At 45.2% G+C, this 57,671-nt stretch carries 59 protein-coding genes (1 of these 59 running past the window's edge); 17 read left to right on the top strand and 42 right to left on the bottom strand.

Annotated elements, in window-relative coordinates:
• The 3 genes from DP120_RS12655 to DP120_RS12645 all read right to left on the bottom strand — a co-directional run.
• Positions 1 to 2,425, bottom strand: partial view of an MMPL family transporter gene (locus DP120_RS12655; protein ID WP_112224046.1) — the 5' portion only. It extends 206 nt beyond the left edge of the window; the window shows 2,425 of its 2,631 coding nt (coding positions 1-2,425); the start codon lies at positions 2,423 to 2,425; the stop codon falls past the left edge of the window.
• Positions 2,426 to 2,428: 3 nt separating this feature from the next.
• The gene (locus tag DP120_RS12650) at positions 2,429 to 2,872 is read right to left on the bottom strand and encodes a MarR family winged helix-turn-helix transcriptional regulator (protein ID WP_112224045.1); all 444 of its coding nucleotides are present in this window, start codon (positions 2,870 to 2,872) and stop codon (positions 2,429 to 2,431) included.
• Positions 2,873 to 2,984: 112 nt separating this feature from the next.
• Positions 2,985 to 4,064, bottom strand: a complete 1,080-nt coding sequence (locus DP120_RS12645; protein WP_112224044.1) for an AI-2E family transporter — start codon at positions 4,062 to 4,064, stop codon at positions 2,985 to 2,987.
• A 150-nt stretch (positions 4,065 to 4,214) separates the two neighbouring features.
• Between DP120_RS12645 and DP120_RS12640 the strand changes: the two genes are divergently transcribed.
• The gene (locus DP120_RS12640) at positions 4,215 to 5,045 is read left to right on the top strand and encodes an undecaprenyl-diphosphate phosphatase (protein ID WP_112224043.1); all 831 of its coding nucleotides are present in this window, start codon (positions 4,215 to 4,217) and stop codon (positions 5,043 to 5,045) included.
• A gap of 286 nt (positions 5,046 to 5,331) precedes the next feature.
• Here the strand turns inward: DP120_RS12640 and DP120_RS12635 are convergent, their stop codons facing one another.
• The 3 genes from DP120_RS12635 to DP120_RS12625 form a co-directional block, all read right to left on the bottom strand.
• Positions 5,332 to 6,459 carry a CAP domain-containing protein gene (locus DP120_RS12635; RefSeq protein WP_112224042.1) on the bottom strand — a complete coding sequence of 376 codons (1,128 nt, stop codon included), beginning with the start codon at positions 6,457 to 6,459 and terminating at the stop codon, positions 5,332 to 5,334.
• Between the two features lie 240 nt (positions 6,460 to 6,699).
• Complete coding sequence (locus DP120_RS12630; protein ID WP_112224041.1) at positions 6,700 to 7,527, bottom strand: DUF368 domain-containing protein; 828 nt, start codon at positions 7,525 to 7,527, stop codon at positions 6,700 to 6,702.
• 90 nt (positions 7,528 to 7,617) lie between these two features.
• Entirely contained in the window at positions 7,618 to 8,688 is a 1,071-nt protein-coding gene (locus DP120_RS12625; RefSeq protein WP_112224040.1) for an NAD(P)H-dependent flavin oxidoreductase, read from the bottom strand.
• Between the two features lie 131 nt (positions 8,689 to 8,819).
• On the opposite strand from DP120_RS12625, the gene DP120_RS12620 reads away from it, so the two are divergent.
• Complete coding sequence (locus tag DP120_RS12620; protein WP_112224039.1) at positions 8,820 to 9,074, top strand: hypothetical protein; 255 nt, start codon at positions 8,820 to 8,822, stop codon at positions 9,072 to 9,074.
• Positions 9,075 to 9,360: 286 nt separating this feature from the next.
• On the opposite strand, the gene DP120_RS12615 is transcribed toward DP120_RS12620, so the two are convergent.
• Positions 9,361 to 10,320 (bottom strand): nuclease-related domain-containing protein, encoded by a 960-nt coding sequence (locus tag DP120_RS12615; RefSeq protein ID WP_112224038.1) that lies wholly within the window; start codon positions 10,318 to 10,320, stop codon positions 9,361 to 9,363.
• Positions 10,321 to 10,454: 134 nt separating this feature from the next.
• Entirely contained in the window at positions 10,455 to 11,306 is an 852-nt protein-coding gene (locus tag DP120_RS12610) for a VOC family protein (RefSeq protein ID WP_112224037.1), read from the bottom strand.
• 139 nt (positions 11,307 to 11,445) lie between these two features.
• Between DP120_RS12610 and DP120_RS12605 the strand changes: the two genes are divergently transcribed.
• Positions 11,446 to 11,772: a winged helix-turn-helix transcriptional regulator gene (locus DP120_RS12605; protein ID WP_112224036.1), complete on the top strand. Its 327-nt coding sequence runs from the start codon at positions 11,446 to 11,448 to the stop codon at positions 11,770 to 11,772.
• Between the two features lie 212 nt (positions 11,773 to 11,984).
• Here DP120_RS12605 and DP120_RS12600 read toward each other — a convergent pair whose 3' ends face one another.
• From DP120_RS12600 to DP120_RS12570, 9 genes are all read right to left on the bottom strand, one after another.
• Complete coding sequence (locus DP120_RS12600; RefSeq protein ID WP_240612017.1) at positions 11,985 to 12,779, bottom strand: STAS domain-containing protein; 795 nt, start codon at positions 12,777 to 12,779, stop codon at positions 11,985 to 11,987.
• A 54-nt stretch (positions 12,780 to 12,833) separates the two neighbouring features.
• Positions 12,834 to 14,468, bottom strand: a complete 1,635-nt coding sequence (gene abc-f / locus DP120_RS12595; RefSeq protein WP_112224035.1) for a ribosomal protection-like ABC-F family protein — start codon at positions 14,466 to 14,468, stop codon at positions 12,834 to 12,836.
• Between the two features lie 100 nt (positions 14,469 to 14,568).
• Positions 14,569 to 14,706, bottom strand: a complete 138-nt coding sequence (locus DP120_RS18505; RefSeq protein ID WP_165843797.1) for a hypothetical protein — start codon at positions 14,704 to 14,706, stop codon at positions 14,569 to 14,571.
• A gap of 131 nt (positions 14,707 to 14,837) precedes the next feature.
• Positions 14,838 to 14,993: a hypothetical protein gene (locus tag DP120_RS18500; protein WP_165843796.1), complete on the bottom strand. Its 156-nt coding sequence runs from the start codon at positions 14,991 to 14,993 to the stop codon at positions 14,838 to 14,840.
• A gap of 63 nt (positions 14,994 to 15,056) precedes the next feature.
• Positions 15,057 to 16,193, bottom strand: a complete 1,137-nt coding sequence (locus DP120_RS12590; RefSeq protein ID WP_240612016.1) for a PstS family phosphate ABC transporter substrate-binding protein — start codon at positions 16,191 to 16,193, stop codon at positions 15,057 to 15,059.
• Between the two features lie 49 nt (positions 16,194 to 16,242).
• Positions 16,243 to 16,656, bottom strand: coding sequence for an NUDIX hydrolase (locus DP120_RS12585; protein ID WP_112224034.1), 414 nt, complete (start codon positions 16,654 to 16,656; stop codon positions 16,243 to 16,245).
• Positions 16,656 to 17,162: a GrpB family protein gene (locus tag DP120_RS12580; protein WP_112224033.1), complete on the bottom strand. Its 507-nt coding sequence runs from the start codon at positions 17,160 to 17,162 to the stop codon at positions 16,656 to 16,658. Before DP120_RS12580 ends, DP120_RS12585 begins: the two co-directional genes overlap by 1 nt.
• A gap of 144 nt (positions 17,163 to 17,306) precedes the next feature.
• Positions 17,307 to 17,780, bottom strand: a complete 474-nt coding sequence (locus tag DP120_RS12575; RefSeq protein WP_112224032.1) for a GNAT family N-acetyltransferase — start codon at positions 17,778 to 17,780, stop codon at positions 17,307 to 17,309.
• Positions 17,781 to 17,992: 212 nt separating this feature from the next.
• Entirely contained in the window at positions 17,993 to 18,775 is a 783-nt protein-coding gene (locus DP120_RS12570) for a LysM peptidoglycan-binding domain-containing protein (RefSeq protein WP_112224031.1), read from the bottom strand.
• 381 nt (positions 18,776 to 19,156) lie between these two features.
• On the opposite strand from DP120_RS12570, the gene DP120_RS12565 reads away from it, so the two are divergent.
• Positions 19,157 to 20,665 carry a BCCT family transporter gene (locus tag DP120_RS12565; RefSeq protein WP_112224030.1) on the top strand — a complete coding sequence of 503 codons (1,509 nt, stop codon included), beginning with the start codon at positions 19,157 to 19,159 and terminating at the stop codon, positions 20,663 to 20,665.
• Positions 20,666 to 20,726: 61 nt separating this feature from the next.
• On the opposite strand, the gene DP120_RS12560 is transcribed toward DP120_RS12565, so the two are convergent.
• Positions 20,727 to 21,365 carry a Type 1 glutamine amidotransferase-like domain-containing protein gene (locus DP120_RS12560; protein ID WP_112224029.1) on the bottom strand — a complete coding sequence of 213 codons (639 nt, stop codon included), beginning with the start codon at positions 21,363 to 21,365 and terminating at the stop codon, positions 20,727 to 20,729.
• Between the two features lie 126 nt (positions 21,366 to 21,491).
• Positions 21,492 to 22,478 carry an NAD(P)/FAD-dependent oxidoreductase gene (locus DP120_RS12555; RefSeq protein WP_112224028.1) on the bottom strand — a complete coding sequence of 329 codons (987 nt, stop codon included), beginning with the start codon at positions 22,476 to 22,478 and terminating at the stop codon, positions 21,492 to 21,494.
• 303 nt (positions 22,479 to 22,781) lie between these two features.
• Here DP120_RS12555 and DP120_RS12550 point away from each other — a divergent pair, with 303 nt between their 5' ends.
• Positions 22,782 to 23,573: an SDR family oxidoreductase gene (locus DP120_RS12550; RefSeq protein WP_112224027.1), complete on the top strand. Its 792-nt coding sequence runs from the start codon at positions 22,782 to 22,784 to the stop codon at positions 23,571 to 23,573.
• A gap of 76 nt (positions 23,574 to 23,649) precedes the next feature.
• A complete protein-coding gene (locus tag DP120_RS12545) occupies positions 23,650 to 24,093 on the top strand; it encodes a peptidylprolyl isomerase (protein ID WP_112224026.1) in 444 nt (147 codons plus the stop codon).
• A 348-nt stretch (positions 24,094 to 24,441) separates the two neighbouring features.
• Here the strand turns inward: DP120_RS12545 and DP120_RS12540 are convergent, their stop codons facing one another.
• From DP120_RS12540 to DP120_RS12495, 10 genes are all read right to left on the bottom strand, one after another.
• A complete protein-coding gene (locus DP120_RS12540; RefSeq protein WP_112224025.1) occupies positions 24,442 to 25,170 on the bottom strand; it encodes an amino acid ABC transporter ATP-binding protein in 729 nt (242 codons plus the stop codon).
• A complete protein-coding gene (locus DP120_RS12535; protein WP_112224024.1) occupies positions 25,167 to 25,811 on the bottom strand; it encodes an amino acid ABC transporter permease in 645 nt (214 codons plus the stop codon). The genes DP120_RS12540 and DP120_RS12535 overlap by 4 nt, the downstream gene beginning before the upstream one ends.
• Before the next feature lie 59 nt (positions 25,812 to 25,870).
• Positions 25,871 to 26,662, bottom strand: a complete 792-nt coding sequence (locus tag DP120_RS12530; protein WP_112224023.1) for a transporter substrate-binding domain-containing protein — start codon at positions 26,660 to 26,662, stop codon at positions 25,871 to 25,873.
• 88 nt (positions 26,663 to 26,750) lie between these two features.
• Positions 26,751 to 27,839 (bottom strand): AI-2E family transporter, encoded by a 1,089-nt coding sequence (locus DP120_RS12525; RefSeq protein WP_112224022.1) that lies wholly within the window; start codon positions 27,837 to 27,839, stop codon positions 26,751 to 26,753.
• 86 nt (positions 27,840 to 27,925) lie between these two features.
• Positions 27,926 to 28,210, bottom strand: coding sequence for a hypothetical protein (locus tag DP120_RS12520; RefSeq protein ID WP_112224021.1), 285 nt, complete (start codon positions 28,208 to 28,210; stop codon positions 27,926 to 27,928).
• A gap of 101 nt (positions 28,211 to 28,311) precedes the next feature.
• Entirely contained in the window at positions 28,312 to 28,794 is a 483-nt protein-coding gene (locus DP120_RS12515) for an isoprenylcysteine carboxyl methyltransferase family protein (RefSeq protein WP_276310404.1), read from the bottom strand.
• Between the two features lie 29 nt (positions 28,795 to 28,823).
• Positions 28,824 to 29,894 (bottom strand): type III polyketide synthase, encoded by a 1,071-nt coding sequence (locus DP120_RS12510; RefSeq protein ID WP_112224019.1) that lies wholly within the window; start codon positions 29,892 to 29,894, stop codon positions 28,824 to 28,826.
• Positions 29,895 to 29,918: 24 nt separating this feature from the next.
• Complete coding sequence (locus DP120_RS12505) at positions 29,919 to 30,608, bottom strand: type 1 glutamine amidotransferase domain-containing protein (protein ID WP_165843794.1); 690 nt, start codon at positions 30,606 to 30,608, stop codon at positions 29,919 to 29,921.
• A 120-nt stretch (positions 30,609 to 30,728) separates the two neighbouring features.
• On the bottom strand, positions 30,729 to 31,175 hold the full coding sequence (locus DP120_RS12500; RefSeq protein WP_112224017.1) for a YaiI/YqxD family protein: 447 nt from the start codon (positions 31,173 to 31,175) through the stop codon (positions 30,729 to 30,731).
• Complete coding sequence (locus DP120_RS12495) at positions 31,175 to 31,750, bottom strand: DUF1836 domain-containing protein (RefSeq protein ID WP_112224016.1); 576 nt, start codon at positions 31,748 to 31,750, stop codon at positions 31,175 to 31,177. Before DP120_RS12495 ends, DP120_RS12500 begins: the two co-directional genes overlap by 1 nt.
• A 138-nt stretch (positions 31,751 to 31,888) precedes the next feature.
• Between DP120_RS12495 and trhA the strand changes: the two genes are divergently transcribed.
• Positions 31,889 to 32,536 (top strand): PAQR family membrane homeostasis protein TrhA, encoded by a 648-nt coding sequence (gene trhA, locus DP120_RS12490; protein ID WP_112224015.1) that lies wholly within the window; start codon positions 31,889 to 31,891, stop codon positions 32,534 to 32,536.
• Between the two features lie 45 nt (positions 32,537 to 32,581).
• Here the strand turns inward: trhA and DP120_RS12485 are convergent, their stop codons facing one another.
• From DP120_RS12485 to DP120_RS12450, 8 genes are all read right to left on the bottom strand, one after another.
• Positions 32,582 to 33,415, bottom strand: coding sequence for an STAS domain-containing protein (locus DP120_RS12485; RefSeq protein WP_165843793.1), 834 nt, complete (start codon positions 33,413 to 33,415; stop codon positions 32,582 to 32,584).
• A gap of 80 nt (positions 33,416 to 33,495) precedes the next feature.
• Positions 33,496 to 34,671, bottom strand: coding sequence for an MFS transporter (locus DP120_RS12480; protein ID WP_112224013.1), 1,176 nt, complete (start codon positions 34,669 to 34,671; stop codon positions 33,496 to 33,498).
• Entirely contained in the window at positions 34,664 to 35,098 is a 435-nt protein-coding gene (locus DP120_RS12475; protein ID WP_112224012.1) for a MarR family winged helix-turn-helix transcriptional regulator, read from the bottom strand. The genes DP120_RS12480 and DP120_RS12475 overlap by 8 nt, the downstream gene beginning before the upstream one ends.
• A 704-nt stretch (positions 35,099 to 35,802) precedes the next feature.
• A complete protein-coding gene (locus DP120_RS12470; protein ID WP_112224011.1) occupies positions 35,803 to 37,071 on the bottom strand; it encodes an acetyl-CoA hydrolase/transferase family protein in 1,269 nt (422 codons plus the stop codon).
• Between the two features lie 113 nt (positions 37,072 to 37,184).
• Entirely contained in the window at positions 37,185 to 37,400 is a 216-nt protein-coding gene (locus tag DP120_RS12465; RefSeq protein WP_112224010.1) for a hypothetical protein, read from the bottom strand.
• Positions 37,393 to 38,070: a phospholipid phosphatase gene (locus DP120_RS12460; protein WP_112224009.1), complete on the bottom strand. Its 678-nt coding sequence runs from the start codon at positions 38,068 to 38,070 to the stop codon at positions 37,393 to 37,395. The genes DP120_RS12465 and DP120_RS12460 overlap by 8 nt, the downstream gene beginning before the upstream one ends.
• An 80-nt stretch (positions 38,071 to 38,150) precedes the next feature.
• Positions 38,151 to 41,243, bottom strand: coding sequence for an AAA family ATPase (locus DP120_RS12455; protein ID WP_112224008.1), 3,093 nt, complete (start codon positions 41,241 to 41,243; stop codon positions 38,151 to 38,153).
• The gene (locus DP120_RS12450) at positions 41,240 to 42,406 is read right to left on the bottom strand and encodes an exonuclease SbcCD subunit D (protein WP_112224007.1); all 1,167 of its coding nucleotides are present in this window, start codon (positions 42,404 to 42,406) and stop codon (positions 41,240 to 41,242) included. Before DP120_RS12450 ends, DP120_RS12455 begins: the two co-directional genes overlap by 4 nt.
• Before the next feature lie 516 nt (positions 42,407 to 42,922).
• Here DP120_RS12450 and DP120_RS12445 point away from each other — a divergent pair.
• The 5 genes from DP120_RS12445 to cyoE all read left to right on the top strand — a co-directional run bounded on the left by DP120_RS12445 (position 42,923) and on the right by cyoE (position 46,164).
• Complete coding sequence (locus tag DP120_RS12445; RefSeq protein ID WP_112224006.1) at positions 42,923 to 43,144, top strand: transcriptional regulator; 222 nt, start codon at positions 42,923 to 42,925, stop codon at positions 43,142 to 43,144.
• 59 nt (positions 43,145 to 43,203) lie between these two features.
• A complete protein-coding gene (locus DP120_RS12440; protein ID WP_112224005.1) occupies positions 43,204 to 43,644 on the top strand; it encodes a YtoQ family protein in 441 nt (146 codons plus the stop codon).
• 158 nt (positions 43,645 to 43,802) lie between these two features.
• On the top strand, positions 43,803 to 44,315 hold the full coding sequence (locus tag DP120_RS12435; RefSeq protein ID WP_112224004.1) for a DUF2243 domain-containing protein: 513 nt from the start codon (positions 43,803 to 43,805) through the stop codon (positions 44,313 to 44,315).
• Positions 44,308 to 45,090 (top strand): cytochrome c oxidase assembly protein, encoded by a 783-nt coding sequence (locus DP120_RS12430; protein ID WP_112224003.1) that lies wholly within the window; start codon positions 44,308 to 44,310, stop codon positions 45,088 to 45,090. Before DP120_RS12435 ends, DP120_RS12430 begins: the two co-directional genes overlap by 8 nt.
• Before the next feature lie 177 nt (positions 45,091 to 45,267).
• Positions 45,268 to 46,164 carry a heme o synthase gene (gene cyoE, locus DP120_RS12425; RefSeq protein ID WP_112224002.1) on the top strand — a complete coding sequence of 299 codons (897 nt, stop codon included), beginning with the start codon at positions 45,268 to 45,270 and terminating at the stop codon, positions 46,162 to 46,164.
• A gap of 566 nt (positions 46,165 to 46,730) precedes the next feature.
• Here the strand turns inward: cyoE and DP120_RS12420 are convergent.
• A complete protein-coding gene (locus tag DP120_RS12420) occupies positions 46,731 to 48,860 on the bottom strand; it encodes a heavy metal translocating P-type ATPase (protein ID WP_112224001.1) in 2,130 nt (709 codons plus the stop codon).
• Between the two features lie 137 nt (positions 48,861 to 48,997).
• A complete protein-coding gene (copZ, locus tag DP120_RS12415) occupies positions 48,998 to 49,201 on the bottom strand; it encodes a copper chaperone CopZ (RefSeq protein ID WP_420812440.1) in 204 nt (67 codons plus the stop codon).
• A gap of 351 nt (positions 49,202 to 49,552) precedes the next feature.
• On the opposite strand from copZ, the gene DP120_RS12410 reads away from it, so the two are divergent.
• The gene (locus DP120_RS12410; protein ID WP_112223999.1) at positions 49,553 to 49,885 is read left to right on the top strand and encodes a four-helix bundle copper-binding protein; all 333 of its coding nucleotides are present in this window, start codon (positions 49,553 to 49,555) and stop codon (positions 49,883 to 49,885) included.
• A 60-nt stretch (positions 49,886 to 49,945) separates the two neighbouring features.
• On the opposite strand, the gene DP120_RS12405 is transcribed toward DP120_RS12410, so the two are convergent.
• The 3 genes from DP120_RS12405 to DP120_RS12395 all read right to left on the bottom strand — a co-directional run bounded on the left by DP120_RS12405 (position 49,946) and on the right by DP120_RS12395 (position 53,008).
• Positions 49,946 to 50,623, bottom strand: coding sequence for a response regulator transcription factor (locus DP120_RS12405; RefSeq protein WP_205854546.1), 678 nt, complete (start codon positions 50,621 to 50,623; stop codon positions 49,946 to 49,948).
• Positions 50,598 to 52,004 (bottom strand): sensor histidine kinase, encoded by a 1,407-nt coding sequence (locus DP120_RS12400; protein WP_112223998.1) that lies wholly within the window; start codon positions 52,002 to 52,004, stop codon positions 50,598 to 50,600. The genes DP120_RS12405 and DP120_RS12400 overlap by 26 nt, the downstream gene beginning before the upstream one ends.
• Before the next feature lie 98 nt (positions 52,005 to 52,102).
• On the bottom strand, positions 52,103 to 53,008 hold the full coding sequence (locus DP120_RS12395) for a F510_1955 family glycosylhydrolase (protein WP_112223997.1): 906 nt from the start codon (positions 53,006 to 53,008) through the stop codon (positions 52,103 to 52,105).
• A gap of 214 nt (positions 53,009 to 53,222) precedes the next feature.
• Between DP120_RS12395 and DP120_RS12390 the strand changes: the two genes are divergently transcribed.
• From DP120_RS12390 to DP120_RS12375, 4 genes are all read left to right on the top strand, one after another.
• Positions 53,223 to 53,831, top strand: a complete 609-nt coding sequence (locus DP120_RS12390; RefSeq protein ID WP_112223996.1) for a YdhK family protein — start codon at positions 53,223 to 53,225, stop codon at positions 53,829 to 53,831.
• A gap of 387 nt (positions 53,832 to 54,218) precedes the next feature.
• Positions 54,219 to 55,679 carry a UDP-N-acetylmuramoyl-L-alanyl-D-glutamate--2,6-diaminopimelate ligase gene (locus tag DP120_RS12385; RefSeq protein ID WP_112223995.1) on the top strand — a complete coding sequence of 487 codons (1,461 nt, stop codon included), beginning with the start codon at positions 54,219 to 54,221 and terminating at the stop codon, positions 55,677 to 55,679.
• 12 nt (positions 55,680 to 55,691) lie between these two features.
• Positions 55,692 to 56,849, top strand: coding sequence for a D-alanyl-D-alanine carboxypeptidase family protein (locus DP120_RS12380; RefSeq protein WP_112223994.1), 1,158 nt, complete (start codon positions 55,692 to 55,694; stop codon positions 56,847 to 56,849).
• A 630-nt stretch (positions 56,850 to 57,479) separates the two neighbouring features.
• A partial coding sequence (locus DP120_RS12375; protein ID WP_133257396.1) for a hypothetical protein occupies positions 57,480 to 57,671 on the top strand: 192 nt, incomplete at its 3' end.

Here is a 57,671-nt window from a genome sequence, read left to right as displayed (position 1 = left end):
TGATGACTGTACCCATTTTCGCCATCGATGTGTACATCGCTTTACGAACCGAAATGCCGTTGAAAGATTCTTCACGGAAACGGTCGAGAAGGAAAATGGAATAATCGACGCCAAGAGCCACCAGCATGACAAAGCCGAAGAACGGCACTGCCCAGCTGATACCGTCGAAGCCAAGACCGTTGACGAAAATCAACTCCGCGATGGCAATGGAAGTGTAATACGTCAGCAGCAATGAACCGATCATATATAGAGGCATGATCAATGAACGGAACAGAACAGCCAGGACAATAAACAAGCTGACAAGCATGATTGCCACTGTGTTTGTAAAGTCATTTGAAGAAATATCCTGCAAATCGCTGTTGATGCTGGCGATTCCGCCGAACGCAATGTCGGCATCTTCCAGCGGTGTCGCAACTGTGCTTCGCTCGACAGTTTCTTTGATTTCCGCTACCGTATCAATCGCTTCCGGTGAATACGGATCTTCAGCGAGAATGACTTCCATCATAACGCCTGTTTCATCAGCGAATGTATAGCGGTCAAAGACCTGTTCGAACTCTTCTTCATCCAGCGTTCCTTCGGGAATGAATAAACCCGTCGCGCGCACGGAGTCACTGTCGCTCATCGACTGCATCATCTCAGACGCTTCAGTAAGGCCGCCTTCAATTTCTGCAAGTCCTTCATTGGCGGATGCGACTCCTTCAGCAAGCTGGCCGAGACCTGCACCAAGCTCACCAGTCTGGCCGGCTGCCCCTTGAAGACCTTGCTCGATTTCAGTAAGACCGCCGCTGATTTGAGTCAACGCGCCTACAGTCTGCTGAATATTGCCGGTTTGCTGCAAGCCTTGTGTAACTTGCCCAAGTTGGTCATTCAGCTGTCCAAGACCCGCTGCAGCTTCACCAATTCCACCTGAACCGCCAGTCTGGCCGGCAATATTGGATAGATTGGTTTCAATTTCTGCAAGACCAGCCTGAACTTCCCCAAGACCGTCGCGGGCTTCAGTTAATCCATCCGCCAGCAAGCCCAATTGTTCATCAACGTACAGTTCCTCAATTACATCCCCTGTCGGACGCGTAATGGCACGAACCGAATCGACACCGTCAATTTTTTCAACTTCGCGGCTGACCAGTTCAAAATAAGGAATCGTTTCTTCATTCGTCAAAGCATCATCAGATTTGAAAATAACCTGGACAGGCAAAGATTCACCTTTTCCAAAGCCATCTTCAATCGCCCGAAGTCCTTTCACGGATTCATATTCCCCGCCGATTTCGTCAACGGTGTTGAAAGACAAATCGTTATCATACGTAAACAATAACGGCACGGTAATGATTGCTACAACCAGCATCGACAATAAAGGCCGGTTGATCGACAGCTTGCTCATCCAAATCCAGATTTTGCTGTCTGAATGGGAAGCGGATTTTTTTGACGGCCAGAATAATTTTTCCTTCAGAACCGCCATGAAGAACGGTACGACCGTAAACAGCACGAGCAGCAGAACAAAAATCCCCACCGCGACGGCTACAGCTGATTTAAAGATCGGGAAATCCGCAAAACCAATGGCAGAGAAACCGATGAATACGGCAAGTCCACTAATCAGCAGTGTGCGCCCAGCCGTTCTATACGTATTGACGATTGCATCTTCCACACCATGCCCGGAAGACAATTCTTCCTTATAACGGCTGAGCAGCAGGATACAGTAATCGGTACCGATCCCGAACAGAATCGCTACCAGGAATATTTGTGTATAGTTTGAAACCGGGAATCCGAACCAATCAATGAAAAATGCCACGATCGATTGGCTGAGCAAATAAGAAATCCCGACTGCCACAAGCGGTATGAACGGCGTCACGATCGAACGGAAAACCGCCAGCAATAAGCCGAAAATCAATATGACTGTAATGATTTCTGTACGCTTCAAACCTTCCTGGGCACTAATGTTAACATCATTATTAATAATAGCTTCACCTGTAATATAAGCTGTTAAATCGGAGGGGATGACATTTTTACGAATTTCATCCGCAACCTGGTTCACTTCTTCATCGGAACCATCCAAGGTGATTGGAATCAAGATCGTTTCTCCGTCTTCCGAAATCAGTTGTTCTTCCAGTTCTTCACTTTCCACCGGGTTCAACACAGACGTAACCGGTTCTCCCATCGCTTCAATATCCGCAACCATCTGCTCCAGCGTATCACGCATTGAATCATCCAGTTCCGACTCCATTGGAATGACGACGGAAATGGTTTGTGCAGCAGCTCCGGCATCCGCCAGAATATCCGCGGCCTGCTGGGATGAAGCATCTTCAGAAAGCTGGAATGACCCCGCTTCTTCCGCCTGCTCGGTCAAGTTTGGCGCCAAGAGGAAAAGAGCGGCTGTCAATATGATTAAACCGATCAGGATCGGCCATTTAAGTTTTAATATCGTCTTCATAATTTACACCTCATCCATTTTTAGAATCTTTTTAAGCTTACGGAAAATGATGAGGAACTCGTCTATTTCTTTGTCCTCGATCTGCTCCGACATCAGCTTTTCGATGTATTCGGTCAAAGCCTTGTCTGACTGCGCCAGAACTTCCCTGCCTGCATCTGTTATTTCAAGCATTTTCGTCCGCTTATCATCCGTTTCGGCAATGCGAATCAATTCTTTTTGCAGCAGCTTTTTAATCCTGCTCGATATTGCAGATTTATGTACTGATTGCAGCACTGCCAGACGGCTGGAAGTTATTTGTTTTTCTTTGCTGATCAGTTTCAGCATCTGCATCTGTTCAGGTGAATATTCCTTCCAAAGCGGATGATCGACTGACTTGATGACTTTCTCTGTGCCATAGACCATCACTTCCGTAAAGAGATCCACTGCTTCTTGTATTCGTTGATCCAAAATAGTCTACCCCCTCAACTAACTATACACAGTTTAGGGGGTAGACTATTTTTCGTCAAGGAATTACCATCAATAAAATAACCTCCATGAATATGAATTCATGGAGGTCTCGTTAAACATCTCGTGTAGCTGTTTCCCTTATTTCCTGTCGCCTTGCATAAACATTTTTCGCAATTGATTTCACAACGGCGTAAAAAGGAATGGCCAGGATGATGCCCCAAAGACCTGCGATACTGCCGGCTGCCAAAATTAAGGTGATAACCGTCAAAGGATGAACATCAAGCGCATTCCCCATGACATTCGGCGTGATCAGGTTCCCTTCAATCTGCTGGGCTACGAGCATGATGACCAGTACCCAGATCACTTTAACCGGATCAGTCACCAATGCAATGATAACAGCTGGTATTACTGCGATATATGGGCCGAGGAATGGGATGACGTTCGTCACCATACCAATCAGGGCCAACAGCAATGCATATTCCAGGTCAATAATCCAATATCCGATCAGCAGCATGAGTCCAACCAGGAAGCTGACGAATAACTGCCCCTGGATATACGCTCTCAATGTCTTGTCAATATCCTGCAAGGCTTTGATGATCCATGATTTCCGTTCTCCTGAAAAGAACCCTGAGACGAAAGGCACGAACTTCTTATGATCGATTAACAGGTAAATCAAGAAAAACGGCACAAGAATCAACGATACGATTCCTGAAATCAAACCGGTAATGAACGACATCAATACCGAGCCGATGTTGCTCGCCCAATCACCGATATTATCGGTCATTCCGTTAATCTGTTCCTGTACGCTATCCGGCAGACGGCTGCGCTGATCCAGCAGATATTGTGCATAACCTTCGACGTCTTCTATAATTTCCGGCGCACTATCTACCAAAGAGTTGACCTGGTCCGTTACAACCGGTCCGATCAAGGCATAAAGAACCCAAAAAACCAGTACAATCGCAAGAATGATACTGATAATGGACGCCCATTTCGGCAGTCCGCGTTTTTCAAGAAAGTAAAGAATGGGACGTGTCAGATAAAACAGTACTCCGCCAAGAAGCAGCGGCACAAATATTGTTCCTGCGATAATGAATAGCGGGTCGAATATCCCTTGTACTTCTATAAATAAACGAATAATGACTAAAGCCAGGATAATTCCGACTCCTGCTTGGAACCAAAGTTTATTTGTCAAAAGTTTCCCTCCTTTTATTTCTACGGTATACCCAGTTTACCATGAAATTATGTTATTATTATTCTTTGTGAAAGCGAACTTTACTGTTGCTGTTGCGTCTAAACCATTGCCTATACATAATCTTAAACACGAAGAAGGAGTTATTTTTAAATGGAACAATTATGGCTTACGATAAAATTTTTACTGCTTGGCTTATTTCAAGGATTGACGGAACCGATTCCGATTTCCTCCAGCGGACATTTGCTGATCGCCCAATACTTTCTTGATGTCGAAATCGAAGGCAGTGTGTCTACATTTGCCTTGCTGGTCAACACTGCTTCGCTGATTGCTGTACTCATCATTTACCGCGAAGACATCCAGCGCCTAATCGTCAACGGCGTGAGGTTTTTCAAAGTAAAAGACGAAGAAACGACACGCGATTTCATGTTCATCGTTTACCTGGTAGTAGCAACTATTCCCGCAGCCATAATCGGCTTGCTTTTCCAGGACACCATCGATGATTACCTTTCCACTATTGTAACCGTCGGCGTTACTTTGGTCATCACAGGGTTTGCGCTTTGGCTGATCCGCGACATCCATGGCAAACGCAAAGACGGCAACTTGACGATGAAAGATGCCATCATTATCGGGCTTGCTCAATCTGTAGCCCTGATTCCAGGCATCAGCCGCAGCGGTGCCACAATCGTTGCGGCAATGGCACGCGGCATCAACCAGGAAACGGCATTGCGCTTTTCTTTCCTGCTGTTCATCCCGATCAGCCTTGGCGGCGCTGTTCTCAGCATCTCCGATATTCTGAACGATGACAACCTTGCCACATTGGCCGTACCTTATATCATGGCCTTCATCGGCTCACTGATCGCTTCGTACTTCTCCCTTAAATGGTTCATGAACATAATGGCCAAAGGACAATTGAAATATTTCGCAATCTACTGCTTCATTGTCGGACCGCTTGTCGTTCTGGCATGGCTCCTGCTTAACTAATAAAATAAACGAAACGTTTGCTGACCCTTTGACGAGGGTCAGCTTTTTTATGTATTCGGCACTCTTATCATACGCACCTGAAAGAGAATGGTTTCAAAACTCTTATAATTTTTAACGATTTTCAGTTTATGCCCAACTTCGGACCGAATACGCCCAACTTTAGTCGAAATACGCCCAACTTCAGCTGATTTATGCCCAACTTTCACTCAAATACGCCCAACTCGCCAAAAACACACCAAAAAAGCCGATCCGCTTAGCGGACCGGCTTTTTGCCACATTGTCAATATCATCTATTAAAGAAATTAGCTGTATAAAACGGCTGGTTTTCGCTGTTGAATGCTGCACCGACACCTAGATAGCCAAAATCAGGCTTGACTATATTTTCACGGTGGCCAATGGAATTCATCAGACCCTCGTGAGCGAAAATACTGCTGTACTGGCCGTATGCCAAATTTTCACCGGCGACGAAAAAGTTGATGCCATCGTCCGACATCCGGTCGAATGGCGACTCTCCTTCTTTATTGGTATGGCTGAAGTATTCATTTTCCGCCATATCCTCACTATGCTTACGCGCTGTCAGCATTGCCTGTTCGTCCCATTTCAAAAGCGGCAATTCCCGCTGGATCCGGGCCGAATTCGTCAGCTCGAACAGCAGATATTCATAACCTTCGCGAAGTTCGTCATCAGGCGCGGCATAAATTTCGGGACGGTCTTCCTCTAAATCTTCATGGATGACCTGGAGGGCCGTCACTGTGCTTTCCTCGTGAATATCATAGAAAACCGTGATATACAAATCACCGACTTTAAATAAATCGTATTCTTCGCGGGTATCGAGAATGTACTGGACATTCCCTTTTTGAAGGCTCTTCAACGGAACCCCAAATTGACTGCGTACTTCTTCTTTATTGGAGGCCATCGTAATGCCTTCAGTGGAAGAAATTAAATTCTGATTCGTGAACATGCCGTTGACATTGCCGTCTTTATCGTAAGCCAGCAGCACGTAATTCTGGTAATTGGTATGATAGCTGTGCCAATCGGTTCCATACTCGTTCTTCATCAGGCGAAGCGGCAATCCCACTTTGACCTGTGCTTCTTCTTTGGACATGCCGATTGTGACATTATGGATGGCGAACACAGAATCAGTTTCGGACAGTTCAGGTTTTTCGACAGCTTCCGGCATTTCAGCTGTATCTGACCTCACCAGTGATTGCAATTGGCTCGCGAAGCGTGTGGTAAATTCCTTCGCCTCGTCGAGTGCTTCTGTTACATCCGGGCCGTCAGCGAGATTTCCAATGGCATTTTCAACAGTGTCAAGAAAACTCAAATCCACATACTCGCCGACCGGTTCTTCCCAAAGCGGCCGTGCGAAATAAACCAAAGCGACAATGACCAACAATAAGAATAATTTTCGCACGCGCAATCACCTCTTCTGTTCAGTTTAATCTCTCCACGCCGTTCTATAAAGCAAAAAGAACTTCGGACAAAGCCGAAATCCTTATGTAGAAATAAAAAGATAGATATGCCCTCTTTAATTTCCAAATAATTGAATTCAATCCACCAAAGTTTATTTTTACTTACAAAAGACACAAGTGTGCAGAAATCTTCCCCCCCAAAAAAAGCCCTCTAAAATCAGAGGGCTTTCCGTATTTATTGATTAATCGGTAATGACGGTTTTCTTCGGCGAACTGAACAGCAAGGTGAATACCAAACCGACAGTGAAGGTGATCAGGCTTGTCACCAAGGTCATCGTGTCAGAAGCGAAACCTGGGAATACAACAAACAAAGAACCAAGAATCAGCCCGATAATTGCCGCATATGTTACATATGTGTAGTTCTCGAGCAAATAGCGTATTGCTTTACTGCTGACGATAAATCCGACAATGACGCCGGCACCGATCGCCAGGGCAATTGGAATATTCAAAGTCGACAAAGCGTTGATCGCTGTCGTGTAGACGCCCAACAGTAAAAGAATGAACGAGCCGCTGATTCCCGGAAGCAACATCGCCATACTGGCAAGCCAGCCGGAGAAAAAGAGGGTGAAGAAGACCGGCACACTCAATTGCTCAATCGGTGCTATATCTTCGTTTGTTCCGATGAACGCTGTTGAAGCCAAAGCGATTCCGATCAGGATCAAAACAGCGAAATGGCGTTTCGTGAAATTCCGTTTCACTTCAGCCTGCTTCATAATATAGGGGATTACGCCTAAGATCAGCCCCATGAAAAAGAATTGCGTCGCTTCGTAATGATGCTCGAGCAAAAACTCGATGACCCGGCTGAAAAGAAGCAACGTCACTCCAACCCCAATTACGAGCGGAACCAAAAAGCCCAGATGTTTTTTCCATTCACGGCTGAAAAATCCGCTGATCGCTTCAAGCAAACGATCATAAATCCCTAAAATAAACGCGATAGTTCCTCCGCTGACGCCGGGGATCAAGTCACTGATGCCCATCAAAATGCCGCGGTATATATTTTTCCATTCCATTTAGCCAATCTCCTCTTTTTAAAAAATCACTTTTATAAGTATATCATGCCCGCTGTGATTATCCTGCAGAAATCTGCTGATTCCAAAGCGCTATTCTCCAATGATGTTTCGGGCGTCCTCCATGATTTCGCCGATCATCTCAGCTGCCGATGCCTTGCCGTTTATGAGCCTGAGTGACTGACCTGCCCACAGGGACATGAATTCGCTGTTGCCCTGTTTAGCGGCAGCTGCACGAATATCTCTCGTAACTGTATTATGAGACGGAAAAGGCAGCGGTTGGGTTCCCATTTCTTCAAATTCTGACAGAAAACGATTTTTTATAGCGCGTGCGGGACGGCCCGAAAAGTTTTTGGTTACAACTGTCTGTTCTTCATTCGCATCCATCAATTTCTGCTGATAAGCAGGATGCGTACCGGCTTCTTCAGCCAACAGGAAGCGCGTACCGATTTGTACGGCATCGGCACCAAGAGCAAGGGCTGCGATGAGGCCGCGTCCATCAGCAATGCCGCCCGCTGCGATGACAGGAATTTTGACTGCATCCACAATTTGCGGAACCAGTGACAGTGTGCCGATTTGTGCACCATTCGAATGAGTTTTGAGGGAAAACGTCCCCCTATGCCCACCCGCTTCGCTTCCTTGAGCAACTACCGCGTCAACGCCTGAGCTTTCGGCCTGTTTCGCTTCCTCCACGGTTGTCGCCATAGCGATTATTGGGATGCCCGCTGCTTTGGCCGCCTCCATCTGCTCCGGTTCCAATAAACCAAAAGCCGTGCTGACGACCGGGACTCCCATTTCCATACAGATGTCGAATTGCTGCCGGCTCCAATCCGCTGAGCTTGTAATTTGAGGTTCTTCAATCTTTAATTCTTTTCGGAATGGAGCTAAGGCGTGCTGTACATCCACAAGTCGGGAGAAATCGTCTTTGTCTTTAGATGTGAAGATATTGACTGCAAACGGCTGCCCCGTAGCTTCTTTTATTTCAGCAATCGCCTTTCGCAATGCTTCAGGCTCCATATAGGCTGCCCCCAATGTTCCCAAACCGCCCGCTTCACTTACAGCCGCAGTCAGCTTCGCAGTTGCCGGCCCTCCGGCCATGCCTGCCTGGATAACCGGAATTTCGATACCGAACAAAAGACAAATTTTCGTTTGCAATGACAGCAAACCGATCCCTCCTTTTTTGAACGTATTTATTAAAATAAGTATCACCCAGACGGCAGCATACATCAACAGGGAACCTTTCTGTCCGCTCTGCGTTCCATATAATAAGCAAACACTAGAAAGCGGGGTTTCATATGAAGGGGTTCCTTTCATTTCTGGGCATCACTTTAATCACCGTTGCATTTGGATCAATCCTGCTTTTGTTCTACGGCAACCCGTTGGAAGAGTTAAAGAGCCAGGAACGCCAGCTGGCCTACCAGGAAATGCGGGCAAACCATTCGGCTGCCGCAGACCGTTATGCAATCTCACAATTATCAGCAAAAAACGCTGACGACATATTTTTCATGAAAAATGGTCAAAGCTGCTCCAAAGTTTCTTTTGACCAATAAAAAGGTATGCGCCGAGTTTGCGCATACCTTTTTAATTTGATATTTTTTGTGCATTTCGACGAGATTTTTAATATTTTATGCTATTTCGCAACTGGCACACCTTAAATCAGAAGATTTTTAGAGTAAAAAGATGTGGCACATGCTTTTTGTAGACAAAAGAGCTACTGTGCGGAAATTTGTGATCGGCTAAGACCGTTTTATGATCGGCTACCAACCATTTGTGATCGGCTACGGACACTTTATGATCGGCTACCACTCATTTGTGATCGGCAAAGGTAATTTCCCTTCAATTTGGCAGTCTAACCCGGTACAGCCGCACTTTTTGTTCACCGCTTATCTCCAGGTCATATTTCAACAGGATTCTGGAGGCTGCATGACGGGATTCCAACAGTGAAAATTTCCGTAATTCGCTATTGGAAATCGTATGGCTTACCAATGTGAAATATTCCTTTAATGTATTATGCATGGCATGCGCATCGGCATTGCCGCATTTATTGCAATACCAATAAATTCTTTTTATTGTGCCGCTCCCAAAACTTCCGCATTTCCCGCAGCGAACACCCTTGATCAAAATCGATGGTTCAATACGATAATAATCGCATAGGGGGATTCTCTTGTATGGCGTCTGCTGGCTTTCGATTAATTTTTTCAGTTTTTTTAAATTGATTGGTGACTGCTGGGATGTCGCTTCGAGCATGCTGTAGAGATAATCATGGAGTTGGTATGTTTTGCAGACGGGGACGTTCTGCGGTTTGGAGATGAATTCACATTCTTTAGATGTAAAAACGATAAGACCTTTTACGGCAAGGTCCAGTTTCTTTGATTTCAACCAATCATCAAAAAAACGCATATTCCTCTTCAGTTGGATCGCCGGATCTTCCATTGTTGTCTTTTTCCCATCATTATCATATCGGAAAAATTCGCCGGTGGAGACGTCAAAATGGATCTTTCCGTGAATATTTTTCGATTCAATTATGATTGCTTGTGAATGCGTCAATAACAGGCTGTCCAGCTGAATTTTCATATTGTCCCGGCTCAAACTCACATCCGGAAGGATTAAATGGGTTTCCTTCCAATTAAATTCAGCCAATTTTTTAAGCAGTTTTTCCTCTCCTCGCTTACCAGCACTTGTCCGATGCAATTCCACTTCCAGAAATTTTCGGTAAGAATGTTGTGCGGGCAATCGGCTGATCAAAGCTTCAAGTGCTTTCAATTCCGTCAATAAAATTGCGTCATCTCTTTCCATTCCACACCCCCTTCATTTGGATACAAAAAAATTATAGCATTCTCTCATTCTGTTTTTTAAACTTTCAGAAAATAAAATTCTATAAAAAAACCCCCGCTCAAAGTTGAACTGAGCCGGGATCTTACTATATTTCATTAAACTGCCATCCTGATTTTATTGCCGGATGGATCGCGCGTTTCCCAATAATCCGCTGTTTCTGTCACTTCTGCGCCGAGTGCGCGAAGGCGTTCAGCGGTTTGGCTGCGCTTGGCTTCGTCAGCGAAAACCAGTGTGTAGAAATCCAAACCGGCCGCTTGGTCCGGAAGAGCCGGAATGCCGGTGCCGTTCCAGACATTGAGCCCGATGTGGTGATGGTATTTTTGGTCGGATAAGAATAATGCCTGGCCGCCCATCGAAGTCACAACTTCAAATCCAAGACCTTCAGTATAAAACTCTTGCGCTTCGTTAAGGTTTGATACATGCAGATGAACGTGGCCCATTACAGTACCCGACGGCATGCCGCTCCAGCTTTCCTTGGACAGAGCAGCTTCCTGCACTACTCCCTCTGCATCGATTGGATCAACCGCCATCAACACTTCACCGTTATTCCATTTCCATTCTTCCGGATCGCGGTCACGGTATATTTCAATGCCGTTTCCTTCCGGGTCCGATAGGTACAGTGCTTCGCTCACCAGGTGATCGGATGAACCAAGGCGAATCCCCTGCTGGTGAAGATGCAAAAGGATTTTCCCCAGTTCTTTACGGCTCGGCAATAAAATCGCGAAATGGTATAAGCCGGCGTATCGATCCGGTTTCGGCTGCAACCCGTCACGGGCTGACAATCTGATCAAACTTTTCCCGTCTGTGCCAAGGCGAACTTCATTGGCATTTTCAGAAATCACTTGAAATCCGATGATGTCCTGGTAAAACTTCTTCATCCCTGCAAGATCGAGTACTTTTAATCCGACTTCATCTGTATAAGTTACAGGTTTTTGATGAAAGCTCATATTGCAGTCCTCATTTCATTTATTAGTTAGTTACTTTATGTAACCAATTGTAATTTAGTTACTATAAAGTGTCAAGTAACTAAATTCTTTTATATTAGAGGAGAGCTGTGCTATTATATGAAGAAAGGAGTGAGCAATCATGGACACATCCGTTATCTGTCCCCGTTTCGAATCTGCCATTTCCATCCTCAGCCAGCGCTGGACAGGTTTAATCATTTATCAGCTTTTATCAGGTCCTCAGCGTTTCAGCCAGTTGACCGAAGTAATCGGCATCAGCGGACGCTTGCTTTCCGAACGTCTGAAAAATCTTGAAGTCCAAGGGCTCGTTTCACGCACCGTTTATCCGGAAACTCCAGTCCGTATCGAATATGAACTGACTGAAAAAGGAAAATCGCTGAAACCGGTTATGGATGAAATCCAAAGCTGGTCCCAGGAATGGATTGAAGCACCACCAGAGACAAAATAAAGCGGCACATCTGAAGTTCAGATGGCCGCTTTTCTTATGGTTAAAAAAGTATAACTCTTCTAATTCAAAAGGTTCTTAAAACGAGTGTTGCGCTGTCCAGACTCCAGCGCCTAGCTCTTCGGGTCATAAGCCGCCCCAGCTGCGTGGCAAAGAACGCCACTTCGCTGTTTCGTCTTATGCCTTTCAGAGCTGGACAGGCGCTTGCGCTTTTCTTATTGATTCTGTTTTCCCATAATATAATGCAGCCCAGAATTAGCTGAACTGAATGTAGGGATATTACTTTCCAATTGGACAATCGACATTGCCAGTTGCGGGCTGATGCCAACCAAAATGCAGGAAGTGCCGATTAAACTGAGGCTATCCGCCATCATTTGGATCTGATAACGCACCTGGTTCTCGAATTCCGTAATGCCGCTCAAATCAAGCAAGACATATTCAATGCTTTTTTCAGCGCATTCAGTCAAGACAGTGGCAGTCAATTGGTCGGAACGCGCTTTATCAAATTCTCCGATCAATGGAAGTGCGAGAGTCTTGTCCCAAATATGCAGCATTGGAATAGACAATTCCTTGATAAGTTTTTCCGTCCGTTCTTTCTCTTCTGCTTGGGTAGTAACATCCATCAGCATAATGATATAGCCGTCAATACCGCCTTCTTCACCATCGATTGGGGTGATGACAATATCCGTGACAAACTCATTCCGGATGTTGATCCTTGCCCGGTGGACATCTTTTAACTCGCCCATCACTTTTTTTTGATGTTCCGGCATTCTATGGAATAAATCCATATTCATCCCGATCATTTCTTCGCAACTCTCTATTCCGTATAAAGGAGATACTTCAGTCAATAGACGGCAGGCTTCCGAATTCATCCACCTGATATTATAGGAAGTATCCGCAATCATAATCGTTTCCCCTATATGATCAAGAGCACTGAGTAAAGATATATTAGTTGGTATTGTACCAATTGCAGCCATAATTCCATTTGCTCCTTCGATAGTCAAATTCATAACTCTCCCTATTATGCCATAACCACAAGCCTTACAAGCTTTATAGGGAAAATATTATTCAACGGCCATCAGACTGCGCTTGGTTTTCGCTGCAGAATATCCGCCCTCGAAACGTTCAATCTGCTGGTCATGGAGCCAATAGGTCACCGGAAACAATTTATCCAGGAAGTAACGGTCATGGGAGACCGCAATAATCGTACCAGGAAAGTCCGCCAATGCTTCTTCCATAACTTCTTTTGCTTCCAGATCCAAATGGTTGGTCGGCTCATCCAATACCAAGAGGTTATGATTCATATGCATCAATTGCGCAAGACGCAGCCTCATCCGTTCGCCGCCGCTCAATTGCCGTACCGGCTGGAAGACCATGTTTCCAAAGAACAGGAATTTCGCCAATAAATGCCTGGCTTCGAATTCGGATACCGGCACCACATCCCGGAATTCGTCAATAATACTCCGGTCGTTGTCCATTTCCAGCGTATGCTGTGATAAGTGCCCGATGGATAAGCTGGTGCCCGCTCTAATCACGCCGGCATCAATTTCTTCCTTGCCGAGTATGAGGTTGAGCAAGGTCGTTTTGCCTGTCCCGTTGGAACCGACAATGGCCACGCGTTCACCAAACCGGATATGAAGTGAAGCATCGTGGAAAAGTATACGCTCTCCATAACCTTTCCAAACGTCTTCCATTAATACTACGTCACGGCCGCTGCGCTCACCGGATTGAAAATCGAGGGCCATCTGTTTTCTGGAAAGAACCGGCCGGTCGAGCACTTCTATCCGCGCCAATGCCTTCTCCATGCTTTTGGCTCTCCTGTGCATTCCTGCATTCGGCGGATTGGCCCGGTTCGCCCATTCTTTCAAGCGCTTGATCGTTTCCTTCATCTTCTGTATCTTTTTCTGCTGGTCCTGGAACTGCTGGAACTCAATCAATAGCCGCGCTTCCCGCTCTTTCACATAAGAGGAATAATTCCCTGTATATTGAATCAGTTCTCCCTGATCCAGCTCCCAAATATGTGTAACAGTCTCATCAAGAAAATAACGGTCATGCGAGACCAGCACCACAGTTCCTTTGTAATGGCTGATGAATGAGCCCAGCCATTCAATCGCCTCCAGATCAAGGTGGTTCGTCGGTTCGTCAAGCAGCAGAAGATCCGGTTCCTGCAATAATAGTTTCGCGAGTCCAACTTTAGTCCGCTCGCCGCCGCTCAGATGTTCCCAACTCTCGTGTTTCAGATGGAAAATTTTTAAACCGTTCAATACCTGATCGATTCGGACATCAATCTCATAACCCCCGCGCCGAATGAACTCATCCTGAGCGCTTCCGTAACGTGACAGCAGCTTTTCCAGTTCCGCTGGTGCTGCCGTTTCCATTCGCTTCTCCATCATCTTCAATTGCTCCTGCGTTTCAGTGAGCTCCGCAAATACAGAAGTCAGTAAATTATGGACCGCTCTATCTCCTTGTTCGTCGGGGGTTTGCTTCAATAGACCGACGACACTTCCTTTTTTCCAGGTCACCGTTCCTTCTTCCGGTTCCAGGTCGCCGGCCAGAATGTTCAGCAGCGTCGTTTTCCCTTCGCCATTGCGGCCGACAAGGCCGATTCGTTTGCCCTCCGCAACTTCCCCTTTTATATGATTGAATAATTTATGTGTCGCAAAATGGCATTGTAAATGTTGAAATTGGCTGATTATCATAGTTCTCTTCCTTTCATCTGTGGAAGAGACGCCGGCCAAAACAAAAAAGGCATGCAAAGACGCATGCCTTTTGGTAATTCCGTTTGCAGGCAGATGTCTCTTACTGGTAAATTTCACACGATTCGATTAGCTGAAAAAGGACAGACTTCTCCCTTGCATCGATTCCAGTGAAAGTGACGCCATGCAGAATGTAGAGATATTCCTGACACTCCGTCATGCGCTTACCAGTTTGATTCATCATACCCACCTCCTTCGTTCATTTGTTCCATTCTAATCAATATCGGCAAAACAGTCAATCCAAAATCAGAATATTCCATACAGTGAACAACTAAAAAAGCAAGCCCGCAAAGACTTGCTTTTTCAACATTTTTAATTTTGGTCTCTGTATTTTTCATTGGAATTTTCTTGGTACTCCAAGTCACGATCCGGCATAGGATCCATTTCTTTCTCATTTGGCGCATTTCGACGGGGCTCGACTTCAGGAATCAATTCTTCACCTTCGTGATTTTCTTTATCCTTCTTCACGCCTTCCCCTCCTTCAATGGGTCGTTACTCTATAAAATACCCGCTCCTGTGATTTCTAATCCTTCACTCAATAGAAACGAAACCGGTGCGTTCCACCAATTCCTGTCCTTCTTCCGAAACAATCCAATCGATAAAAGCTTCTATATTGGGATTATCAGACCCTGCCGTTACAGCATAGAATTCCGAAGACAATGGATATTCATCTGAACGAATCGTTTCAATGGTCGGCTCCACTCCGTCAATCGCCAATAATTTGATTTTATCGTTTTGCACCATATCCACCGCGAAGAACCTGAACGTGTAGCCGATGGCATTTTTATAGTTTCTGTAACTAGCCACTTCACTGATGATGCCGCCCATACCGGAAGCCATTTCTTCTATTTCCGGCTCTTGGACTGGAGTATCTTCCATAAATTTGAGGAATGTCGTCTGGCTTCCGCTATCTACCGGACGTTGAAAAGCACGGATTTCGTCATTCTTTCCGCCGACGTCCGACCAATTTTTCACGTCACCCGAATAAATCCCCTTAATTTCTTCACTCTTCAAACCATCCACAGGATTTCGGGAATTGACGAAAAAGACAAACGCTTCACGTCCGACTGGAGTCATTTTTAGTTCAACACCCAAGTTTTCGGCTTTTTTTATTTGACCGCTGGACGGACCGGCAACAAAAATGATGTCCACCTTGCCTTCAATGAGCCGGTCATATGCTTCAGGAGTGGTCGTCGAAACTACTTTGCTGAAAGCGGGATCATAAGGCAGATACTGTCCGCTCGGATAGACTGCTTCAGTAAATGCGGCATACAAGGGATAAAGTGCGGTTGCACCATCAAGCTTCGGCAACTCGTTTTCTATTTTAAAACTGGAAGGGGCATCCGGCTGCGCCAACTTACCGCTGTCTGTAAAAGGCTCATATTCATAAAGGTCCACTTCCCCATCAACCTCCGCAAAACTTTGCTTATAAAAATGCGGAATTGAAAAAGAAGCGCCGATCACCAGACAAAGACCGATAATTCCAGCAGCGATTTTCTTGCCTTTCGGCTTTTTGTATAATTCGATGTCTGAGAAAATATATAACAGCCAGACGGAAAGCATTGCAGCAACAATAAGGCCGATGAAATGCAAATCTCCATTTAACGCTGCGATAAACAGGACAGGCAGCCCGAAAAAACAAATGGCTACCCCAATAAACAACGCCATCATTACCCTTCCGAACATCTCCAAGTTTCCCATCCCCCATGTTCCATCTCTAGTTTTTGAGTACAGATTTAATCAGTTCCGCTTCCTCCGGATCAGCAAGGTCCAATAACTCCAGCTTTTCAATCGGCTGCCAGGTAATTTCCTGAATCCAGGGGTCGCCTTCCAGAACCGTGATTTCACCGCCGATAATTTCAACCAAAAAATAATGCAATTCCACCGAGACATCAGAATTGTCAAAGCTGTCTTTTTTCACTCCTGCACTTTTAAGAATGCGGACCATAAGCCCTGTTACTTCGAAGAATTCACGAACACAACTTTCTTCAAGCGTTTCGTCCCCTTCCGGCGGTCCCGCAGGCAAGGCCCATTTCTTTTCTTCGTCCGGCGGTCCCTGCAATACCATCAAAACTTCTCTATTATCATTGAAGCAGATACCGGAAGCGCCTTTCCAATTCGACATTTCCATCAAATCTCTCCTCCTGCATTTTTTTCGATGCGGGCAACCAGTTCTTCCTTGCCGGCAATATATTGGTCGATATCATATGGAAAATCATGTGCCAACTTCTTTTTCAACATACCATATTCTTCCGCCTCTTGGGGATTTTGCCTTAAATAATTCCTGAATGCTAAATGTCTGTCGACTTCCGGGTTTCCTTCAGCATATATATGTATATGATGAGTACGCTCATCGCCGCCCCGCTGGAAATATCTGCGGCCTGGGAGTCCATTCTCGCCTTTCGATTCATAGCCAAGCTTCTCCATTTCGCGGATCACTCGGTCAACAGACTCTATTTCGCGGACCACAGGCATTATATCTATAACCGGTTTAGCTGCCATTCCTTCTATTGATGTACTGCCAATATGGTGGATTTCAATACATTCTTCCCTGAAAATCTGTTTGATTTCTTTTGCTGCCTGTTGAAATTTCCTTTTCCACTCCGGTTGATAATCCGTTACTGTCACTTTTCTCATATTCCATCTCTTTTCAATTATTTTTTGCCATGTAAGGACTGAATTCTCATACATATATTACTTTGCGCTATAACCTGTGAATCAGCAAACAAAATGAAAAAGCCACCGGAACTTTCCGGCAGCCATTTCCTGTTCCTTCTATAATTACTTCGCTTCTTTGGAATATTCGTTATCCAATACGATAGAATGCGTAACGTCAGGCATGCCGAGATCACCGGAGAATCCGTTCGCCCTATAAAAAGCATCCGCATTGGATGAGTCGGTGCGCACTACAATTTCACTGAAATGGCCTTGGCCGTAATTTAAAATCTCTTTCAGCAATTTCGTGCCTATGCCTTGCCTGCGTGCATGCTCGGAAATATAAAACCTTCTCAGTCTGCCGATTCCGCTTTTATCGGAATAAGGATCTCTGTTCAAACCGCCGATTGCCACTAATTCACCGGCTGGATCCCAAACTCCGTAAAGCACTTCACCCGCTTTATTGAATGTATTCGTGCCATCCTCGTATTGATTGACCAGTCGTCTTAGGAATCGGTATCCTTCCGCTTCACTTTCTTCCACCAATTTTGAAACATCCACTTTGCTTAAATCCTCTATCACTTTAATGTTCATCGGCATGCTGCATCCTCCTATGGTACATATTTTTTCCCATTAACGGATTCTACTTCATTGCATCATCGTTCTCTCTCAGTGTATCGAATTAAACAAGTGAATTCCACTAAATATCGGAATCTTCTTACAAATTAATCACTTTCTCAAAGCCTGCACCAGATTTTTCCCATAAAAAAAGGCCAAGGGAATGGTCACCTCGGCTTTGTAGCTAGTTTATTCTATTTAAGAATTTTGATTGTTACGTTTTTGCGGCCCCATTGAAGAGCTGCATCTCTTGACGGGATGAACACGTCAATTTTGTTTCCTTTGATAGCTCCGCCAGTATCTCCAGCGATTGCTGTTCCATAGCCTTCAACCCATACTGTAGATCCAAGTGGGATAACTGTCGGGTCTACTGCGATAACTTTTTGGTTCGGGTTCGAACGTAAGTCAATACCTGTTGCAGTGATACCTGAGCATCCTGTGCAATAAGCTGTGTAAGCTGTTGCTGATACTGTCATTTCTTTACCGGATTGTGGTGCTGTTGCCGGTGCTGAAGATTGTGCCGGTGCAGTTGACTGCGCTGGCGCTGGTGCTGTTGTAGCTGCTGGAGCAGGAGCTTTTGGAACTGAGATTGCTGTTCCGCCGCTGACTACCAATTTGTCACCAGGATAGATCAAGTGGCCTGTAATGCCGTTCCAGCTCATTAGCTGGTCTAAAGAAATTCCGTGATTTACTGCGATGCGATACAAAGTATCTCCGCTTTTAACTGTATAAGATGATTTCTCTGCTGCTGCCTCTTGCTTTTCTTCCCCAATGCTAAGCTGTTGTTTCGGGAAGATTAGATCTGATGATAGATCGTTCCATCCTTTTAACTCACTTACTGAAACATTGTTGGCTTGTGAGATGCCCCACAGAGTGTCACCGGATTTGACTGTATACGTTGAGTCAGCGCTTGCTGTTGTTGCCGCGCCTACACTTAATGCTGCGATTGCAGTTAGTGTAACGATTTGCTTTTTCATAAATGAAATTCCTCCTTTTCACTAACACAAGACAAACTATAACACTTAAACATTTCAGTACAATGACAAAACGACAGTTCAAATTTAACAATTACGTTACGTTAAAGTGCGTTATATTACAGATTGTAATATAACTATTTATTGTGAGTTCGAGATAAATTAGCAGCAAATTTATTCTGCTTTTTTGCGTTTGCGTTTATGCCTATGTAAAATAGGCTAAAGCAAATAAGAAGCAAAACCTTTATACATAGCGTCTGATACTACTTTTATTTGCTTTGGGAATGGAAAGTTTACAGCCCTGAAAAAGAGATGCTGTTTTAACCGGCGCGCTTCTTCATCTTAATTCCACTGCAAAATAGCTTTATTTTAGGAGGAACCAATTTGAAAAATGTTACATCCGTGTTTTGGATTTCACTGGCGATCTGTCTCGCCCTTGTGATGTGGGGGTTTTTCATACCCAAAAACTTCAAGGAGCTGACAGGCAATCTGACAGCTGATATCTCAAGTGTGTTCGGTTGGTATTACCTGACCACTGTTTTTCTTATTCTTGTTTTCTGCATTTATCTCATCTTTTCACGCTTTTCTTCTATAAAACTTGGCAAATCGGAAGATGAACCTGAATTCTCCCTGCTTTCCTGGTTTGCGATGCTGTTCAGCGCAGGGATGGGGATGGGATTGGTTTTCTGGACCACTTCAGAACCGATTTCCCATGCGTTCATCAGTGCTCCACGGGCAGAAACCGGTACAAACCAGGCCATCACAGAAGCCATGCAGTTTTCTTTCTTCCATTGGGGACTGCATGCATGGGCCGTATATGGTCTTGTCGCATTGGCACTGGCTTATTCGAAATTCCATAACGGGGCCCCTGGACTTATCAGTGCAACGCTGATTCCCTTGTTCGGCAAAAAACGTATGGCTGGCCCAATTGGCAAATTGATTGATGTTCTGGCTGTTTTTGCCACTATTGTCGGCGTCGCCTCTACACTTGGTTTTGGTTCTGCCCAAATCAATGAAGGGATGCACTTCCTTCTTGGAACTCCCAATACCTTTCCATTTCAACTGTTAATACTTGCAGTCGCCACCGTCCTTTTCATCGTTTCAGCCTGGTCAGGGATTGGGAAAGGGATCAAATATCTGAGTAATATTAATATGGTGCTGGCTTTTGCACTTGTAATCCTGTTATTGATCGTCGGACCGACGCTCTACATTTTGGATACATTTACAAACAGCCTAGGAGGTTACCTGTCCAATTTCTTCTCAATGAGCTTCCATCTTGAACCTTTGAATACTGACCGCCGCGCTTGGGTGAATGGCTGGACGATTTTCTACTGGGCATGGTGGATTTCGTGGGCGCCTTTTGTAGGTATTTTCATCGCAAGGATTTCCCGCGGACGTACTGTAAAGGAATTTATTTTGGGTGTATTATTCGTCCCTTCTATCGTCTGCTTCATCTTTTTCGCGGTATTCGGTGCATCAGCACTTAATCTTGAACAAAATGGAATCGCAATGATTTCCGAGTACAGCTTGGAAACTGCCACTTTCGGTGTGCTGCAGAATTATCCACTCGGAACTGTAATGTCGATCATGACTCTATTCGTAGTTGCCATTTTCTTTATCACTTCTGCGGATTCAGCTACTTTCGTACTGGGCATGCAGACGACCGGCGGCATGATTAATCCGCCAAACCTTGTGAAGATTACATGGGGGTTGATCCAGTCAGCCGTCGCAGCCATCGTCATCTTTTCCGGCGGAACACAAGGATTGCAGAATATCCTCATTATTGCGGCCCTGCCATTTTCCGTGGTCATCCTGCTGATGGGTGTGGCATTCTTCAAAGCCGCTTCGCAAGACCCCCTGGTCAATAAAACCAAGAGAGTCAGAAGGCAATAAAAAAGGCATTTCCGCTTCTATAGCGGAAATGCTTTTTTCATTGCAATATGTAAGCTGTAATTTATTCACCGCTAATGGCAGTAATATCTCCGATGAACCGAATATCACCGTCCTCCACAATCAAGCCATCTCCGTCATTCCCTGCATAAACGGTGGTTCCGGTCGTTCGGGCATAATCCCATACCTGCTTTTTAAAGGCATCATTCCAGCGGTTGTAATGAGGAAGGAATTCGAAATCGACAAATTGCAATGCTTCCTGTGTCTCGTTGGCATCACCAGCATACAACTGAAACAGTTTCGTCGATTTGCCAAATTGCACAGCCCCCGCGCTTACCCCCGCAAAAATCCCACCCTGTTCGAAATAAACCTGTAAATGTCCGTCCATATTTCTGCGTTTCAAGGCTTGCCGCAGTTCCATCGGATTTCCGGCAGAAAGATGTATGATGTCACATTGCAGCAGTTCATTGATTTTCGCCGAATCGAACTCACCGTACAGATCGAAAAACATCATTTCCCGGACTCCATAATCCCGGTAATACTCGGCCTTAAGATTGAAATACTTCCTTTCTTTATCTTCGGTAGAAGGTATGTAGGCTATCTTGGTGTGTGCGGGATCCAAGCCTTCTAAAAGCAGATGATCCATTCTTTTATTTCCTTGTGTTTCTGCTATCTGATCGCTGTAAAAGAAGAGTTTTCCCATGCAGACCGCCCTTTTCGTTATACTGTCATCGACTGATGCACAGCCGTTTCTACACTTATTTTACCATAATAATACAATTACACAGCAATAAAAAAGCATTCCCGCGCAATGCGGGAACGCTCAAAATTACTTAAATACACTCGTGCTGTGAAGCGGTTGAACTTTGGATTTCGGATCAAGATACGCTTTCGCGTTATTGATGGCTGTCGGCGCTTCGCCGAATCCTACTGCAATCAATTTCACTTTTCCTTCGTAAGTGGCTACGTCTCCGGCAGCATAGATGCCTTCGATGCTCGTCTCCATTTTGGAATTGACAACAACGGAGTTTTTCTCCATCTCAAGGCCCCACTCTTTCAGCGGCCCCAAAGATGTAATATTTCCGTAGTTTACAATGACGTGATCGACTTCAAGGCGTTCTTCGTTGCCTTCTTTATCGATCAGCACCAATTCACGGATTTCTCCGTTTTCACCGACCAACTCCTGAACACCATAAGGCTTCATGACGTTTACAGTAGAGGCCATCATTGTATCAACATTAGCTTCATGTGCCGTCATTTTTTCACGGCGATGGCTCAAAGTTACCTGATCAGCTACATTTTCCAGCATCATAGCCCAATCCACTGCGGAATCTCCTCCACCAAGAACAACAACTTTTTTACCACTGAACATCGTAAGATCTTTCACTCCGTAATGCAAAGTTTTCCCTTCAAACTCTTCAGCACCTTCAACTGCCAGCTTCCGCGGCTGGAAAGCCCCGACTCCTGCAGTCAATAGGATCGTTTTCGAGTAATGTTCACCTTTATCAGTACGGATTACAAAATGATCTCCATGGCGTTCTGCTGCTGACACTGTTTCTTCCAGACAAATTGTCGGATCGCCGTAATTGGCCTGTACAGTCAGGTTATCCACCAGATCCTTCGCCAATACTTTTGAAAATCCTCCAACATCGTAAATATATTTATCAGGATAAAGTTCTGTCAATTGGCCGCCAAGTTGTGGCAAACTGTCCAAAATCTTCACCTTCATCTTGCGCATTCCGCCATAAAAGGAAGCAAACAAGCCTGTTGGCCCGCCGCCGATAATCGTAATATCAAAAATTTCGCGTTCTTCCATTTAAAACACTCCCATTAGTATCAATATATATATCCTATCATATTCTATCCTATTTCACGCCATTGGACTATTGACGGAGATTTGCAAAGAAATACGAAAGCGCCCGTTCAGCTCTGACAGGCACAAGACAGGCCAGCGAAGCGGCCGTGGCCGCACAGCTGGGCTGGCTTATGACCCGAAGAGTTGGGCCGCTGGAGTCTGGACAAGTAGAAAAATTCAGAATTCCAAAACTATTAAACTGCATTATCCCGTGTGATTCGGTAAACTGAGAATTGTAGATTAAACGGAAAGGGTGAATAACGGATGGATTTAGGATTGAAGGATAAAGTGGTGGCGGTAATGGCTTCCAGTAAAGGGCTTGGAAAAGCGACAGCGATGGAATTTGCCAAAGAAGGGGCAATCGTTTTTATTTCAAGCAGAAGTGAAGAAAAATTACAGCAGACTGCGGAAGAAATCAAACAGCAAACGCAGAACGACCAGGTCTTCTATAAATCATGTGATATGACAAATGAACAGGACATCGCGGATTTCTTCGCTTTTGTCGTCGAAAAAGCAGGGCGCGTCGATGTCCTGATCAACAATACCGGCGGACCGAAAGCTGGCGGCTTTGATGGTGTAACGGATGAAGACTGGTACAAAGCTTTTGACCAGAATCTTTTAAGTTATATCCGTGCTTCCCGTGCCGTGCTCCCTTATATGAAAGAGCAGCAATTCGGGCGCATCGTAAATGTATCGTCTTCTTCGACCAAAGAAGTTCTGGACGGGCTTATTTTATCAAATACCTTCCGCGCAGGGATGGTCGGTTTCGCAAAAACCCTGGCGCGTGAAGTGGCTGGCGATAACATCATGGTCAATACAGTCGGACCAGGCAAAATTGCAACGGATCGGGTAGCTGAACTCAATCAGATTGCTGCTGACAAACAGAACCTGACGGTTGAACAAGTCGTTGAAAACACCGAGAAACAGATTCCGCGAGGTCGTATGGGAGAGCCGGAAGAATTCGCTAAAACCCTTGTTTTCCTTGCGTCTTCTGCCAATTCTTATATGACCGGCCAATCGCTGATTGTCGACGGCGGCTTGCTGAAAGCGCTGTAAACCGTCAAATCATTATACACAGACCATCAAAATCGCTATACTTGAGAATGAACAAACCGAAAAGGAGATGTTTTTAATGGCGAAAAAAGGCCACATCCACATGGAAAACGGCGAAATTATCAATTTCGAACTTTTCCCGAATGAAGCACCAAATACTGTAGCAAACTTTGAGGAACTGGCAAATTCCGGTTTCTATAACGATGTAACATTCCACCGTGTAATTCCAGGCTTCGTTAGCCAAGGCGGCGACCCGACTGGAACTGGCGCTGGCGGCAGCGGCAAAACGATCAAGTGTGAAACTGAAGGCAACCCACGTAAACACCAAGCTGGCAGCCTATCAATGGCACATGCAGGAAAAGATACTGGCTCAAGCCAATTCTTTATCGTTCACGAGCCTCAGCCGCATCTTGACGGCGTACACACTGTGTTCGGCCAAGTCGACGCTGCAGGCGTGGAAGTTGCACGCGCAATGAAAAACGGCGACAAAATGACGAAAGTACATGTGTTTGACGAAGAATAAGAAGCAAAAAGATCCTTATCGGAATTTTTCCGGTAAGGATCTTTAACTGTCGAGAAATATCATCTGCTTTAATCATTTCGCTGCATATCTTTTAATGTCTCGAAGCTAGCGCAGCGATGCAGGGACAGAAACGGAGTTGGCTTTCCAACTCCGTTTCGGCGAAGTGCGTAATCTACAAGTATTTAAAATCGTGCTCCTGCATCGCTGCGCTGCTTCGTCGCAAAGACTTAGCCTCGCAAGCGTCGGCTAATGTCTTCGAAGCTGTTTTGCGCAATATCGATTACTAAGCTTTTTCTTTTTCAACAAACAAAAACTCCTTACCGAAATCTCGGTAAGGAGTTTTTCTGTCTACAAAATTTTGCTCAAGAATGCTTTCGTCCGTTCGTGCTGCGGATTGCCGAATAATTCCTTCGGAACATTTTCTTCGACGATATAACCGCCATCGATAAACAGCACACGGTCGCCCATCTCAGCAGCGAAGCCCATTTCGTGGGTTACAACCACCATTGTCATGCCTTCCCGCGCAAGTTCCTTCATTACATCAAGCACATCTCCGACCATTTCAGGGTCAAGTGCAGATGTCGGCTCATCAAACAGCATGATTTTCGGGTCCATGGCAAGCGCTCTCGCAATCGCGACGCGCTGCTTTTGTCCACCTGAAAGTTCGCCTGGATAAGCCTTTGCCTTTTCGCGCAACCCTACTTTATCGAGCAATTCATACGCTTTTTTCTCAACAGCGGCTTTGTCCATATTTTTCAGTTTCATAGGCGCCAGTGTTACATTTTGCATCACCGTCTTATGCGGAAACAGATTGAACTGTTGGAACACCATGCCGACGTCCTGACGAATTTTATTGATATTATTCTTCGGATCCGTAATATCGACACCTTCAATATAAACATGGCCGTCCGTAATCTCTTCCAGCCGGTTCAAACAGCGAAGAAAAGTACTTTTACCTGAACCGGATGGACCGATAACACAGATGACTTCCTTTTCTTCGACCACTGTACTCATATCTTTTATAACTTCAAGATCACCGAATGATTTTTTTAGGTTTTCCACTCTGATCATAGTCATCGTAATACAAACTTCCTTTCTACAAAGCTCGCCAGCATGGAGAGCAAGTATATGACGATGAAGTAAATAATACCAAGCAGCAAGTAGATTTCAAACGCCTGGAAAGTGGCACTTGCCTGGATACGCCCTTCCTGGGTCAAATCGGCAACACCGATTACTGACAAGAGCGAAGTATCTTTCAGGGAAATAATTGCCTGGTTGGTAAAAGTCGGCAGCATTCTTCTGAATGCTTGCGGCAAGATAATGTGGCGCATATTTTGAGTCGAATTTAAACCCAGTGAACGCGCCGCTTCCGTTTGCCCTTTATCGATCGATTGAATACCGGCCCGGATGATTTCCGAGAAATAAGCCCCGGCATTAATTGCCACCGTTACAATACCGGCTGTGGTATTGTCCATTGAAATAAAATCTAATGAGTTCAATCCAAAGTAAATGAAGAACAATTGAACGATAAACGGTGTACCCCGGATTGCATCAACGAATATCTTGGCGATCCAGTTCAATATTTTAAACGGCGACAAGCGCAGCAGGGCCATAAGCAGACCAATTAGAAATCCGATAATAATGGCGATAAAGAAAATATAGAGTGTAATTTGCAAGCCTTCCAGTAAATACGGTAAGGCATTAATCCATGTATCCATTCACATAACCCCTTTCCATAAAAAAATGCAGCGCGCATCTGCGCGCTGCATCCAGTTTCTTATTCAGAAATATACTTGTTCAAAATTTCATCATATTCGCCGCTGTCGCGCAATTCCTGAAGGCCTGCATTGATTTTTTCAAGCACTTCAGCATTTTCGCCTTTCAGCACTGCAATACCATATTGGTCACCAGTCAGACGGTCACCTACAGTTTTCAGCTCAAGGCCACTTTCAGCAATCGCATAGGCGATGACTGGGTAATCTTCAAGAAGGACATCCGCGTTGCCGTTCGATACTTCCTGGAACATAGATGGGCTGTCTTCAAATTGTGCAATTTCATAACCATATTCCTCTTCGTTATCGCGAGCAAATTGTGCTCCCGTTGTTCCGCTCTTAACGGCAACTGTTTTGCCTTCCAGGTCTTCCAAAGAAGTGATTTCCGAGTTATCTGATTGAACGACCAGCGTCAATCCTGCATCGAAATACGGATCAGAGAAATCCACTATTTCTTTCCGTTCATCCGTAATACTCATCCCAGCAATCGCAATATCCAATTGGCCCGCTTGCAAAGCCGGAATGATTCCGCCAAAGTCCATTGGATTGAATTCGATATCGAAACCTTGATTTTCAGCAATCGCATTGATCAGGTCAATATCAATCCCTGTATATTCCCCGTCCACTTCATATTCGAACGGTGGGTAAGTCGTATCGATTCCTACTTGGTATGTTTTGTTTTCGCCGCCTTCAGTACCGCTTCCTTCTCCCCCGGAAGTCGATTCTTCATCAGATCCACATGCAGCGATGAAAAGCATCAATGCTAAAAGCATCACAATAAAACTGAACTTCTTCATCATATTTCCCCCTTTGAATAAATTAAGTACATGTCTAATATATCATAATATTCTTATACTTGATAAGATAATCATATATTCTGTCAACTTAACTGGAACTTTCGGCAACATCCCGCTTTTTTCTCAGCCTGATAAAAAGCCTGAAATTATGGATCAGCGTTTTTAACACCGCATACAGTGGAATAGCAATCAACAACCCGATGAAACCGTAGAGAGCAGAAGCGATCATCAATAATAATATGATCGTCAATGGATGGATGTTAAGACGATTCCCCATGATATTCGGTGTGACAAGATTGCCCTCCAACTGCTGGACAACTACCAGAACCAGTATGACCTTGATTGCCATAAAAGGTTCTCCTCCTACCAAAGCTACGAACAGCGCTGGAATAATCCCGATAATCGGACCCAGAAATGGGATGATTATAAGAAACATCGCAAAAATAGCCAAGGTCAATGCGTAATCCAAGCCGATAATCACATAGCCGATATACATCATCACACCGACTGTCATTGCCACGAGGGCCTGTCCGACGATATAGGAGGATAGCGTGGCGTCGACATCCTTCAATAGTTTTCGGCCTTCCGGTTTGTGTTCTTCAGACAGATATTTCGTTATATGCGGTACCAGCTTTTCGTCATCTTTTAATAAGAAGAATAGGATAAATGGCACGACAATGATGACGATCGCAATATTCATTAGCGCTGATAAAATGCTCGCAATATTATCGACCAGTCCTTTGGAAAGAGACTCGATATAGGATAACGCACTCGCCCTTATTTCCGAGCCCTGGATGCCCATAAACTCGAAGTTGGCCATAGCGGTTTCGGATTCCTCTGTCACTTCCTCTACTTTCTCCGGTGCCAATTCCATAAAACTTTCCACTTGTTCTTTAACGGTAGGACCAAAGAAATAGACGCCAATCGAAAGAATGAGTGCGATTGCCGTAAATACAATGGCGATGCCAGCCAATTTCGGTACATAGCGCCTCAGCAGGTTAACTAACGGACGTAGAAGATAATAAAACAAACCTGCAATCAAAATAGGTGCGAAAAGTGTTGCAATAATGATTTTGAATGGCCATAGCGCATAATCGATTTTGCCCAGAAAAAAAAGGATGATCAAAATCAGCACTGCGCCAGTGGCATATTCAAAAAAGGGTTTCCTGATCCACAATGGGCTTCTCTCCTCTCGCTAAATTAAACCGGCAAAAAGAGCGAAAGCAAGAATTCTCTCTGCTTTCGCTCTGATAGATTCATGCGTTATTTATCTTTTTCCAACTCTTCCATCTCCCGGTGCGTTTGAGGGAAAGCATTTGCCTGCCATTCGTCCCGGTAAGCTGAATCCAGTTGAGTTAAGCCTTTTTCAGCGTCATCTTCATCTGCTTCAACACTTTCACGCTTATCGATCTCCTGGCTGTTATGCATATCTACATCTTTTTCCAGAGCTTCCTGTTTTGTTTTTTCCTGATAGGATTTATAAACAAATATTCCGGCAACCGCCGCAAACACACTGGTTAATACTGTAATCATTGTTGATTTCTTCATCGAATCCCTCCAAATAAAACTTATATTTCCTGTCATATAATTTTGTATACCCTTAAAATACAATTTTAACTAGAAAAGTTGAAGATTTTTCATAACGATTCTCAGCCTTCCATTTCACGAAGCGCTTTTTCTTCAGCCGGAATACGGACAAGCAACAGCAGCAATGCATTCGCTGCACTAAACACCAAAGCCGTTCTCCAGGCTCCGAAAATCATCGGCAAAGAAGCGATTTCAAGCGCGACTACAATATAATTCGGGTGAGGCAGCCATCGGTATGGCCCTTTCTTCACCTTTTCCGCTCCCGGCAGCACCAGTATTTTCGTGTTCCAGAAACGGCCCAGCGATGCAAGCGCCCAAACACGTAAAATCTGCGCCACGACAAAAACAATCAGGAAAACCCACCAAAAGCGATTATCCAGAAGGTCAAAATAAAGCACTTCGGTAAGCAAAGCGATAAAAAAGAATAGATGCAGAAGCACAATCCATTTGTAATGCGCCGCTCCTGATTCAATCGCACCTTCCTTTTTCATCTGCTTTTCATTGGATTTCGCGTAAATCATTTCCGCCAACCTCTGGAGGATCACAAATATGAAAACGATATAAAAGAATCCCCTCATCCGTTCTGTCCCCTCCACTCCACCCAGAGCATCTCCGAGCTGAAACCGGGGCCGAGGGCAGTCAATATGCCTTGCTCTCCTGCGTTCGGCTGTTGTTTCATGAATTCCTTTAAAACATATAATACGGTCGGAGAAGACATATTGCCGAAATCCCTTAATACATTTCTGGCGTTCTCCGTTTTCTCCGCTCCAATCGACAATGATTTTTCATAAGCGCCCAGCACTTTCTTTCCTCCCGGATGGGCAATGAAATGCAGAATATCTTCCGGTTTTCTGCCCAGTTTTTCCAGAAATTGATCTAAATTAGGTTTCAGCCAGCTTTCGATGATCCGGGGAATATCACGCGAGAAAACGACGTGCAACCCTTCATCTTTCACATCCCACCCCATCACATCTTCCGAATCGGCCATCAAAGTCGATTGCGTATCATGGATGAAAAACCCTGTATCATCGCCTTCCGCCTTTATGCCGGTAACCAGCGCGCAAGCCGAACCGTCTGAAAATAAGGAAGTGCCGATCAAATTGCTTTTGGAAAGATCTGTGCGCTGAAAAGTCAGGCTGCATAATTCAAGGCACAGAACGAGCACTTTTGCCTCAGGATAAGCCCTGCAATAATCATGTGCCCGGCTGAGGCCCGCCGCTCCGCCCGCACAACCAAGTCCCCAAATCGGCAAACGCTTGATATGCGGAGGCATTTTCAATTCATTCATGATCCGGGCGTCTATCGTTGGCGTCGACATGCCTGAACTGGATACGAAAATAAAGGCATCGACTTCCTCTTTCTCTGTGCCGCTTTCTGACAGGCATCGTTCAACTGCCCGGCTGCCCATGCGCACAGCTTCTTCTATATAGAGGAGATTCTTTTCTTCCAAACCTCTCTCTTTTTCAAACCATTCCAGCGGCGCTGCAAAATATCGCCCTTCAATCTGTCCATTGCCAAAAACCCGAAGCAATCTCTCAATATCACTGAAATGGTCACCAAATAAATTCCTGACAACTTGGACGATTTCTTTTTGATCAACATGGTACGGTGCGTTCTCAGTCACCACTTTACGGATTATCGACATCGGAATAGCTCCCTTCTCTAAAGGTTATGAAATCATTTCAAGCTGATCCAGCAATTTAAGGGCGACGCCTCTTGCAGAAGCCGGATTCTGTCCTGTAATGAGCCGGCCGGAAACAACTGTGCAGGCTGCCATGGGAACGGAAGCCTTTTTGAAGAGTCCGCCGCGGTCCTTCAATACCTGTTCAAGAGAAAAAGGAATGTGCTTATACATCCCCAACACTTTTTCTTCCCGATCCGAAAAGCCGGTTACAACATGGCCAGAAACCAGCAGCCGCCCACTCGAAAGCCGAACATTTTGGATGCCGCTTGGTCCGTGGCAAACAGCGGTGACGTAGCCGCCCTGTTCGTAAATCTTTCGGGTCAACTCCTGCAGGTCTTGATTATCCGGAAAATCCATCATCGTGCCGTGGCCGCCGGTAAAATATATTGCCGCATAATCTTCAGGATTCACCTGCTCCGGCATCAAAGGTTTTTTCAATTGAACCATAAAATCATCATCCATATAATAATTCCGTGTCTGCTTATGCGTAACAGCTCCGACCAGGCTTCGCGGATCAATCGGCACCCGATCAGCCGCTGTGCTGATAATGTCCACTCCGTACTGTTTTTTCACTTCATGATAAAAATCTGTGAGCTCTCTCAACCACAATCCTGTTTTCTTTCCTTTAGACCCCAGTGCCGAACTATTCGTGACAACGATCAATATTTTATCCATGCCAATCCCCTTTCGGATAATTTCCGTGTTTTTTACATTATTCCCTCTTGAAAAGATTTTACTCCCTGCAAGTGAAATGAAAAAACGATGGAACAGCCTCTTCAAGGCCATCTCCACCGTTTAATGCGCTGCTATACTTTCGATTAACCCTTCCAGGTTCACCGTAAATTTTTCATTGTCTTCCGGTTTGCGCTTTTTCGGTCCTTTCATCCGCCCGCCGCCTTGCCGGATTTTTTTGGCAATATGCCGGCCGTGCAAAAGCTGGTCAATATTCTCTTCCGAATAAAGCCGGCCATTCTGATCAATCGGATAGCCCTGCTTCGCCAGCACCATCGCAGCCAGTCCATAATCCTGCGTTACGACTATATCCCCTTTTTTCACACGGTTGACCAGCACGAAATCGACTGCGTCCGGCCCTTTGGAAACCGTAACCGTTTCAGCGCCTTCCCGGTACATCTCATGTGACGTATCACATAACAGAATTACGTCCAGATTATATTTCCGTGCTGCCGCGATTGTCTGGTCCACCACCGGGCAACCGTCTGCATCGATCAATACTTTTACCATCAGGCCTCTTTCCCTCCCGCCATTTCATCGACCAAAGTTTCTGCCGCCCTTCTGTAAAGGTTGCTCATATGGACAAGCGAAGCGATCAGCAGCACTTTATTGATCTCTTCGCGGTCATTTCCAAAGTCCGCCGACTCCGCTTCTGCTCTCTCCACCTGCTGTTCCACATTCCTCTTGAAAATCTCGTCGTTAAATCGCTGGATCTCCAAATAGCTGTCATAGAATTCACTGAGGTCTATTTCTTTCTGCGCGGCTTTTTCATTGATGCCGGCAAGCACTTTTTTTACGTCATTGATCGACAAGGCACTTTTCATTTGATAAATCAAGCTGATTAACATTACGTGATTCCGGGAATATTTCTTATTGGTTACCGGATAGAATAATTTTCCTTTGGCGTAATTATTGATCATTGTCTTGGTCAGGATTTTGTCTTCCGGAGTTCTCTTCATCTCAGAGAACCCTGTATCAAACAACTGGATGACCTGGTCAATGTATAAATCTATTTTCGGAATCTCTTCGACCGGAATCTTTTTTTCCAGCGCGAGCCTGCTGATTAACTCTTTGGCGTCCGCCATGTTCGAACTCCCCCTCAATAATGCTATTGCTTTGATTTTATACTATGATCATCAAATAGCCAAGCTTGACTAGAATAAAAAGCATGTATATTATATTAAGTAGTTATCATAACTACATAACGAAGAGGAGATATTAAAATGCATACATATTTCAGAGAACCTTTTAACGCTATATCCCATCTAATTGGCGCTGTCTTGTCCATCGCGGCACTTTTTGCAATGGTCATCAAAGCAAGCTCTGCAGGATTACCGACTCTCCATATCGTGTCCGTCATTATTTTTGGCGCAAGCTTAATCTGTCTATATACAGCATCGACTGTTTACCATTCTGCAAAAGCAAAACCCGAAACCATCGCTTTTCTGAGAAAACTGGATCATTCGATGATTTTTCTGCTGATTGCAGGCTCATACGCGCCGTTCTGCCTGATTGCACTCGACGGCACCCTTGGCTGGACCGTTTTCATCCTGGTGGCAGTTCTTGGAATCAGCGGCATCCTCTTTAAGATGGTCTGGTTCCATTCACCACGCTGGCTTTCAACTGCCATCTATATCGTGATGGGCTGGATTATCGTATTTGCCGTTGTGCCTTTGGCAGATAATCTGTCAGCGATCGGCTTATCTCTCTTGGTCGGCGGAGGCATCATGTATACAGTAGGCGGTATCATCTATGGGTTGAAGCCAAACTTCCTGTCCTTCAAATATGCCGGTTTCCATGAAATTTTCCACATTTTCATCCTGCTCGGCAGTCTGTGCCATTTCCTGGCCGTTTATTATTATGTATTATAAATGAAAAAACCAGCCGCAAGATTTAACTTGTGGCTGGTTTTATTATTAAGTTTGAGTCTCCAAAGCACGCATCAGGTTTGCGTGGACTTTGATGTCTTTAAAATCAATGCCTAACGTGATGGCGGTTTGGGCAATTTCCGGACGGATGCCTGACAGTACCGACTGTACGCCGATAATTTTCAGCGACGCCATCACCTGGAAAATCTGCTGCGCCACCATTGTATCGATAATGGCCACCGCCGATAAATCGATATAAAGCGTATCCAATTGCTGCTTCACACTTTGCTCAAGCGCTGTTTCCAAAATGATTTTGGCGCGGTGTGTATCAATATCCCCCACCAACGGCAGGATGCCGACACCTTTTTTTATTGGGATGACCGGGCTGCTCAATTCATAAATCATCTGCTGCTGGCTTTGAAGAATTCGCTGATCTGCTTCGTAATGGCGGATGGCGAAGCGTTCGATGATGTAATCAAAGGAATTGTTTAAGATTTCGGCCCATTCCAGAGCGTCGTTGCTGTCAGCTTCGAAATCCTCATTAAAGAATTTTCTAACATAACCCCAGTAAATCCGACGGAATACGCGAATCTGCGCAATTACTTCATGAAGTGGAACCGATTGGCGTGCACGCGCAGTGGCAATTGTTTCAACCCAACTGTCCAATGCACCCAAAAATTCATCTCCGTCGCTGGTAAACACCGAAGTCACTGCTTCTATGAAAGCATTGTTCTGATTTTTCAATTGTTCTTCAACCTGGGAGGAGGCATTGCTTGAATACATGGAGCCGTCCGTTTTTTTACGGCTATCCAGCCATTCCTCTGTGATCCTCTCTCTATTTTCGATTATGTAGTTATATAATTCCGCATTTTTTTGTCCCATGAAAAACAAAAACCCCTTCTGCTTACAGACTATCTTCTCAGTATAATGCATTTTTCCTATTAAATAAAATCAAACCCGGCTCAGCTTTTGGCAGAACCGGCAGTTTTAACGCTTATCCATTTATAATAAACGCCGATCAACAGTACAAAAATCGCCAGGGTCAAATACAATTTCGAATAGCCGAGAGCAGAAGCCATTACTCCAAGGGCAACTGCTCCGATAGCAATGCCGGTGTCATAAAAGGCAAAAAAGGTACCTGTTGCGTAACCGCTCCGGTGTTTATCGGCCGCCTCAATCGCCAGCGTTTGAAAGCTCGGCAGCAAAGTCCCATAACCCAAGCCGATCAGCGCTCCCGACAATAGCAACATCCAGGAAGATGCCGTGTAACTGAGTGTCCATAAGCCGAGGGCAAAGACGATAATCGAAGGAATGATGACATAATCCGGTCCCTTCGCGTCGAACAGACGCCCTGTAAATGGCCGAACAAGCAGCATCGCTACTGCATAGACGACGAAGAAGAAGCTGGCTGTCTGCAAGAGGCCGAGCGCATCCGCATACACGGAGATGAACGTGATGATGCTGGCATAAGCAAAGGAGATAAGGAATCCGACACTCGCAATCGGCATGCTTTTCGTTTCCAAAAAGTTAATGAGGGCAAGTTTGCGGGCAGGCGCTGTCTCTTTCGGTATCTTCTGCACCTGAACCACCAAGGCGCAAATGAAACCGATAACCATGATCGCCCCGAAAATGATGAAGATGATTTGAGAGGAAACAAGCGGCTGCAAAGTCAGTGCAATAAACGGACCTGCCACAACAGCAAGGTTCATGGCAATCGCGTAATAACCCATGCCTTCTCCTCGTCTTTCCGGCGGAATAATATCAGCGGCAATTGCCCCCGCCACCGTGGTTACCAGACCGAACCAGATTCCGTGGAAAAAGCGAAGGAAGAGCAGCGCTGCAAATGTGCCTATGAAAATATAAAGAATCGTACTGACTGTAAACATCAGCACCGAAAATACAAGCACTTCTTTATTGCCGAATTTATCGAGAATCATTCCCGCAGCGAGGCGCACGATGATGGCACTGACCAGGAACACGGAAGTCGCCATGCCGCCTTCCGCCACCGTCCCGTTTAAGTCTTCCATTACATATAGAGGAATAAATGTCAGTAACGCATAAAATACAGTGAAGATAAAAAAAGTGCTTATTGATATATTGATGAAGCTTTTCGTCCAAATAGGTTTTCTCTCAATCATTTTCTACATCCTTTTCAGTCCGGGCTGCAGATTGGATCTTTTTCAGTAAGCCCATCAATTGTTGCTGTTCATCCTGGCTCAAACCCGAAAGCATGTCTTCTTCAAGCATCGTGACCCGCTCTTCGATTTCCGCAACTTTCGATTCTGCCTTAGCCGTCAAACAGACGATGCGCTGACGCTTATCCGCCCCTTCGTTCCGCTCTGCCCAACCGCTTTCTTCCAGCTTCGAGAGAGTCCGCGTAACGGTCGGCGCCTCCACATTCAAGTATTGCCAAATCTCTTTTTGTGTCATGGGACCAAATTGCTTCAGACAAAACAAAATCGACCATTGTGCACTGTATAAGTTGTATTCCTTCAGAACCTCATTGACTTCTTTAATCGCCAAGCGGGATTTCTGATGGATTTCATGAAACAATAAATTCTCCATGCAAACCGCCCCTTCATAATACTTACCTAAGTAAGTATATTGAGTTTCACCGGTAAAGTAAAGGCTGGGTCTTGGGCTGTGAAGCGTTACAGTTCCAGTGTGAAGCAGTCCGCTGCCGGCGGACTGCCCAGTGGGCGGGGTCTTTCCCCGCCCGCTCTTCAGCCAATTGTCGATTGGGTTGAGTCGAAAACCGTGATGTTGATGAAAGAACATCCGCTGGCGCGGGATGTTCCCTGGATGGTTTCCGCTTTGCGAAAACCATCCGACTTTGAGGCGTGTGGTGGAATTGGTCTTAGATGTTGGGCGGGAGCTGCTCGAATTACCATTTTTCTGGATATACTGTCTGTTATGGTCAGAATACTGTCCATTAGGAGGCAAATACTGTCCATTGTGATTTCGGAGTAAAATTTTTAACTGAAAAGAAGCCGATGAAGATGAAATTCCAAAATATGATTTCCAGCATTTGGTGATACTTTCTAAATACCATCAAATACTTTCTGTTTCGCCCGAAATACTTTCCAAAAACCCCAAAATACTTTCCAAATTGGCCAAAATACTTTCTATTTCATTTTTATTAGAATCACTATTATTTATTGTATAATTTTTCCTGTCCCAAATACCCATTTCTCCCCCGCCACATAAAAACCGAAGAAAGCAGCGCTTTCTCCGGTTCCCCCTCATATGCTATTAAGAGACTCTATTCATTAAATCATAATTCCGTTCTTCTTGGCGTCAAACATCAATTCTTCACGGAATTTCGGGTGGGCAATGCTGATCAGGCGCTTGGCGCGTTCGGAAATGGAGACGCCGTGCAAGCGGGCCATTCCGTATTCCGTAACAATATTATCGACATCGTTTTTGCCGGTCGTGACGACAGAGCCCGGCGCCAGTTGCAGCTTGATGCGGGACAGGCTGTCACCTTTGGCAGTGGAAGGCAAGCAGATATAGCCTTTGCCGTTTTCCGCAAAACGCACTCCGCGGGCGAAGTCGACTTGCCCGCCGCTTGATGAATAATATTTCCCGCCGACTGTTTCAGAAGCGCATTGACCAAAAAGGTCCACTTCTGTTGTGGCGTTTATCGAAACGATATTCTTTTCCTTGGCGATTTCCCGTGGGTCGTTGACCGTGCTGACAGGCAGGAATTCCACTACCGGGTTATTGTCGAGGAAATCATACAGTTTCTTCGAACCATAGGCAAAAGTCGCGATGATTTTGCCGCGGTTCGTGAATTTCTGTGTTCCATCGACAGCGCCGGCTTTCACCAGATCCACGACGCCGTCCGGCAGCATTTCTGTGTGGATGCCGAGATGGCGGTGATCTTTCAGCATGCTGATGACGGCGTTTGGAACCGAACCGATGCCGATCTGCAGTGTATCACCGTTTTTAATATCTTCTATAATCGAAGAGGCAATCAATAAATCCTTGTCGCTGATCTCCCCTGCTTTTTCTTCGGATAATGGTGCGTGATGCTCAACGAAACCAGCGATTTGGCTGATGTGAATATGATTATGGCCGTAGGTTCTCGGCATATTTTCATTGACTTCAAGAATAAAAGGAACTTCCCCGACAAATTCGGCCACGTAGTCAGCTTGTGTGCCGAACGTGAAATAGCCGTGTTCATCCATAGGTGAAGCCACTGTCATGATCATCGACATTTTCGTCGTCTTTTTCAGCATCTTAGGAATCTCATGGAAATTATTCGGTACCAATTCCATTTTCGCTTGCTGATAAACTTTACGGGTCGCACCGCTCAGGAAATAAGAAACGTGTTTTAATTGTTCAAGCTCGCCTTTGATATAGCTGCGTTCACGCAAAGCCAGCATCTGGTGAATTTTTACGCCATCCAGCTGGTCTGCTCTTTCTTCCAATATATCAAGCAATTTAACCGGTTCACCATTGGCAATCGGTATAATGATATCGGCTCCCTTATCAATCAACCCTACCACTTCTTCAGGATTCAATTTCTTTGTCATTCTCTTCACTCCCGCTTTATCTGTTACCAACCACTTTATCATATATCTTGCCTGTTCCTGTATTTGCAAACTTTCCGTTAAATTCGCTTTTTTCTAAAAAAAGAAACGCAGACCTATTGTCCGCGTTCCTTCTTTTTCTTCGCCATCGTATAAAAAATACCACCCAGGCCGAATGCCACCATCAGCCCCCACAAAACGAGCAGCACATAAGAACCGGTACCCACCTCATTGTTCACGACTGCATAAAGCTGCAGCAGGAAAAATCCAAGGCTGAAAAAAGCGAGCAGCGCGAAATACAATATCCTGGATCTGTAGCTGAATTTATTCATAGTCAGGACCTCTTTCCGTTCCGTTAGACTTTTTCTCCAAATGAATTTTCGTCCATACAAGCGAAGCCAGCAGGATGAGTTCGAAAATGTTTGTCACTGCGGCGCTTTCAACCGGGATTGTTACACTGCTGCCGATGCCCATGATCACTGAACCAACGAACATCCATGGCCATCCCGCTTTTTTCCAAACGATCAGTCCTGCAATCAACAGCACGGCTGATACCAACAAGATCATTATCGGCGGACCCCCCGCTTCCTCAGTCGAAGCGTACTTCAAGACACCGTATTCCCTGACCGGCGCAAGCTCCGTGCCCCAAGTCACCTGCCAGATTTCAATGACGACCCCCAATATAAAGAGGACAACCGCACTGTATAGCGCCCATGATTTTCTCGCCCAACCGACTCCAGCGGCGCGCAGTGCGCCGAGCGAAAACAGCACCAATGCCGGTGTCAATAAAGCATGGATCCAGTAGCGCATGGCATTCAGGTTTTCCAATAGCGCACCTTCGCCTATGAATTTGCCCAGCGCAATAATGCCGTTGTCGTAAATCAAACCGAACAGCACCAGATAAACGGCCGCCATCAGCGTCCATCTCTTCTGTCTCATCACTGCCCAGACAATCAGCCCTATATAGGCGGCTGTGAGAATAAAGAATAGAATCAAATCCATCCAATCACCTTCCGGAATTTACCTGTTACCTACTAAGTTCACCTTTCGTCAGTGTTTTAAACTCTTAATCAAAAATCCTGCTATTTAATATGGAAACTTGTTTTACTGAAGCCTTCCTTCGACTTTCTTACTTCCAGAATCGCCGGTATCGCCGCCTTCAATTCCTGCACATGCGAAATGACGCCGATCATACGGCCCGACCGCTGCAAATCAATCAATGTTTCGATTGATTTGTTCAACGACTCTTCATCGAGTGAACCAAATCCTTCATCGATGAACATCGTGTCGATGGAGACATTGCCCTGGAAGCTTTGGATGACGTCTGCCATGCCAAGCGCCAGACAAAGCGATGCATTGAATTTTTCTCCGCCGGATAAAGTTTTGACGTCGCGCGTCTGCCCCGTATAGGAATCGTAGACATCGAGGCCGAGGCCGCTCTGTTTGCCGCGGGCTTCCTGCCGGTCGCTCCGGATCAGATAGAACTGGCCATTCGACAGATTACGCAGCCGCTCGTTGGCGGCTTGAATAATCTGTTCCAGGTATTCAATCTGCAAATAACGTTCAAATGAGATTTTGAGGCTGTTCTGCCCACGGATCATATCGTGAAGATCCGCCACACGATTAAATTGTGCTTCGGCTTTAGCCGCTTTTTCAACAGTTCCATTGATCTGCTCAATCAATGCTTCGCCTTTTGCGCAGCAATCCTTCGAATGATTCAACTGCGATAACGCCTGTTCATAATCGACTTTCAATTGCTCCAGTTCCGCTTCCGCCAGTGACAAGTCTTCGTTTTTGCGTTCTGCCAAAAGTTCAGCCAGTTCGCTGATTTGCTGTTCAAGTGTGTGGCGGTCCTGTTTGAAACGCGTGATTTGCTGTTTCATCTCTTCCATTTCCGAGTCGCGCATTTTCGCCCGCTGGTAAGCTTCTTCCGTTTCGAATTCCGATTTCTCCAGTGCCTGCTTGAATTCCGCTTCCGCTTTTTGGCGTTTGGCGGTCATTTCTTCGGCTGTGGTTTTCGAATGCTGCAACGCCATTGCCGCTGAAGCCAATCGTTCTTTCGCTCCCTGGAATAATTCCTGCACCGCAGTCCAGACTCTTTCCATATCGTCCTTTTTAGCGATGGCCTGACGGATTTCCTGTTCCAGAACAGCAAGCGAGCGCATTTCTTCCGGTATCGATGCCAGTTTTTCAGCCAGCACTGCTTTCGCCGATTCAGAAGCGGATTTCTTGTCATTCATTTCCGTCAGGAGGAGCGAGCGGTTCTGCTCCGCTGTCTCCATCTCTTTCACCAAATCCGTAAGTTTCGTTTTCCACTCGCGAAGTCCCGTTTTCCATCGTTGCAGAGTTTGAACATCTTCCTGCAATTGCTGTTTGACTTGCTCCAGTGAGGCGACTTCTTTATCGGTATCCGCTGCCGCAATCCCCTGCTCTTCTGCCTCGCTCTGCTTGCGGCTCAACTGCTCTTCCAATGAAACAAGGCGTGCAGCAGCATTTCGGTAAGCATCATCCAGCGTATTCAACAGGGATTTTTCCTGGTCCAGCTGCTCTTTTGAAACAGCCGTTTCCGCTGCTCCCTGGTGTTTTACAGGATGCTCGTGGCTGCCGCATACCGGGCAGGCCTCACCGTCTTTCAATTGCTCAGCCAAAAGATGCGCCTGATTGGCAAACCAGCCCTCTTCGATCCCTTTGTATTTTGTCAGCGCTTCGCTGTATACCACTTCTTTTTGATCAGTCACTGCTTTTTGGGCTTTCATTTCCGTTTGCACGGCCAGCAATTCCCTGGCAATGCGCAGACGATCCTCTGCGACCCGAAGTTCTTCCGGCTTGCTGTCAAAGCTGTCGGTTTGTTTCTCCAGCTCACTGACCTTTTCGGCAACGGCTGTTTTCTGCTCTTTTTTAGCGGCCAATTGTTTTTCGATTGCCTGAAAACGCTGTTCGGCATCCTGGACCGCGCTGCTCAAATTGGCAACTTCTTTTTCTTTAGCCGCCAAATCCTGTACCTGCGGCAATAATTGCTGAAGGCGCAGCACCTGATCCTGGGCAGCCGATCGTTCAGCGCTGCGGCCCTGCTGTTCCAGGAATTTCTCTTCTGCCGCCAGTTTTGCCCCTTCGGCTTGCTGTTCTTCATCCACCGCCCGTTCGAGCAGTTTGTGTTTTTCCGTTTCATTAACTTGAAGTTCCCGGTAAAGATTTTCGATATTGGCAATAAAACCAGCGCGCTCCGCCTGCTGCACCGCTTTTTCTTTTCCAGCGATTGCCGGCAGCTGTTCCGTTAAAGCGTTGTAACGCCGCTCTTTTTCGAGCTTTTCATCAAAGCGTCCGTTCCACTTTTTCGCTTCGTGATAGCTTTCCAGTTTTTCCTGATGTTTTTTGTACAGCGTTTCATGCCGGATTTTGTCATCAGCGATTTTTTCTTTATAGAAAGCCGTTTCCAGTTCAAGTGCCGACAGGAGCTGGTGGATATTGCGCTGCTCTCTCCCCAGCACTTCGAACAATTCGGATTCCCGTTCCGGAAGCGAAGATTCGATGCTGCGCAGATGGCTGTTCAGCACCTGTTCTTCTAGTCCATAGGCATCTTTTGCCGCGTCGCGCTTTTGCTTCAGCCGTTCGCTGATCATTTTATACGGTTCTGTTTTAAAAATACGGCGAAGAATTTCTTCCTTATTATCTGTTTCTGACGTCAACAGTTTACGGAATTCCCCTTGCGGCAACATGACAATCTGGCTGAACTGATTTTGCGTCAACCCTAGAATCTCTTCGACGCGCTGGTTGATTTCCGATACGATCTGCCGTTCCACACATGGCTTTTCGCCATCTTTATGGACTTCAAAAAATTCATAGCGTTCACCAGTCTGGCTTTTATTCCCTTTTTTGACATGGGGCATCTGGCGAAGAATCCGGTATACCTGGTTATGTATCTCAAATTCCATTTCGACACAGGTATGCACAGCATCATCCGCGAAATCACTCCGCAGATTGCGTGTTTCACTGCGGTCCGAACCGCTTGCAGCACCGTACAGCGCAAATGAGATCCCGTCAAAAATCGTCGTTTTGCCGGAACCCGTGCTGCCGGAAATAACAAACAGCCGATTTTCCCGGAGGTCATTAAAATCGATTGTTTCCGTCTCTTTATATGGGCCAAATGCCGTCAGTTTCAGTTTTAAAGGTCTCATGCTTTCACCTCTTCTTTCTCAGCAGGCTCTTCCTGCAGGAATTCCTGCAGCACTTCTTCAAAAATCGCCGCAGTTTCATCCGACGCTGCTTCGCCTTTCACTTCTTCATAGAAAGCATGGAATAAAGACAGGGAATCCATCTTCTGCCGTGATTGGCCGTTGCTTTCCGCTTTTTCACGGATGAAGTTCTTGCGTTCGACATGCATCGCGTTCGGATAGACGGAACGCACTTTCTCCATTGGGAATAGAACGGGCGCATCGTCCAGCAAAGTTACGAATACAAAATCCTCACTCACTTCACGGCGAAGAATCTCATCAATTGTGCCTTCCACCCGGCGCATATTGCGGCGCGGTTCCAACAGCCTTTTTTCAACTGTCGCATTTCCGTCAGCATCCAACTCAACCACTAAATATCCTTTTTGATGATGTTCTTCCGAAATTGAATATTTCAATGGCGATCCGGAGTAACGGATGGTTTCATTGCGCACAAAATGGGCTTTATGCAAGTGGCCAAGCGCCGAGTAATGGAAATCTTCCAAATGGGCGGCGCTGACATGCTCCGCTCCCCCGATCGCCAGCGGACGCTCGGAATCACTCGTATTATCTTCCTGTTCACCGTGAGAAGTCACAAATGCATGGCCCACAAAAACGTGGCGCGCTGACCTTTTCCAGTTTGATTTGATGTTCGCGGTGATGGCCTGGAGTGCGTCATCATGCGTGCGAATTGCCGGGTCATCGAAAATATAACGGACCATCGACGGGTCGGTATACGGCACCAGGTGGAAATGAACTTCCCCGTGTTCGTCTTCAAGCACGACCGGCTGAGGATCTTTCTGAACATGGCCGGCGATGTGAATGCCTTTATCCTTCATCAGTCGGCTGCCAAAATTCAGGCGCCCCGGGCTGTCGTGGTTGCCGGCGACTGCCAGCACCGGCGTCTCAAGCTCAAGAACAATTTTCGCAAGCAGTTCATCAAGCAAATTGACTGCATCTGTCGGAGGCACTGCGCGGTCGTACAAATCTCCCGCGATAATCACCGCATCCGGCTTCTCTGTTTTAATAGCATCTATAAATTGCTGCAGCGCGTAACGCTGTTCTTCTGTCATGTAAATCCCTTGGATGAGCTTCCCTAAATGCCAATCGGCCGTGTGAAATATTTTCATGGTATTGCTCCTCTCTTTGCTCTGAAAAGAATATATGTTCGTTCCATTATACACGATTCTGTTTAGTTGTTTTAGGGGGTAATTTGGTTTATAATGAGAACAAGCGTTCTATTGAATTAAATATATCTAGTAAAACGATATTCCGCAAAACAGCTGCGCTTGCCTGGGGGCTCGCGCTGAGCTAACTCGGACTCGTTGCACTTCGCCCGAGTGGATCTCAGCACTTCGCTTGGTCCCCTGGGCGTCTTCGCTGTTTTGCTCCATATCTTAGATACTTTTCAGTCATAGCTGTTTTCTCAGCGATGGCGCGGCTCCGGAGCAGGCGAATGCCGACCGGGCAGAAGACGAGTGATCTTCTCGGCTTATTGCGGGAGGCAAGGTGCGCCAAACGAAGATGGCGCCTCCTTTGCGACGAGCTTGCGCAGGAGCATAATCTTTGCCCTTGTCCAAAGCGCCGAAGCGATATGCAAAGTCACCTTTATTATCTAGAAAATTAAATCCAAGGAGGGAAATGAAATGAAAGCACAGATCCTGAAGGCTTTTAAGTATCAGCAGCTTGTCGATATGATGTATATGGCGAATGACGGGGGCATCAGCAAACGCCGGATTAAAATCCTGAAAGTGAGCGGCGAAACGTTTCAGGCGTATTGCTTTTTGCGGAAAGAAAAGCGTACTTTCAAGATGGAGAATGTGCTTTCAGTCATTCCCGTCATCAAAAAAGACCGCATGATTGTCTGATTCCAATCCCTTTCTGAAAATATGGTAAACTGAAAGAAATGGGTTTTGGAGGGTGAATCATGAGACTGACAGTTTATCTTGCAGGAGAAATTCACAGTACGTGGCGCGACGAAATCAAAAAGAAATCTTTGGCACTCGATCTGCCGTTTGATTTTGTCGGTCCGATGGAAAATCATGACCGTTCCGATAATATCGGCGAAGAAATTCTTGGGGAACAGCCTGGCGCGGTCTATAAAGATGCCGCCGCCTCGAACTTCAATAATCTGCGGACAAGTGTACTGATGCACAAAGCCGATCTGGTTATCGCGCTGTTCGGCGAGCAGTATAAACAATGGAACACCGCGATGGACGCCAGTGCCGCACTTGCAGTCGGCAAGCCGGTCATCATCATCCGTCCGGAAAAATTGCACCACCCGCTGAAAGAATTATCCGCTAAAGCAAATGCGACGGTGGAAACATGCGATCAGGCGATAAAAGCCCTGGCTTATATTGTCGAATAGATTTCAAATAAAACGGAGAAAAGAAGCTTGTTGCGAGCCTCTTTTCTCCGTTTTTATTTGCGTTAGAAGCCCGTTTCATCAATCCGCTTAACAAATGGAAAATCCGGGTAAGTGTGATACAAAATACATGAAGATAATTTGCGTAAAGGAGGAATTCGATGGCGGTCAATCGGACAAATTTAACCTCTAATGGATTCGCAGGCAATCAGGTTCTCTACAGCAGCCGCAACTTCTGGTCGGGGCTGCTGTTTGGCATCGGGCTCATCGCGTTTATGGATGAAGTATTTTTTCATCAATTGCTGCAATGGCATCATTTTTATGATTTGGCGACGACCCGAATCGGCATTCTTTCCGACGGTTTGCTGAATTCCTTTGCCTGGTTTGCCGCCATCTTCTCGCTCTTTATGCTCTCGGATCTGCGGCGGCGAAATGCATTATGGCCTGTAAAGTGGACGGGTGCTGCGTTCCTGGGAGCCGGATCGTTCCAGCTTTTTGACGGCTTGATCCATCATAAAGTGCTGAATCTGCACCAAATTAGGTATGGAGTCGACATTCTGCCATATGATCTGGTTTGGAATATTAGCGCGGTCATTTTTATAGCAATTGGCCTGTTCATCCTTTCACAGACCCGGATTGCAAAGAGGAAGAAAGCAGGCAATTCCCATGCATGATAATCACGCTTTAATGGATTCAGGAGGATTTCTGCCTTTATTTCTATTGATAGCTTTGCTCGGGATTTCACCCTATTTGGCTGCGGTTTACTTTAGCAATCAAAAATACCGAAATTGGCCCTTGCAACGGATCGTTTTTTGGAGCTTCGGAATAATCAGTGCAACCGCCGCTTTGGTGGGTCCTCTGGCTGAGCAGGCTCATGTGGATTTCCGGATGCATATGGCAGTCCATCTGCTTCTCGGGATGCTTGCACCGCTCCTGATTGCAATGTCTTGTCCGATGACGCTTTTATTGCGCACCTTGAATATATCCGCCGCCAGAACAGTGATGGCTGTGCTGAAAAATCCGCCGTTCCGGCTAATAAACCATCCTGTGACTGCAGCTTTACTGAATATCGGCGGTTTGTATGTACTTTACCTGACCAGTCTGTATCATTTAATGCATGAGTCTGCCTTCCTTTACGCGGTGATCCACCTGCACATCTTTTTGGCGGGTTATCTGTTTACGGTTTCCATCGTCTATTTTGATGTCACGCCGCATCGCTTCAGTTTCCTGTACCGCTCCATCGTATTGATCGTCGCCTTGGCAGGACATAAGATTCTGGCAAAAACTCTTTATGCTACTCCTCCGGAAGGCGTACCGCGAACTGAAGCCGAGGCAGGCAGCATGCTGATGTATTATGGCGGAGACTTGATCGATGCCGTTCTGATTTTTTACCTTTGCTGGCATTGGTATAAATCGACCGCGAAGCGTGAGCCTTCATTTATAAAATAATTGTTCCTGCATAAAAGAGATAAGATGCATTTTTTCTAATGACCTTTAAACTTCACGATTTGAGCAAATAGACTTAAAATGTTCAAATTAATATCCATAAAAGAGCGAAAATGATGGAGCTCCCCTTGTCCGCTGGGTTATAGTAATTCTGTGGCTATAAGAGGAGATTTAAGTACAATGAAAAAGCAATCGCAAAAAAAATTATGGGCTCAAGTGGTGAAAACGGGGATCATCAAGTCGAACCTGATTCCGATGGCCGCCGGATTGATGCTCGCTTTATATACGTATGAATACAGTTTTATCGATAATATCGGAAATATCATCTTAGCGTTTTTAGGAACAACCGCCATTATTGCCGCTTCAGGTTCATTCAATAACATTTATGACCGCGACATCGATGCTATCATGGCACGGACGAAATCACGGCCGACAGTGACTGGCGCCATTTCGATCAAGAAAGTGGCAATAGCGGCAAGCCTGTTTTTGGTTATCGGATTGATCCTGCTGTACCTCGCTTCGCCGTTAGCGTCCCTGCTCGGATTTTTAGGAGTCTTTTTTTATGTGGTCCCGTATACGATGTGGACAAAACGCTATACCATCTGGAATACCGAAGTTGGCAGCATTTCGGGCGCTATGCCTCCTTTAATCGGCTGGGCCGCGGTAGCCCCGGATATTTGGCATCCAGCGTGCTGGGCCCTGTTTTTGATCATGGTGATTTGGCAGATGCCACATTTCTATGCAATCGCCATCCGCAAACAGAAAGATTATGCAGCAGCGAATATCCCGATGCTTCCAGTCGCCAAAGGCGCAAAGCGCACTTATCTCCAAAGCAATATTTATTTGGTTTTACTCGTGCTCTCCAGCTTTTTGTTCCTGCCGCTCAGCCTTGGCCTGACTTTGGTGTCATTGCTCTTAGGCCTTATGTGGCTGGCACTCAGTCTTTTCGGCTCCCGCGAATTGGGAATCGTGGCCTGGGCCAATAAAATGTTCTTTTTTTCCTTGGTGCATATGATGGGCGTATTCTTCACCGTCATCATATACGCTTCGATCGGTTTGATCCTTGCTGCCATTTGATGAACTTACGGTATACCAAAGAAGACCTCCAGCCAGTGATTTTTCACCGGATGGAGGTCTTCTTCTGATTTCTTCAGTTCTGAATTCCATCTAATTTTTCATGCAATTCTGAGTCCCTTTGATAGGTATTAATCTCTTTCGGTGTTAGGCTTACCTTGCAGCGAGCATTATAAAGGTTCTCTGTCTAATTAATAATCGAAGTATCAATAAACCGGACTGTTGTCTGTTCCTAGGCTTTATCTTCAAAGTTGCTATTCACAGGCAAGCAGGCATTGTGAAGGCATTCCGTACCCCCTACCATTTGGATAGGGGGCTTTTTATTGTCTCATGAAATAACTGTGGAGATACAAGGAAAGAAGAGACTGATTACAACTTATTTTCTCTCACTCTGTATTTATACAGCTTCCGATAATACGTCATATGTTAACTATAAAACTATATTTAATTATCCAAAGTATTCAAACCTCTTTTTAACTTTAACCTAATACAAAACTGTGCCCCCAAGGTTAAAGAAAATTCAACTTTTGGGAGGCAGCACTTTTCGTATACGACAATTAAACACTGAGTTAAACAGCTCTACTTTTTAGTTTCAATGTCATCGCATTGATAGCCACGATAACAGTGGACACGGACATCAGAACTGCTCCTGCTGCAGGAGCCAACGTAATCCCAATGGAGGCTAGAACACCCGCCGCTATGGGAATGGCAATAAAGTTATAACCGGCTCCCCACACAAGATTTTGTTTCATTTTACTGGTTGTTTTGTTGGCCAATTCGATAAAGGATTCAATATCCCCTGGATCCGACTGAGTCAAAATCACATCAGCGGAATCGATCGCAACTTGCGTTCCGGCTCCGACTGCTATACCAACGTCTGCAATTGCAAGAGACGGTGCATCGTTTACGCCATCACCGACCATGATGACAGTCTGCCCTTTGTTTTTCAGTGATTCCACTAAATCATATTTATCTTGTGGGGATTGATTGGCTCTGTATTCAATGCCCAGTTCCTCAGCCACCCCCTGGGCAGCGGTTTCATTGTCACCCGTAGCCATGATCGGTTGGATACCGTTACGTTTCAATGCCTGTATCAGCGTTTTACTCGCTTCTTTTAATTCATCCCCTAAAGCGACCGTACCGATCGGTTTCCCGTCTTCAACCAGGATACTTAATGTGGCCCCTTTCGGAACATCCACCGCTACATCCCTTCCAAATGCCTTTTGACTGATCAATTCGTATTTTCGGCCTTTGGCGCTTCCTTCCACACCAGCACCCGACACTACATCAATCGAATCAAAGCGGACAGGCTGAATCCCCTGTTTTTCAGCATAATGGACGATTGATTGGGCGATTGGGTGGCTCGATCCGCCTTCAATCCCAGCCATAAGGGCCGCGATTTCAGCTTCGGTATGTCGGCCATCCAGTATTTCCATGCTTAATACTTTAAATTCCCCAGTCGTCAAGGTGCCTGTTTTATCCAGTATCATCACATCAGACTTAGTTGCCAGTTCCAATGCTTCCCGGTCTTTCACCAGCAACCCGCGGCTTGCACCCAAACTGGTGCTTCGTGCAATAACCAGCGGAATGGCAAGACCAAGAGCATGCGGACAAGCGATTACCAACGTCGTGACCGTAAAGAGAACTGCGGTTCGGAAATCTGCTATAAACAGCCAAATGACAAACGCGATGACAGCTGCCGCAATGGCGACATAGAATAGCCATCCCGCTACTTTTTGTGCTAGATTTTCAGCTCTTGAAGGTTGCTTTTGAGCCTCGCTAATCAAGGTTTGCACTTGAGAAAGGAACGATTGATCACCGGTTTCCTGTACTTCAAGGTATAAGATGCCTGCACCGTTCGTGGAACCGCCGATCGCTTTGTCTCCGACTCCTTTTTCAATGGGTTTAGATTCTCCCGTCAAAAGAGCTTCATTGATCCGGGAGGCTCCTCGTTTGATGATGCCATCTGCCGGAACATTTTCACCGGCCTGGACCCGTACCAGATCTCCGACTTTCAACTCGGTTACGGGACGCGTCTCGGTCGAATCGTCTTCCAATACCACATGCGCATCTTTCGGCACTAATTCAGCGAGCGACTTTTGCGCGTCCCCTGCTTCGCCGACAGCTTTCATTTCAATCCAGTGCCCAAGAAGCATAATCAACAGCAAGGAAGCGAATTCAAAGAAGAAATCCATGATATGTTCGCCGGTTACATAGCGTGCCAGCACTGCGTAAATACTATACAGATAGGAAACCGATAGTCCTAAAGAAATTAAAGCCATCATGCCCGGAGCTTTTTCCTTGAATTCAGCGATTGCCCCTTGATAGAAAGGTTTTCCGCCATAAATTAGCAATATGGTCGCTAATACCGCGACAATAATGTCCGAGTATGGAAAGGTGAATTGAAAAGGAAGCCGAATGTCCATCATCGGCGACAATATCAGAATGATGATGCCAACCGGCAGCGACTTCAGGAAAATCTCCTTAAAATTACCATGATGATGGTGTTCGTGATCATGCCCGCTGTGATCGGTATGATCGTGATGATCGTGGTTCTGAGATGGATTGCTGTGGTCATGGATGCCCTCTTTTACTTGCTCTTCATGATAGACATGCCCAACATGTTCGGAATGATCCATTTTACTATGATCTACTTGTTCGTCGTGATGTTGATGATGGTCTTTTTCATTTTTAGCCATTCAGTACGCCTCCTTCAAAATCGTGCCTCTTTACTCCAATTAACTTTATTAGATACTTAACAGCCACAAATTCCCTCTGAATTTTACTGCTAGGGGGTATATTTCATTTAAAATTCAAGAGTGCTGTAAAAGCACTCTTATACGACATCATATCCTTGTTCTTCAATCGCTTCCTGAATTTCATTTAATGATGTCTTGCCAGGATCATAGTCTACTGCCACTTCACCTTTTTTAAGATCCACTGTCACAGACAACACCCCTTCGAGTTCACCAACACCCGTTTCAACCGAATTTACACAGTGGCCGCAGGACATGCCTTGTACTTTTACGGTTTCAACCATTATTATTCCTCCTAAAGTAGTATTTCCTTAAAGCTACCATACCCCATTAGGGTATATCAAGTAACCAGTTTCCTTTTTACTTTGTCCTTGTTTCCATGACGTCTATATAGAGGAATTTACTTTGACCCAAAAAAAGAAAAATCCTCCCCACTGACTTGAATATTTCGATACGTGTCTATAAACTGCTAAATTGACCCGTCGACAGATAACCTTTTTGGCTTTTCCGGAAAGTTTTGTTATTTAATTAATAATTTTGTGCAGTTTCTATGGAGTTTCGGTATTTCCGTTTAGTTTGGAAAGAAGAGGGAAATTCAGTAAATGAAGCAAGAATAAAAAAATGGAGGTTTTAGAATGGCTCATGAACAACATCAGGAACTGATTCAGGTCTTGCACGATTGCGCAGCGGAATGTAATCATTGTTTTGACGCTTGTTTACAGGAAGATGATGTAAAGATGATGGCCGAATGTATCCGCTTGGACCGTGAATGCGCAGATATTTGTGCGTTTCTCGAACAAGCGATTACCCGCAACTCTCCGTTTGTTTCCGAACTGGCTAAAGTATGCGCAACCATTTGCGAAGCATGCGGTAAAGAATGCGACAAACACGCAGATATGCATGAACATTGTAAACGTTGTGCGGAAGCTTGTCACAGATGTGCAGAAGCTTGCCGGAGTATCGCGTAACTTACACGAAAAAGGCTCATGGGAATTCCTGATCCCCATGAGCCTTTCTTTTGAACCGTACTATTCTCTCTCACTGACCCATTTATAGCCGATACCCCAGACCGTAATGAAATAATTATCAATTGGAAATCCGGACTGCCGGATTTTTTCCCGCACATTCCGTACATGTGAATCGATGGTTCTTCCTTCCGTCTCTGAGTCGAATCCCCAAATCAACTGAATCAATTGTTCTCTCGTGAACACTTTGTCGGCATTTTTCATCAAATGGCCAACCATCAGAAATTCTTTCGGTGTCAATCTGATGGAATGTTTATCGTATGTTAGTTCGAACCGGTCTTCATCCCATGACAGTCCCTCTACTTCAATCGTGTTTTTCGGGGTTCTTCTGCGCAGCAATGCTTTCATCCGGGCTAACAATTCTTCTTCATTAAACGGTTTTGTAATGTAATCATCTGCTCCTAGATTTAAACCTTTTATGATGTCCTCCTGCTGTTCCCGCGCTGTCAGCATAATGATTGGTACATCCGAAAACTTCCGAATTTCCCGGCACAAATCCCAACCATCCATATCAGGCATCATGATATCGAGTAAGATGATATCAAACTGCTCCTCTTCAAGGCGGGCGAGCGCTTCATATGCACCCATTGCTTTTTTACAGAGGTAGCGATGCGGCCGTAAATATAAAGCCACTAAATCCAACATCCGTTTCTCATCATCCACCAACAATACTTTCTGCAACGGAATCCCCCCTTTTTAATTCGATTCGGACAGTTGTCCCCTTTCCTTCCTCACTATGGAGCGTGATGCGGCCGCCATGCGCCTCGACAATTTCTTTGGCAATCGCTAACCCCAGACCACTTCCTCCGTATTGTCTGGATCTGGATTTGTCTACCCGATATAATCGTTCAAACACAAACGGAAGATCTTTTTCCGGTATGCCTTCCCCCTGATCACTAATACTGATTGTAATCGTTTTTTCATCCTGGGTTCCCCGAATTGTTACTTGTGTTCCTTCAGGGGAGTGTTTCCGGGCATTGTCCAATACATTCAGCAGTACTTGCTGGAAACGCTCCGGATCAATGAAAGCAACGATTTCTCGTTCACAGCGGATAGTTAAAGAGATTTGTTTTTCGTCAAAAGCTGGACGGACCAAAGCAACGACCGATTGAAAGAGGACTTCTAAAGAAAATTCCTCTTTTCTGATCGAGAACTGATTGTGATCCAACTGCGCCAGTTCAAACAACTGACGAATCAATTCGGTCAAATGTGCCGTCTCTTCCCGAATAATGGAGATGTATTCCCTTTTCTCTTCTTCGGATGCAGCTGGGCGGCTCGCAATATCAGCATATCCTTTGATATAGGTCAGTGGTGTCCGCAATTCGTGTGAAATGCTTGCCAGAAACTCATTCCGGGCATTTTTTAAACGGTCCAAATCATTGGAAAGTGTAGTGATGGCATTCGCCAGCTCACCCAGTTCATCATTTCGGTCGATATTCAACCTGACCTCGTTGTTTCCATTGCTCAACTGCTCGGTCGCTTTCTTCATCCGAATTAGAGGCAATGTAATCAGTCGTGATAACAGGAAAATCGTGACCACGGTTAGCCCGATCGCAATCAAGCCCACGGCCAGAAATTGATTTCTCAGATGACTTACCATCTGTTTGATCTGGTTTGTTTCTGCAAACATGAACACATGGCCTTGATGTTCTCCGGCAACCGTAATCGGACTGTCGGTCGCAATAAATTCTTTTTCGTTCCATCTTTCTTCAACTATTTGCCCTTCTTGTGGCACTTCACCAAAGTCGGTATGTTCCAAGACTTCCTGCATCTCCGGTTCAATTGAATCGGAGTGAATCAATTCGTTGCCAGCTGCATCGGTTATGATGACGATGAAATCGGAAGCGGATTCCATGAGGGCAACATGATCCAACGTTGCCGGTTCAAAGCTGTCGGCCAATACTTCACTGTGTGTATTGCCTCTTGCGAGCAGATTCGTCATCACTTCATCCACCCGTTCATTGACAAAAGTGACGTATAAAGTCAAAAACAGAACCGACTCAATAATGATGATAAAAACAAAAAAAAGTAATCCGATTTTTAACGCAAGTTTATTTAGCATGGCGTCCCTCTTTAAGACCATTCGGTATAGCGCACCTAGCAGCCGGCTACCCCAAAAGTCGTTGAATTGAATTCGTTAAACCGGTTTTCTGATTTTCTTTAATCGGTTTTTTCATCTTGCAGCAATGCTTCCCAGGTCTGTGAGCCGTCTTCCGATAAGTACGCTTGGCCTTGCAATGTATAGATGGCCAGTTCCGACTCATCATTCGGGTTTTGTGCGATAAAAGCGATGGCATCTTCCGGAAGATCCGGTATATTCAGTGTCTCCAGCTCTTCATTTTCAATCGTATACTTTGTCAAAGCTGCAGTTGTCCCATAGCTCCCGAAATACAAAAAGTCTTCAGTGAAGTGCACCGCTGTGCCTGTTTCACTTTCCGCTGTAATCGCCTCAAAGTTTTCTCCGCCATCACTTGAAATATAAACACCTGCAGCAGTAGCTGCAGCAACGAAGTTCGAATCGGTCGGGTGAAGGGCGAGTGCAGTTACTTCACCTGCTAATCCTGCCGCACTCACCGGCTCCCATGATTCTCCTTCATCATTACTTTTGTAAAACCCTGCTTCCAGCAAGGAATTTTTTGCGGGGTTAAGCAGGAAAATGTCATGGCTGTTGTATCCTACAGCCATGGCATGAAAATCCGTTTCTCCTTGAAAAGCTATCTCTTCCAAGGTTTCTCCGCCATCTGTACTTCGCTGAATTCCAAGCGGATTGGGCAAGTCTGAATCAGCGCTCGGGTGTCCGGAAGAATAAAAGCCTTTGTCTACGGCGTTGAAGCCCATATAGTCGTAAACATTGTCCGTTGTTTCAAACCATTCGCCCTCACGATATATCTTGGGACCGCTGTGTGAAGCAAAATACAAATCATTTCCACCTCCTGCATAGCCCATTCCGTGGACATGGCTTAACTCCCCTTCAAACGGTACTTCGAATGATTCTGTTGTATTATTGCTGCATCCTGCTATCAAGACCAGTGATAAAAGTACACTCACCAATATTCTCTTCTTCATCTTTATATCCTCCAATTTTATCGATTTCCTGAAGTTTTTTATATGAATATACATACTTACACAGTCTAACGGAAAAGTTTCAATTTTTTGTGCAGAAACCCTGCTTAAATCCGTATTTATTTTGCTCTTCAAGAAGATGACATCTTTTCTGCACAGCAAATGCAAACTATTACTATAGACTGAGTGAAAGATGAACAGAAAGAGGCGATTTAATATGACAAAACGGAACTTACTTATGGGGGCTGCATCGGTGGCGTTTGCCCTTACTTTGAGTGCATGTTCAGATAACGCAGAAGATGGATCAGCAACAGAAAGCCACGAAAATATGGAGATGGAAGCGAATACGGACGAAGAGATGCCGATGGACAGTGAATCTGAAGAACACATGGATATGGATCATTCAGGATCAGGCGAAGTCCCTGAGGGATTACAAGCGGCAGAAAATCCGACTTATGAAGTCGGAAGCCAGGTCACAGTGGAAGCTGACCACATGGCGGGGATGCAGGGAGTGGAAGCTACAGTGTCCGGAGCTTTTGATACGACGGTCTATTCTATTTCGTACACACCGACAGACGGCAGTGAACCGGTCGAAGATCACAAATGGGTCGTTCATGAAGAGCTTGAAAATCCCGGTGAAGAACCGCTTCAGCCTGGAACAGAAGTTACGGTAAATGCAGATCACATGGACGGGATGGACGGAGCCAATGTGGTCATCGATTCGGCCGAGGAAACGACGGTTTATATGATTGATTACACAGCCTCTACAGGGGAAGAAGTGACAAATCACATGTGGGTGACAGAAAGTGAAATCACTGCTGAATAACTTCTATTATATTTAACACGGCTATTCGAATGAAAAAGCTATCTGGTAGCAGATAGCTTTTTCCTTTTGTGCCAGTAACGATCTTATTTACGGAATCTCGTGTCTGATTCTTTTGCTCACTCTGGTTGTACAAGGTTCCACTTTGAGCTTTTCTCTCCTGTATAAAACCTACGTTCAATCGAATAATAGAAATTCTGTGTAAATTTATCTACGCAGCCAATAACAAGTGCTTTTATTACTCTGAGTGCAAAATTGATTGTTACATTTACATTTCAAACAGTTCAATTTCTTTACACTTCTTCCCTGCTTCCAAATCTGCACACTTTCTCAATACTATTCGGTTACTATAAATCGATTATAAAGAAAGCATCGGAGAGGTTTTGAAAAATGAAATTAAGTTATTTATTAGATGGTGTTGAACTGAAATCCCTATCTAACCATCTGGCTCCGGACGTAAACATCCAAGGGATTTCAGACAACTCGCAAAACATCAATGAGGGCGATTTATTTGTTGCCGTTGAGGGTTTTGAAAAAGATGGCCATCAATACATTGATAGCGCATTAAAAAAGGGGGCCGTTGCGGTAATAGGAGAACAGCCCGTCGCCAATTTACCTGTACCCTATATACAAGTTGAAAGTAGCCGGCAAGCACTTGGGATAGTTGCCGGAAATTTTTATGGTAATCCATCGAAATACAAAACAATAATCGGCATTACGGGCACAAACGGCAAAACAACGACCTGCTATATGCTAAAACATATTTTGGAAAGCAATGGGAAGTCCTGTTCTGTGATTGGCACTTTACAGAACATTGTGAACGGCGAGAGAATTCAAAGTTCCAATACAACTCCCAGTTCTCTTGTTTTACATCAGCTTTTATCCATGAGCCACGATGAAGTCGTAATTATGGAGGTTTCATCCCATGCGCTAACCCAGCGGCGGACTGAAGGCATTGAGTTTGACTATTGTTTATTTTCTAATCTGCATCCTGAACACCTGGATTACCATTCCACGATGGAAGAATACTTCTCGGCAAAATTGCTGTTGTTTAACCAGTTGAAAGCCAACGGTAAAGCTATTGTGAATCAGGATAACCCCTGGGGTGTAAAACTAACAAAGATTTTACGGAGTAGAGGAAAAATCGTTTGCACGATTGGCGAGTCCGAAGAAAACCACCTTCGGATTTCGAGTTTGAATTCAGAAGAATCCAGTGCTTTGGTTGAGACGGATAACGAATATATGACCATCCATTCTCCCATGAACGGCGTACACAATATTTACAACACGTTAATGGCTTATCTGACTGCGAAGTTAATAGGTGTAAACCAAAGTGACATTCTTCGCTCTATCGGTGAATTCAAAGGTGTTGATGGACGATTTGAAATCTATAAACTAGTGAACGGCGTCACCGTTATCATTGACTACGCGCATACACCTGACGCGATTTCTTACTGCTTAACAACAGCAAAGCAGCAAGGAGCCAAAAAAATAACGCATGTTTTCGGTTTTCGGGGTAACAGAGATGCGAGTAAAAGAACGGCCATGCTATCGCTCACAAACAGTTTAAGCGACAAATACATTTTGACGTTGGACGACTTAAACGCTGTTCCTCCTGATGAAATGATAGCTTCTTTAAGAAACTTGCATGACGCTTACGGAAGTAACAACGGACACATTGTTCCTGATCGCACTTTGGCCATTAAACAAGCGATAGAAGACAGCCAGTCAGGTGACTGGGTTGTGATTACAGGCAAAGGACACGAGAAGTATCAGCAAAACTTCCATCTGCCGACTGACTCGGACCGGGAAACAGTAAATTTTATAACGAAGTTGAATGAAAAAGATTAACGAGGAGTAATTATGAAAAAATTAGTTGCTATTTCAACAATCTTAGTTTTGATCTATATACTATTCGCATCTGCCGTTTTCAGTAAAACTGTTGCCCCTCCCCTGCCAGTCCTATCCAGTGAAGCAGCTATTGTGATGGAGGCAACTACTGGGCAAGTCCTTTACGAAAAGAATGCACGGTCGCAGATGTATCCTGCCAGTGTAACAAAAATCGCCACAGCCATTTACGCAATTGAAAGTGGGAATTTAAATGATGTCGTAACAGTCAGTAAAAAAGCACGAAATACCGAGGGCACCCGGGTTTACCTGGAAGAGGGAGAACAAGTGACTTTAGAAAAACTGTTGCTGGGGCTTTTGGTCAACTCCGGAAATGATGCCGGTGTGGCCGTTGCTGAACACATCAGCGGCAGTGTTGAATCGTTTGCTTCTGATGTAAATTTATATTTAAAAGACGTAATCGGCCTGCAGGATACAAACTTTGAAAATCCCCACGGTCTTTTTGATCCCCAGCATGTAACTACAGCCCAAGACTTGGCGGTATTAACCAGATATGCGACGAAGAACGAAGAATTCATGAATATGTTCGGAACAAAAGAGCTGCCGTGGAATGGCGAAGCCTGGGACACCACTCTTTATACGCATCATAAACTGTTAAGGGAAAAACCTTATGACGGCGTAACAGGCGGTAAAAATGGATTTGTTCCAGAAGCAGGGGTCACGCTGGTAACGACAGCCGGAAGAGAAAACTTGGATTTAATTGTTGTTACCTTGAAAAGCGAATCAGAAGCAGAAGCTTACAATGATACGGTTCAGCTACTGGACTTTGGATTCGACAATTTCGAGACTTCGAGCATTCCAACGAACAGCGGCTTTTTTGCCGGAGAATTAGAATACATTACTCCCCGAGAAATAATTTATACGCATCAAGCAGGTGAACAAGTAGAAATCGATGTAACCGAAGACGGCAAATTAAGGATTACTGATCAAAAAGGCACTCTTCTGTCTTCTTATCAGTTCCCGGTTATCAGCGATTCTGCGAAAAACCGTTCCTCTATTCAAAAGGACTCTGGCTCATTTTTAGAACAAGTTTTTTCAAATTCCTTATATTTGTTAGTAATAGGCGGTAGCATAGTGAGCTTAGTATATTACCGAAGTCGAAAAAAACGATGATAGAAAGCACTTCTCTGTCATAAAATTGCGCTCAATAAAAAATTTTATACATCATCAATTTGTCACTCTCTCTAACAGTGCAGGAGGCGGATTATACCATTAACACTCAATTTCCTGTTTTCGAGTTTCTGCTTTTGCTCATTTTTTTCATAAATACGAGGAAAGAAATGGTATTTGATTTTTATACTTATACGAACAACAAGAAGGTAAGAAGCTGAATCTAAACCTTTTTCCCTTCTGTAATGCGTCAGATGTTAACTTCATACGCTTTAAGAATTTCTGTTAAGTCATTTACACAAGATATTCTACGCTCTCGCTTTTAATGAACTATCGCACCCGTCAGTAATATATAGAGAGACATAAGTGGGCATTCTATAAATAGCCAAAAATAAATTCAGTACTTTTTCTAAAACCCGTCTTTCCTTTTTTCCAGCTTCTAAACTTGTAATTAGCCAACTAATAAGCAATACCTTTTACCCGATTAACAAAGGAAGAAGATAACAAACACCCCTTCCTTATACCCCCTCTTAAATTTAACCTAAATTGACTAGACTAGTGCCCTCAATCCTTTGCTATAATAAGAGCGCATCATATCCATAACTGACACGCACAAAGGAGCGGATAGACCTAATGCTTAGACTACTCACGCTCATTTTATTCACCTTTCTAACAATCCCTTCTACTGCTCTTGCAACCAGTACGCCCCCGCCGGCGAACCTTGGCGAACAGGAAATGATGCAGGAAAACATTCCGGATTCGGTCAGCACAACCGCCCGTGTCCTGGAAATCATAGAAGAAGGAACAGAACTGGATGAAATGACT

Origin of the sequence: Planococcus halotolerans (genome assembly GCF_003289955.1) — a bacterium.
GTDB classification, from domain to species: domain Bacteria; phylum Bacillota; class Bacilli; order Bacillales_A; family Planococcaceae; genus Planococcus; species Planococcus halotolerans.
The sequence above is the reverse complement of the archived record's forward strand: the minus strand, read 5'-3'. Positions and strand labels throughout refer to the sequence as shown.

Excerpts from the sequence above, each read along its gene's own strand:
- DP120_RS12640 (WP_112224043.1), top strand. The coding sequence starts at position 4,215 with ATGGAACAATTATGGCTTACGATAAAATTTTTACTGCTTGGCTTATTT.
- DP120_RS12630 (WP_112224041.1), bottom strand. The coding sequence starts at position 7,527 with ATGGAATGGAAAAATATATACCGCGGCATTTTGATGGGCATCAGTGAC.
- DP120_RS12620 (WP_112224039.1), top strand. The coding sequence starts at position 8,820 with ATGAAGGGGTTCCTTTCATTTCTGGGCATCACTTTAATCACCGTTGCA.
- DP120_RS12615 (WP_112224038.1), bottom strand. The coding sequence starts at position 10,320 with ATGGAAAGAGATGACGCAATTTTATTGACGGAATTGAAAGCACTTGAA.
- DP120_RS12610 (WP_112224037.1), bottom strand. The coding sequence starts at position 11,306 with ATGAGCTTTCATCAAAAACCTGTAACTTATACAGATGAAGTCGGATTA.
- DP120_RS12605 (WP_112224036.1), top strand. The coding sequence starts at position 11,446 with ATGGACACATCCGTTATCTGTCCCCGTTTCGAATCTGCCATTTCCATC.
- DP120_RS12600 (WP_240612017.1), bottom strand. The coding sequence starts at position 12,779 with ATGAATTTGACTATCGAAGGAGCAAATGGAATTATGGCTGCAATTGGT.
- abc-f (WP_112224035.1), bottom strand. The coding sequence starts at position 14,468 with ATGATAATCAGCCAATTTCAACATTTACAATGCCATTTTGCGACACAT.
- DP120_RS18505 (WP_165843797.1), bottom strand. The coding sequence starts at position 14,706 with ATGAATCAAACTGGTAAGCGCATGACGGAGTGTCAGGAATATCTCTAC.
- DP120_RS12590 (WP_240612016.1), bottom strand. The coding sequence starts at position 16,193 with ATGGCGTTGTTTATTGGGGTAGCCATTTGTTTTTTCGGGCTGCCTGTC.
- DP120_RS12585 (WP_112224034.1), bottom strand. The coding sequence starts at position 16,656 with ATGGAAATGTCGAATTGGAAAGGCGCTTCCGGTATCTGCTTCAATGAT.
- DP120_RS12580 (WP_112224033.1), bottom strand. The coding sequence starts at position 17,162 with ATGAGAAAAGTGACAGTAACGGATTATCAACCGGAGTGGAAAAGGAAA.
- DP120_RS12575 (WP_112224032.1), bottom strand. The coding sequence starts at position 17,780 with ATGCCGATGAACATTAAAGTGATAGAGGATTTAAGCAAAGTGGATGTT.
- DP120_RS12570 (WP_112224031.1), bottom strand. The coding sequence starts at position 18,775 with ATGAAAAAGCAAATCGTTACACTAACTGCAATCGCAGCATTAAGTGTA.
- DP120_RS12560 (WP_112224029.1), bottom strand. The coding sequence starts at position 21,365 with ATGGGAAAACTCTTCTTTTACAGCGATCAGATAGCAGAAACACAAGGA.
- DP120_RS12555 (WP_112224028.1), bottom strand. The coding sequence starts at position 22,478 with ATGGAAGAACGCGAAATTTTTGATATTACGATTATCGGCGGCGGGCCA.
- DP120_RS12550 (WP_112224027.1), top strand. The coding sequence starts at position 22,782 with ATGGATTTAGGATTGAAGGATAAAGTGGTGGCGGTAATGGCTTCCAGT.
- DP120_RS12545 (WP_112224026.1), top strand. The coding sequence starts at position 23,650 with ATGGCGAAAAAAGGCCACATCCACATGGAAAACGGCGAAATTATCAAT.
- DP120_RS12540 (WP_112224025.1), bottom strand. The coding sequence starts at position 25,170 with ATGACTATGATCAGAGTGGAAAACCTAAAAAAATCATTCGGTGATCTT.
- DP120_RS12535 (WP_112224024.1), bottom strand. The coding sequence starts at position 25,811 with ATGGATACATGGATTAATGCCTTACCGTATTTACTGGAAGGCTTGCAA.
- DP120_RS12530 (WP_112224023.1), bottom strand. The coding sequence starts at position 26,662 with ATGAAGAAGTTCAGTTTTATTGTGATGCTTTTAGCATTGATGCTTTTC.
- DP120_RS12520 (WP_112224021.1), bottom strand. The coding sequence starts at position 28,210 with ATGAAGAAATCAACAATGATTACAGTATTAACCAGTGTGTTTGCGGCG.
- DP120_RS12510 (WP_112224019.1), bottom strand. The coding sequence starts at position 29,894 with ATGTCGATAATCCGTAAAGTGGTGACTGAGAACGCACCGTACCATGTT.
- DP120_RS12505 (WP_165843794.1), bottom strand. The coding sequence starts at position 30,608 with ATGGATAAAATATTGATCGTTGTCACGAATAGTTCGGCACTGGGGTCT.
- DP120_RS12500 (WP_112224017.1), bottom strand. The coding sequence starts at position 31,175 with ATGGTAAAAGTATTGATCGATGCAGACGGTTGCCCGGTGGTGGACCAG.
- DP120_RS12495 (WP_112224016.1), bottom strand. The coding sequence starts at position 31,750 with ATGGCGGACGCCAAAGAGTTAATCAGCAGGCTCGCGCTGGAAAAAAAG.
- trhA (WP_112224015.1), top strand. The coding sequence starts at position 31,889 with ATGCATACATATTTCAGAGAACCTTTTAACGCTATATCCCATCTAATT.
- DP120_RS12485 (WP_165843793.1), bottom strand. The coding sequence starts at position 33,415 with ATGGGACAAAAAAATGCGGAATTATATAACTACATAATCGAAAATAGA.
- DP120_RS12480 (WP_112224013.1), bottom strand. The coding sequence starts at position 34,671 with ATGATTGAGAGAAAACCTATTTGGACGAAAAGCTTCATCAATATATCA.
- DP120_RS12475 (WP_112224012.1), bottom strand. The coding sequence starts at position 35,098 with ATGGAGAATTTATTGTTTCATGAAATCCATCAGAAATCCCGCTTGGCG.
- DP120_RS12470 (WP_112224011.1), bottom strand. The coding sequence starts at position 37,071 with ATGACAAAGAAATTGAATCCTGAAGAAGTGGTAGGGTTGATTGATAAG.
- DP120_RS12465 (WP_112224010.1), bottom strand. The coding sequence starts at position 37,400 with ATGAATAAATTCAGCTACAGATCCAGGATATTGTATTTCGCGCTGCTC.
- DP120_RS12460 (WP_112224009.1), bottom strand. The coding sequence starts at position 38,070 with ATGGATTTGATTCTATTCTTTATTCTCACAGCCGCCTATATAGGGCTG.
- DP120_RS12455 (WP_112224008.1), bottom strand. The coding sequence starts at position 41,243 with ATGAGACCTTTAAAACTGAAACTGACGGCATTTGGCCCATATAAAGAG.
- DP120_RS12450 (WP_112224007.1), bottom strand. The coding sequence starts at position 42,406 with ATGAAAATATTTCACACGGCCGATTGGCATTTAGGGAAGCTCATCCAA.
- DP120_RS12445 (WP_112224006.1), top strand. The coding sequence starts at position 42,923 with ATGAAAGCACAGATCCTGAAGGCTTTTAAGTATCAGCAGCTTGTCGAT.
- DP120_RS12440 (WP_112224005.1), top strand. The coding sequence starts at position 43,204 with ATGAGACTGACAGTTTATCTTGCAGGAGAAATTCACAGTACGTGGCGC.
- DP120_RS12435 (WP_112224004.1), top strand. The coding sequence starts at position 43,803 with ATGGCGGTCAATCGGACAAATTTAACCTCTAATGGATTCGCAGGCAAT.
- DP120_RS12430 (WP_112224003.1), top strand. The coding sequence starts at position 44,308 with ATGCATGATAATCACGCTTTAATGGATTCAGGAGGATTTCTGCCTTTA.
- cyoE (WP_112224002.1), top strand. The coding sequence starts at position 45,268 with ATGAAAAAGCAATCGCAAAAAAAATTATGGGCTCAAGTGGTGAAAACG.
- DP120_RS12420 (WP_112224001.1), bottom strand. The coding sequence starts at position 48,860 with ATGGCTAAAAATGAAAAAGACCATCATCAACATCACGACGAACAAGTA.
- copZ (WP_420812440.1), bottom strand. The coding sequence starts at position 49,201 with ATGGTTGAAACCGTAAAAGTACAAGGCATGTCCTGCGGCCACTGTGTA.
- DP120_RS12410 (WP_112223999.1), top strand. The coding sequence starts at position 49,553 with ATGGCTCATGAACAACATCAGGAACTGATTCAGGTCTTGCACGATTGC.
- DP120_RS12400 (WP_112223998.1), bottom strand. The coding sequence starts at position 52,004 with ATGCTAAATAAACTTGCGTTAAAAATCGGATTACTTTTTTTTGTTTTT.
- DP120_RS12395 (WP_112223997.1), bottom strand. The coding sequence starts at position 53,008 with ATGAAGAAGAGAATATTGGTGAGTGTACTTTTATCACTGGTCTTGATA.
- DP120_RS12390 (WP_112223996.1), top strand. The coding sequence starts at position 53,223 with ATGACAAAACGGAACTTACTTATGGGGGCTGCATCGGTGGCGTTTGCC.
- DP120_RS12385 (WP_112223995.1), top strand. The coding sequence starts at position 54,219 with ATGAAATTAAGTTATTTATTAGATGGTGTTGAACTGAAATCCCTATCT.
- DP120_RS12380 (WP_112223994.1), top strand. The coding sequence starts at position 55,692 with ATGAAAAAATTAGTTGCTATTTCAACAATCTTAGTTTTGATCTATATA.